A 55,855-nucleotide genomic window follows, 5' to 3' on the forward strand; every position below is an offset into this window, starting at 1 on the left:
CGGCCAGCCAGCAGTCGTCGATGATGACGTAGCGGTAGCCGAGCGGGGCGAGGGGGGCGAGGGCGTCGGCGGCCTGGCGTACCGACTGCTCGGAGACCGAGCAGCCGAGCGAGCGGCTGCTCCAGCCCATCGGCGGGGTGGTGGCCGCCTCGGCGGCACTGGGCAGGGGTAAGAAGGGCAGGCTGAGGAGGGCCGCCGCGGCGGCGGCCTTGATCGTGCGCATGGGGGTCCTGTCAGGCGGGGTTGAGCGTGGGGCGGCCGGGCTCGATGACGAAGGAGCCGGAGGTGTAGGCGGGCGCGTACGGCTCGGTGACGCGCGACAGCGAGCGGAAGTCGACCTTCATCTCCTGGTCGGTGATCCGGGTGCGCACGTAGCCGCGGCGGCCGTTGAAGAACTTCACGTGCGGGTTCTCATCCAGCAGGATCTGCGTGTTGGGGTACTCGTCCAGGCCGTTGCCCGCGCTGGTGACCGACGTGGTGACCAGCTCGACGGCGACCGACTTCGACTCGGGGTCGCGGTAGTCGCGCTTGACCTCGCCCGCCCAGTGGGAGTGCACGTCGCCGGTGAGCACCACCGCGTTGCGCTTGTAGGTGTCGATGGCGGCGGTCAGGCGGTCGCGGGAGGCGACGTAGCCGTCCCAGCCCTCGTTGGAGTAGCCCTTGCCCTCGCCGTTGGTCCAGTCCATCTCCATGAAGAAGACCTGCTGGCCGAGCAGGTCCCAGGTGGCGCGGGAGCGCTTGAGCCGGTCGTCCAGCCACGCCTCCTGCTCCTGGCCGAGCATGGTGCGGTTGGGCTCGAAGCGCTGCACGCAGTCGGGGCCGACCGTGCCGCTCTTGCCGGTGCAGGCGTACAGGTCGCGGTACTGGCGGGTGTCGAGCAGGTGCAGGTTGGCGACCGTGCCCCAGCGGATGCTGCGGTACAGCTTGAGTGCCGCCCCGTCCGGCTTCTGCGCGCGGCGCAGCGGCATGTTCTCGTAGTACGCCTGGAACGCCGCGGCCCGGCGGGCGAGGAACGGCGGGTCGGGCTGCTCGGGCACGTCCCCGGCCCAGGCGTTCTCGATGTCGTGGTCGTCCCAGACCACGACCCAGGGGGCGATGGCGTGCGCGAGCTGCGACTCCGGGTCGGCCTTGTGCTGGGCGTGGCGCAGGCGGTAGCCGGCCAGGTCCAGGCACTCGCCGCCGGCCTGGTCGCGGACCGGGTACTTGTAGTCGCCGTACTCGTAGATGTAGTCGCCGAGGAAGGCGATCAGGTCGGGCTGGTCCTCGGCCATCCTGCGGTACGGGGTGAACCAGCCGGTCTGGTAGTCGGCGCAGGAGGTGAACGACAGGTTCAGCGCCCTGCTCCGGGTGCCGGGGGCGGGCGCGGTGAGGGTGCGGCCGACGGGGCTGATCTCGCCCTCGGCCTTGAAGCGGTAGAAGTACTCCGCGCCGGGCTCCAGGCCCTCCAGCTCCACGTGCACGCTGTGGGCCGCCTCACGGCCGGCCACCTCCGTGCCGCGCCGGACCACGTGCCGGAAGTTCTCGTCCTTGGCGAGCTGCCACTGGACGGGGACGGGCCGCTCCGGCATGCCGCCGAAGCCGTCGAGCGCGATCGGGTCCATGGCGAGGCGGGTCCAGAGCACCACGCCGTCGTGCGTGGGCTCACCCGAGGCGACGCCGAGCTGGAAGGGGTCGGACAGAGGGGCGCGCCGGGCCGCCGCGCGCACGGGGGTGACCCCTAGTGCGGCGGACAGGCCCAGGCTGGCGCCCCCGGCGAACAGTGAACGCCGGGTGATCATGGGGGTCCTTACTTGACGGTGGCGTTGCCTTCGGCGACAGCCTGGTCCGCGGCTGCTTTCGGAGTGAGTTCACCGAGATACATCTCGTTGAAGATCTGGTTAAGCTTCGTCTCGAAGCCGGTGAAACCCGTGGTGATCGGCAGCGGGAAGGTCGTCCCCTCCGCCTCCTCGGCGAACGGCGTCACGTCGACGTTCTTCGCCTTCCAGTAGTCCACGTAGCCCTGCGACAGGCCGTTGAGCGCGGGGAAGACGTAGCCGCCGTCGGCCATCATCTTCTGCGGCTCCTGCGTGCCGAGGTACTGCGCCAGCTTCATGGCCTCCTCGGGGTGGTCGCTCTTGGCGTAGACGGCCTCGGCCAGGCCGTTGAGGTTGACCGCGCGGCCCGCCGGGCCCTCCGGCATCATGGCCACCCCCACCTCGAACGACGACTCGGGGGCCACGAACGGCAGCAGCGCGTTGTTGGCGGGGAACATCGCGATCTTGCCCGCCTTGAACATGTCGGTGACCTTGCCGGTCGGCGGGTTCGTCTGCGTGGCGGGCGGCGACACGTGGTGCTTGTTGACCAGGTCCACGCCGAACTGCAGGGCCTGCACGGAGGCCGGGTCGTTGAAGGTGTACTTGCCGAACGGCTTGTCGACCAGCTTGCCGCCGTTGGAGGCGACCCAGTTCATCCACTGGGTCTGGTAGTGGTTCCAGGAGGCGAAGCCGTACGTCTTGACCTTGGCCGCGTCGAACCCGGGCTCGCCGGGGTGCTTGCCGGCCTCGTCCACGGTGAGCTTGCGCGCCGTGTCGAGCAGCGTGCCGCTGCCGTCGGCGGCCCAGGTCAGCTTGTCCGGCATCTCCACACCGGCCTGCTTGAACAGGTCCTTGTTGTAGAGCAGGCCGACGATGCCCCAGTCCTTCGGGACGCCGTACAGCTTGCCCTCGTAGGTGAACGAGCCCACCACGGTCTGGTGGTACTTCGCGGTGTCCACCTGCACGGGCGCCAGCACGCCCTTGGTCACGTACTCGGGGAACTGGGTGGGCGTCATCCAGAACACGTCCGGCGCCGTGCCCGCCACCGCGTCCGCGGTGAGCTTCGTCCAGTACTGGTCGTACGGGAGCAGCTCGATCTCCACGTCGATGCCCGGGTTGGCCTTCTCGAAGGCCGCCATCACCTTCTCGTAGCCGGCCTTCTGCTGGTCGTCCCAGAGCCGGTACGTCAGCGTGACCTTCTCCGCGCCGCCGCCGCCACCTGAACCGCAGGCGGTCAGGGCGAGCAGGGCGGCGGTGAGCAGCGCGCAGCGAATCGGGGGGTTCTTCATCATCCGCTGACCTCATTTACTTGAGGCCGGTGAGGACCACCGACCTGACGATGTACTTCTGGAAGAAGACGAAGACGGCCACCATGGGCACCAGCGCGATCAGGCTGCCGGCCATCATGAGGTGGTAGTCCACCCCGATGCCGTCCTTGAGCGTGGCGATGGCCACGGTGATGACCTTGGTGTCGTCGCCGCTGGTGATGATCAGCGGCCACAGGAAGCTGTTCCACGACGAGATCACCGTGATGATGGCCAGGGTGCCGAGCGCCGGGCGGCACAGCGGCAGCATGACGCGCAGCAGGATCGTCAGCGGCCCGGCCCCGTCGATCCTGGCGGCCTCCTCCAGCCCGGCGGGCAGGCCCTTGAAGAACTGCCGCATGAGGAAGATGCCGTAGGGGGTGCCGAGCACGTACGGGGCGAGCAGGCCCCACCAGGTGTTGACCAGGTCCAGCTCGCGCATGATCAGGAACAGCGGGATCATCGTGACCGCGCTCGGCACCATCATGGTGGCCACGAACAGCCAGAACAGCACGTCCCTGCCGCGGAAGCGCAGCCGCGCGAAGGCGTAGGCGGCGAACGTGGTGAACACGAGCTGTCCCGCCGTCAGCAGCGCGGTCATCACGGCGGTGTTGAGCACGAAGCGGGGGAAGTCGCCGGCGAGCATGTCGGCGACGTTGCGGCCGGTCGGCGGCCAGCCCGGCAGCCACGGCGCGGTGGAGGTGAGCTGCGCCTGCGTCTTGAACGCGGTCAGCAGCACCAGCAGGTAGGGGAAGACGGAGACGAACGCGCCCACGGCGAGCGCGGCGTACAGCAGGATGCGCTTGGTCATGGACGCCTCAGCTCAGGTCGTAGGTGGTGCGCTTGCCGAAGAACCTGACCTGCGCCACCGTGACCAGGAAGATGATCAGGAAGAGGAGCGTGGAGAGGGTGGCGGCGTAGCCGAAGTCGAACTGCTTGAACGCGGTCTCGAAGATGCGGAAGTTGAGCACTTCGGTGCTGTGGCCGGGGCCGCCGTTCGTCATCGCGTACACGGTGTCGAACACCTGGAACGCGCCGATGAGGTTCGTCACGGTGACGAAGAACATCGTGGGGTTGAGCAGCGGCAGCGTCACCCTCCAGAAGCGCTGCGCCGGGGTGGCGCCGTCGATGGCGGCCGCGTCGTGCAGCTCCTTCGGGATGCCCTGCAGCCCGGCCAGGAAGAACAGCATGTTGTAGCCCGTGTGCTGCCAGACGCTGACCAGCGCGACGGCGGGCAGCGCCCAGCTCGGGTCGGACAGCCAGTCCGGGCCCGTGACGCCGACCAGCTCCAGCGCGCGGTTGATCGCGCCGTCACGCGGGTCGAAGATCCAGTTCCAGACGAGGGCGAGGACGATCGGCGTGGCCATCCACGGCACCACGAACAGCGAGCGGTAGAACCGCACGCCCTTGATCCGCCGGTCGAGCAGCACCGCCAGGCCCAGCGCGAGCACGGTCTGCAGCGGGATGCACAGCAGCACGTACGCGACGGTGACCCACAGCGAGTGCCAGGTCTCCCCGTCGGAGGCCAGGCGCCGGTAGTTCTCCAGGCCGACGAACTCGGGGGCCGACAGCAGCTCCCAGTCGAACAGGCTCAGCACCAGCACGATGACCATGGGCAGCAGCAGGAACGCCACGACGCCGAACAGGCTGGGCGCGACGAACAGGTAGGCGTGCAACCCGCCCCCGCGCCTGGCCGGGCGGGCCGGCTCTCGTACCAGGGCGCGGGCCTTGGCGGTGTGGCTGGTCATGACGGCTCCGTCGCCGTCGGCACCATGAGCCGCCTGGTCGTCGCAAGGCCCCACGCGTCGAGCGCCGCGATCGGGTCGCTCGACCCGCGCAGCCCGCCGGTGCCCTCGATGTGCGCCGCCCACTCCTCGCGGGCCTCCACCTCGGGCCGCGCCATGATGCAGTCGGGGTCGTTGACCCACCAGCGGGCGTGCAGGAACTCGCGGGCCGCACCGGTGAGCCGGGCGCCTAGCTGGGAGGGCTGGCTGATGTCACCGGACTTGGGGTACAGGGTGGGGGCGATGTCGGGGCTGACCCGCATGATGTCGACCAGGCCGATGCTGGGCAGCATCGGCGCGCCGCAGCCGTGCAGCGTGGCGCCGGGACCGGCGCCCCGCCGGATCAGCTCCAGGCCCAGCCGGTACGCGGCGATCGGGTCCATGTCCTCGTGCCGCCGGCCCGCCAGCGCCCCGGCATAGACGAAGTCGAGCTTGAAGTGGCTGATGCCCATCGCGGCGAGGGTCCGGAAGACGTGCACCAGGTGCTCGGCCGCCTCCGGGTGGGTGACGTCGAGCACGGCCAGGTCCTGGTCCCACATGTGGCCCGCGTACGCGCCGCCGACCAGCCAGTCGGGGTGCTCGCGGAAGATCCGGCTGCGGTGCCCGACCAGGAACGGCGCGGTCCAGATGCCCGCCCGGTGCCCGGCGCCGGTCACGGCGTCCACGGCCCGGGCCAGCGAGCCGAACTCGGGCCTGATCTCCAGCCAGTCGCCGATCTCGGCTTCATAGCCGTCGTCGATGAGGAACATGTCGGCGCCCAGGCCGTGCTTGTGCGACAGCTCCAGGTTCTCGATCACGTCGGCGTCGGTGACCTTGCCCCAGTAGCCGTACCAGGTGCACCACATGGGCGGGACGGCGGGGAAGGCGCGCGGCCCGGCCGTGCTGCCGGTCGTGCTGCCGGTCGTGCTGCCGGTCGTGCTGCCGGTCGTGCTGCCCGCCATGCTGTCGGCCCAGTCGCGCAACGCCCGCCCGAGCCCGTGCTCCGAGCGGTGGTGGCGCACGGGGCCGTCGGCGGAGACGACCAGGCGGCCCTTGTCCTCCCTGACCCGGATCGAGGGCACCGTGAGCGGGTCCGGCGCGGACCACAGCTCGACGGAGCCGTCGCCCGGCTCGATCGCCAGCAGCCCCTCGCCCTGGAAGACGCCGTCGGGGACGGGCGTCTCCGGGCGGTAGGCGAGCACCTGGATCGTCTCGGTGGCCGGCCGGGGCGGGGCGTCGGTCCAGCGGTAGCGGCCCGACGGGCTCCAGGACTGCCAGCCATGCTCGAACACCCGCGCCTCGTGGGGGTGGCACCTGACCTCGCCGACGTCCGAGAACGGCATCAGTCCCTCATTTCCTGTCCTGACTTACGAAGGAGCGCTTCATTAGTAGCACCGGGACTCTTGGGGGGTCAACGCCCGATTTTTTACGCTCTGCTGACTCTCGCCGCGGCGACTGGCCGCCCGCCTGCCGCTGGCATAATGTCTTGTTACAGAGGACACCTACATTAAGGACGGCGATGGCGGACCTACGCGGCGGCGACCTGTCCCGGCTGCGCCAGCTCAACTCGCTGACCGCCATCCGCGAGCTGCGCGGATCCGGGCCGCTCACCCTGTCGGCGCTGGCCGAGCGCACGGGCCTGTCCCGGCCGTCCATGAAAGAGGTCACCGACGAGCTCATGGCGCTGGGCTGGGTGGAGGAGGTCCCGCCCAGCCAGGGCACCATGGGCCGGCCCGCCCGCCGCTACCGCTTCCGCGCCGACAGCGGCCACCTGGTGGGCGTCGACATAGGGGGTCACAACATCCGCGCCGCCCTGTCCGACCTCGACGGCCGCATCCTCGCCGAGACCCGGCAGCCGGTCCTGCCCGGCGCCCCGCTCGCCGAGCGGCTGGCCGCCATCGAACGAGCCGTCTCCGGCTGCCTCGCGCTCAGCCGGACGAGCGTCGAGCAGGTGTGGCTGATCTCGGTCGGCACCGTCGGCACCATCGACGTCGAGGGCCGCGTCATCTACTCCGCCGCCGTCCCCGCCTGGCGCGACCTCGACCTCGCCGGCGCGCTGCGCGAGGTCTTCCCCTGCCAGGTGCTCATCGAGAACGACAGCCGCCTGGCCGCCATGGCCGAGACCAGGCGCGGCGTCGCCAAGGGCGCGCGAGACGTGGTGTTCCTGCACGTCGGCAGGCGCATGGGCGCCGGCCTCATCATCGGCGGCAAGGTGCACCGCGGCTTCGGCGCCGCCGCCGGCGAGATCTCCATGCTGCCCGAGGCCCGCTGGTTCGACGCGCCCGAGCACCTCAACACGTGCGCGTGCGTCCCCGAGGGCACGCCGCCCGAGGACGCGGCCGGCTACACGCTCGCCGCCGCCCGCGACGGCGACCCGGTCGCGATCGAGGCGGTCGAGCGCTACGTCGACGACCTCGCCGTGGGCGCCGCCGCGATGGTGCTCATCATGGACCCGCAGATGGTGGTGCTCGGCGGCGGCTTCTCCCGCTCCGCCGACGTGCTGCTCGACCGGCTCCGGGAACGGCTGGAGCGGCGCTGCATGCGGCTGCCGGAGGTGCGCGCCTCCACGCTGGGCGACGAGTGCGTGGTCGTCGGCGCCATCGACTACGCCGTCGAGCACCTGGACGAGCAGCTCTTCACCCCCGACAGGGGCCCGCTCCCCGTCACCCGCTGACCGGCGGCGCCGGCTCGTCCGCGGTCACCCGCAGGCGTGCGCGGTAGTCGCGGGGCGGCAGGCCGTACTCCTTCCTGAAGGCCCGGCTGAAGTGGAACGGGCTGACGAACCCCGAGGCCGCCGCTACCTGCCCGACGTCCAGATCCGTCACCTCCAGCAGGCTCGCCGCGTGCCGCACCCGCGCCCGGCGCACCGCCCGCATCGGCGTCTGCCCGGTCACCGCCGCGAACAGGTGGGCGAAGCGGGAGGGCGAGAGCGCGACCGCCCGGGCCAGCGTGGCGACCGAGTGCGGCGCGCCCGGCTCCGCCGCGATGATCGCCAGAGCCCGGCGGACCCGCTCGTCCCCCTCCTCACGCCGGCCCTCGCCCCGGCCCTCACCCCGTCCGTCACGCCCGGCGGTCGCGGTGGCCAGCACCAGCACCTCCTCCACCGCCCCCATCACCAGCTCCCGCGCCGCCCCGCCGACCACCACCGCCGGCACCCGCGCCGCCTCCATCGGCTCGCCTCCGTGCGGTGCGTGCGGGGTCCAGCGCGCGTCCCGCACCGCCCGCAGGAACGCCTGCCCGATCCGCTCGTGCACCGCCCCCGGCACGCCCGCCACCAGGTGGGACCCGCCGCCCTTCGCGAACGGCGCCAGCCACGCCGCCCACGACGCCCTCGGCTGGAAGTGCACCCACCAGAACCGCCACCGCCCCGCCTCCGGCCGCACCCGGTAACGCTGGGCCACCCCCGACCCCAGCACCGCCAGGTCCCCCGCCCCCACCCGGAACGCGGCCCCGCCCTGCTCGACGAGCCCCTCCCCCGCCTCCGTCCACATCAGCAGCCAGCTCGGCGAGCCCCCGGCACGCCGCGTCCCGTAGCCGGCCTCCTTGTCGTAGTGGCCCACGATCATCAGCTCGGCAGCAGGAACAGACAGGTCCTCAGCGGTCACAGGCATACCGTCGCACGAAAGCGCTCCTTAGCGTTGGAGACATGAGGCTCAACGACTTCCACGATCAGGGGTACGTGCTCGTGCCCGGTCTCCTCGCCCCCGAAGAGGTGGCCGAGCTGCGCGACGAGTTCATGGCGCTGCACGCCCGGGGCCCGATCCCCGGTCACTTCACGCCGCAGCCGCAGGAGCCCGGGCAGCCGTACGACATCCTGCGCGACTACCCCCGCATCATGCACCCCCACCAGGTGAACGACGTCGCCCTGCGCTACCTGCTCGACCAGCGCATCGGGGCGATACTCCGCGACCTCCTGGGCGAGGAGCCGATAGCAGCCCAGAGCATGTTCTACTTCAAGCCGCCGGGCGCCAGGGGCCAGGCGCTGCACCAGGACAACTTCTACCTCCGCGTCGAGCCCGGCACCTGCGTGGCCGCCTGGGTGGCGCTCGACCGGGTGGATCGCGCCAACGGCGGACTGGAGGTCGTCCCCGGCACCCACCTCATGGACCTGTTCTGCCCGGAGGAGGCCGACGAGGGCGTCTCGTTCACCCGCGAGTACGTGCCGCCGCCGCCCGGCCTGGAGAAGGTCCCCGTGGACATGAACCCGGGCGACGTGCTCTTCTTCAACGGCAGCCTCGTGCACGGCTCGGAGCCGAACAGCACCGCCGACCGCTTCCGCCGCAGCTTCATCTGCCACTACGTGGGCCGCTCGGCCGAGCGCATCGCCGAGTACTACCCGACGCTCACCATGTCGGGCGAGCCCGTGCGGCTCGAACCGGCCGTGGGCGGCGGCCCCTGCGGCACCGAGATCACCGGCCCGCACTAGGAGACGCCCGCACTCACCCGCCGGAGATGTCGGACTCGGCGTCTCCGTCGGGTATGGGGCAGTCCCACGGGTCGTCCAGCCACCCGTCGGGAAGCAGCACCTTGGACCGCTCACCCGACTTGCCCCGGGGCGTGTCGGTGTTGGGCGGCCACGGCTGGTCGTGCTCCAGCTTCGCGAGCCCGGCCCGCAGCCCGTCGAGCGACTCGGCCGTGGCCAGCTCCCGCCGCAGCTCGCTGCCGACCGTGAACCCCTTCAGGTACCAGCCGACGTGCTTGCGGAAGTCGGCCACGGCGTAACGCTCGATGTCGAAGCACGCGGTCAGCCCCTCGGCGTGCCTGGCCATCGCCTCGGCCACCTCGCCGAGGGTCGGCTGGGCCCGCTCGGGGCTGCCGTTGAAGGCGTTCTCCAGATCCTTGAACAACCACGGCCGCCCCAGGCACCCGCGCCCGACCACCACCCCGTCGCAGCCGGTGCGCGCCACCATCCGCAGCGCGTCGTCGGCGCTCCAGATGTCGCCGTTGCCCAGCACGGGGATCTCGGGCACGGCCTCCTTCAGCCGGGCGATGGCCTCCCAGTCGGCCACGCCGCCGTAGTGCTGCTTGGCGGTGCGGGCGTGCAGCGCGATCGCCGCGACCCCCTCCTCGACGGCGATCCGGCCGGCGTCGAGGTAGGTCAGGTGGTCGTCGTCGATGCCCTTGCGCATCTTCATCGTCACGGGCAGCGGCCCCGCGTTCGCGACCGCCTCGCGCAGGATGCGGCGCAGCAGGTTCCGCTTGTACGGCAGCGCCGACCCGCCCCCGCGCCTGGTCACCTTGGGCACCGGGCAGCCGAAGTTGAGGTCGATGTGGTCGGCGAGATCCTCCTCGGCGATCATCCTCGCCGCCCGCCCGACCGTGACCGGGTCCACCCCGTAGAGCTGGATGCTCCTCGGACGCTCCGACTCGTCGAACCTGATCATCCGCATCGTCTTCGGATTGCGCTCGACGAGGCCCCTGGTCGTGATCATCTCGCACACGAACAGCCCGGCGCCCTGCTCGCGGCAGAGCACCCGGAACGGGGCGTTCGTGATGCCCGCCATCGGCGCCAGCACCACCGGCGGCCACACCTCAATCGGCCCAATCTTCACTCCGCCAGTTGTAGCGCAGGTCAGGCCGCAACCGGTATTCGCGGATAGTCTGTGATCGGCATCTACGGGTTGAGGGGGAATGGATGCTTCTTCGCGTACGCGTGGCACTGCCCGATCGGCCGGGCTCCCTGGCGCAGGTCACCAAGGTGCTCGGCGCGGCGGGCGCCGACATCACGCAGGTGACGGTCCTCGACCGCGGCGCCGGCCGGGCCGTCGACGACATCACCGTCTTCTGCCCCGACAGCACGCCCAGGCAGGCGCTGCGCAAGAGCCTGGAGAGCGTCGAGGGCGTGACGGTCGAAGGCGTCTGGACCACGCGCGAGGCGCCGGGCACGTACCCGGAGCTGGAGATACTCAAGTACATCACCACGGCCGGCGACCGGGCGCTGACCACGCTCATCGACTCGCTGCCCGTCCTGTTCAGCGCCGACTGGGCGGCCACCGCCGCCGAGGGCCGCGTCGTCTACGCGAGCTGGCGCGCCCCCCACGACCTCGTCCTGCCCGGCGAGGTGCCCGCCCGCCCCGCGGCCCTCACCCAGGACGGCGGCCCGCACCTCATCCACGCCCCGCTCCCGCCGCTGGCCCTGTCCCTCCTGCTCGCCCGCTCCGAGGGCCCCGCCTTCCACCGCATCGAGGTGCACCGCCTCACGAGGATTCTCGAGATCTTCCTCAGCCTCCCCGCCACCGAACGCAGCATCGCCCGCCAGCTCCGCAAGGAGCCCCGGTAGCACCCACGAGTAAGCATCCGGTCCAGAAACGCGCTATTGTTAACCACGCAGCAACGCAAATGCGGCGCGGAAGTGGCTCAGTGGTAGAGCATCACCTTGCCAAGGTGAGGGTCGCGGGTTCGAATCCCGTCTTCCGCTCGGAGCGGGTTTGACTCGGTGGCGTGGCCGAGAGGCGAGGCAGCGGCCTGCAAAGCCGTCCACACGGGTTCAAATCCCGTCGCCACCTCCAAGGACGATTAGCTCAGCGGGAGAGCGCTTCCCTGACACGGAAGAGGTCACTGGTTCAATCCCAGTATCGTCCACCATCCCGCGATCAGCCCCAGCTCTCACGAGCCTGGGGCTTTTTCGCGCCCGCCGACCAGGGCGCCCGCCCTGGCGGGTACTCTCCTGGGCGCCCGTTCGCCCCGGCGGGTGTTCGTCCGGGCACGCGTCCGCCCCGGCCGGGTTCGCCCAGGCGCGCGTCCGCCCCGGCCGGGTTCGCCCAGGCGCGCGTTCACCCTCGCTCGCACCCGCCTCGGGCGCGCGTCCGTTCGGGGTGTGCGTCCGAGGCGCGACCCGCCCCTTAATGGTCGCGCGTTCGCCGCTTCCGCCTGTTAGCGTTACCGCTGAGGGGGTGAGCCGCGGTGCGATCCAAACCGGGCAGACCTGCGGTGCTCATGGACGTCGCCGTGCTCGCCGGCGTGTCCACCATGACCGTCTCGCGCGTGCTCAACACGCCCGACCTCGTACGCGCCGAGACCAGGGCCCGCGTGCTGGCCGCCGTCCGCGAGCTCGACTACCGGCCCAACCAGGCCGCCCGCCAGCTCGTCACCGGCCGCTCCGGCGTGCTCGGCGTCGTCAGCATCGACACCACCCTGTACGGCCCCGCCTCCACCCTCTACTGCATCGAGCAGGCCGCCCGGCACGCCGGCTACAACGTCAGCATCGCCAGCCTCAGCTCGCTCAACCGCCGGTCGATGGAGGAGGGCGTGCAGCGGCTGCGCACCCAGGCGGTCGACGGCGTGATCATCGTCGCGCCGCACGAGTCGGCCGCCGACGGGCTGCGGCACCTGCCGCCCGAGATGCCCGTCGTCGCGGTGGACGCCGGCGACGACATCCCCGTCCCCGTCGCCAAGGTCGACCAGCGGGCCGGCGCCGCCCGCGTCACCCGCCACCTGCTCAGCCTCGGCCACCGCACCGTGTGGCACGTGGCGGGGCCCGCCGACTGGCTCGACGCCAACGGCCGCATCGAGGGGTGGCGAGGCGTGCTGGAGGCGGCCGGGCGGCCCGTGCCCGACGTGCTGCGCGGCGACTGGAGCGCCCGCTCCGGCTACCGGCTCGGCCGCGACCTCGCCGCCGACCCCGAGGTCACCGCCGTGTTCGTGGCCAACGACCAGATGGCGCTCGGCGTCCTGCGCGCCCTGCGCGAGGCGGGGCGGCGGGTGCCCGAGGACGTGAGCGTGGCGGGCTTCGACGACATCCCGGAGTCCGCCTACTTCTGGCCGCCGCTGACCACCGTCCGCCAGGACTTCGGCGAGGTCGGGCGGCACGCCTTCCACATGCTGCTCGACCGCATGGCGGGGGCCGAGCCGGAGCCGCGGCGGCTCGTCGAGCCGGAGCTCGTCGTCCGCGAAAGCACCGGCACCGCCCCGACACCCGCCCCCTGAGCCTCCGCCCCGGAGCCGGGCGCCGCGATCACGCCCTGTCCACGCCCTGTCCACGCCGCCCATCCGCATCCGCCGAGCTCCCCACTTCCGGCCCGCCGTCTCTCCGCCTCTGCGGCGCGCCTCGCCACACCACGCGCTTCGCAGGCGCGACGCTTGCGCTACGGCGCCCCACCTGCGGGACCAGGCACGCCGACGTCACGGACCAAACCTTCGCCGCGCCCCCGTCCGAGGGGCGCGGCACGCCGGGGGCGGGGGTCAGGCGAGGCGGATCACGTTCCACGACACCGGGGGGAGCAGGACGCGGAGCGGGTCGGGTTCCACGTCCGCGTTCGGGCGCGGCGTGATCCGCGCGGGGTCGTCGGCCGTATTACGGGCGTAGACGTCCGGGTCGGTCAGGGTGGTGGCCTCGACGATGCGGACGCCGCCGAGCGCCCGGGTGTCGATCTCCAGCGGCAGCGGCTCGTCGGCCGACCGGTTGACGGCGAACAGGGTCGTGCCTGAGGTGGCCGAGTGGGTGGCGACGGCGTGCAGCAGGGGCACCTCGCCGTACACCTTCGTCTCGTACAGGGGCGAGTCCGGTTCGACGCGCAGCACGTCGCCGGCGGCGTGCCGGGAGGCCTGGGCGAACGGGTGGAAGGTGGTCTGGCGCCAGGCCCGCCCGCCGGGCTCGGTCATGATGGGCGCGATGACGTTGACGAGCTGGGCGAGGGACGCGGCGGTGACGCGGTCGCTGTTGCGCAGCAGCGTGATGAGCAGCCCGCCGAAGGTGACGGCGTCGGCGAGGTGGTAGTGGTCCTCCAGGAGCGGGGGCGCGACCGGCCAGTCCTGGGGGGTGCCGGCGTCCTGGAAGCGGGAGATGTACCAGACGTTCCACTCGTCGAACGAGATGTTGATCTTCTTGCGGGACTTGAGCCGGGCCCCGACGTGATCGGCGGTGGCGATGACGGAGGAGATGAAGTACTCCATGTCGGTGGAGCTGGCCAGGAAGCTGCCGAGGTCGCCGTCCTTCTCCTCGTAGTAGGCGTGGCAGGAGATGTAGTCGACCAGGTCGTAGGTCTCCTCCAGCACCTCGGCCTCCCACGAGCCGAAGGTGGGCATGCTGGAGCTGGAGCTGCCGCACGCGACGAGCTCCAGCTTCGGGTCCACCATGCGCATGGCGCGGGCGGTCTCGGCGGCGAGGCGGCCGTACTCGCGGGCGGTCTTGTGGCCGGTCTGCCAGGGGCCGTCCATCTCGTTGCCCAGGCACCACATCCTGATGTCGTGCGGCTCCTTGGCGCCGTTGGCGATCCGCAGGTCGGACAGCGTGGTGCCGGAGGGGTGGTTGGCGTATTCGAGCAGGTCGAGGGCTTCGGCGATGCCGCGGGTACCGAGGTTGACGGCCATCATGGGCTCGACGCCGGCCTTGCGGCACCAGCGGACGAACTCGTCGACGCCGACCTCGTTCGTCTCGGTGCTGTGCCAGGCCAGGTCGAGGCGGCGGGGGCGGTCGGCGACGGGGCCGATGCCGTCCTCCCAGCGGTAGCCGGAGACGAAGTTGCCGCCGGGGTAGCGGACGGTGGAGACGCCGAGCTCTCTGGTGAGGTCGAGGACGTCGCGGCGGAAGCCGTCCGCGTCGGCGGTGGGGTGGCCGGGCTCGTAGATGCCGGTGTAGACGCAGCGCCCGAGGTGCTCGACGAACGTGCCGAAGGTGCGCCTGCTGACGGGAGCGACCTTGAAGGCGGGGTCGAGGGTGAGCTTGGCCTGGTGCACGGGGGCGACTCCCTGTTTCGCGGGCGTTACGTGGTCCCGATTGTTAGCGTTATCACCGGACGGGGTCAAGAGGGCGGGGGTCACCGCAACCGGTTGCGGGACGGACCCTTGACAGGCTGCTTGTTACCGCTAACACTCGGGTAACCCCACAGAAACATCGGGGTCCACGCGGCGGTCCCCGCGACCCGGACGGCCCGCCCACGCCTGCCTCCGCACCGTTTGCGAGAGGCCCATTCACGGCTGCCCTGAACCTCCGGATGTTAGCGAGAACATGGCCAAGCGAAAGGGCTTGGTGAAGGAAGAGGCCCCAGTGCACGGTCCCCCCGACATCACCCGCCGGCACCTTCTCGGCGGCAGCCTCGCCCTGCTCGGCGCCGCCGCCACGGGGTGCGCGATCCCCGTGGGCTTCGGCTCGTCCCAGACCCGCGTGCGGTACTGGCACTTCCTCGGCGCCAGCGACGGCATCATCATGAACAAGATGGTCCAGGCGTTCGCCAAGGACACCCCCGACGTCTTCGTCGAGGAGAACGTGCTCGCCTGGGGCGAGCCGTACTACACCAAGATCGCCATGGCGGGCTCCGGCGGGCGCTCCCCCGACCTGGCCACCTTCCACCTGGCCCGGCTGGCCGGCATCGGCGCGGGGCGCATCCTCGACCCGATCAACGTCAAGCTGCTGGAGGAGGTCGGCCTCAAGGCCGCCGACTTCAGCCCGCCCATCTGGGAGCGGGCGCACCTCGACGGCGTGCTGTACGCGATCCCGTTCGACGCCCACCCGATGGTGCTCTACTACAACACCGACATCTGCCGGAAGGCGGGGCTGCTCGGCCCCGACGGCAAGCTCGTCCCCACCAAGGGGGTGGACGAGCTCTTCGCCCAGCTCACCAAGGCCAAGGACGCCATGGGCGGCAAGCCGCCGCTCGCCTTCGACGCGCTCGGCCTCGGCACCGTCGGCCCGTGGCGGGTGTGGCAGACCCTGTACGCGCAGAGCGGCGGCACACTGCTGTCGGACGACGGGACCAGGATCACCATCGACGACGCCAGGGCGCTGGAGGCGCTGCGGCTGATGCGGCGGCTCGGCCAGGAAGGGCTGTGCGACTGGCGCACCGACTACGGCGCCTCCGTCGCCAACTTCACCAACGGCCAGGCGGCGTTCCTGTGGAACGGCGACTGGGAGACCACCGGCCTGAAGGAACGCAAGACGCCCTTCAGCATGACGCGCTTCCCCAACGTATTCGGCACCGGTGCGGCGCAGGCCGACTGCCACTCGTTCGTGCTGCCCCACCAGCGCAACCGGGACCCGGAGGTGGAGCGGGCCACGTACCGGTTCATCGCCTACCTCGTCAAGAACAGCGCCGACTGGGCGGTGGCCGGGCACGTGCCCGCGTACCTGCCCGCGCTGGAGGAGCCTGAGTACCTCGCGTTGCAGCCGCAGTCCGAGTACCGCTCGGTGATCACCGAGGTGGCGCTCGATCCGCAGGTGTGGTTCGCCGGCTCGGCCTCGCGGATGTGGATCGAGTTCGGCGAGGCGTTCTCGCCGATCATCGGCGGCACCCGGACCCCCGAAGAGGGCCTGGCCGCCGCCAAGGCCGCGCTGTCCCGCCTGCTCGCCGCCCCGAACCCCTTCCCTGACGAGGAGCGCGCATGACAACGACCGTCGCGGCGCCCGCGACCGCCGCCCCCGTCGCCACGCCCAAGGTCCGGCGCGGCTGGACGCAGCACGGGATGGTGTTCGTGGCGCCGTTCCTGCTGATCTACGTGGCCTTCCTGGTCTGGCCGACCCTGCTCGGCTTCCAGATGAGCCTGTCGAGCGTGAACATCGCCGGCGGCAACAACCACTTCGTCGGCTTCGGCAACTACCTTGAGGCGTTCGGCGACCCGCGCATGTGGCACTCGCTGTGGAACACGCTGGTCTTCACGGTGCTGAGCACGGTGCCGCTGGTGTTCCTCGGGCTGGTGTTCGCGCTGCTGGTGCACAACCTGCGGTTCATGCAGTGGCTGTGGCGGCTGTCGTTCTTCGGCCCGTTCCTGCTGCCGTCGGCGGTCGTGTCGATCCTGTGGCTGCAGATGATCTACCCGGCCGGCTACGGCCTGATCAACGGCACGCTCGGCACCGACGTGCTGTGGCTCGGCGACCCGTCCGTGGCCATGTGGTCGATGGTGCTGACCACCGTCTGGTGGACGGTCGGCTTCAACTTCCTGCTCTACCTGGCCGCCCTGCAGTCGATCCCGCAACATTTGTACGAGGCCGCCGCCATCGACGGCGCCACCGCCTGGGACAAGCTGCGCTCCATCACCCTGCCGCTGCTCGGCCGCACCACGGCGCTGATCGTGGTGCTGCAACTGGTGGCCTCGCTGAAGGTGTTCGACCAGATCTACCTGATGACCGGCGGCGGCCCGCAGGACGCCACCCGCCCGATCATCGAGTACGCCTACGACGTCGGCTTCACCGGCTACCGCACCGGTTACGCCTCGGCCGTGTCGTACATCCTGTTCGCCCTGATTGTCATCGTCTCCCTGGCGCAGCTCCGGCTGTTCCGCAAGCGCGAGGAGGTCGCGTCATGACCAAGCGGTTCAGCTGGGGCCAGGTCGTCCTGCTGGTGATCGCCCTGGCGCTGGCGGCCGTCTGGCTCGCCCCGATCCTGTGGGCGGTGGCCACCTCGGTGAAGCCCGAGACGGAGACCACCAAGATCCCGCTGCAGTGGTTCGGCAGCGAGATCACCTTCGACGCGTACGCGCTGGTGCTCGGGACCGGAGGCATCGTCAAGTGGGCGATCAACTCGACCGTCACCGCCGTCATCGTCACGTTCCTGACCGTGCTGTTCTCGGCGATGGCGGCGTACGGGTTCGCGCGCACCCAGTTCAGGGGCCAGCGGGCGCTGCTGGCGCTGATCCTGGCCGGGATCATGGTGCCGCCGCAGGTGCTGATCGCGCCGCTGTTCGCGGAGATGGTCGCGCTGGGGCTGGTGGACACGTGGTGGGCGATCATCCTGCCGCAGGTGGCGGCGCCGCTGATCGTCTACATCCTGGTGAAGTTCTTCCAGGACGTGCCGCCGGAGCTGGAGCAGGCCGCCTTCGTGGACGGGGCCGGGCGGTGGCGGGTCTTCTTCACCATCGTGCTGCCGCTGTCGCGCCCGGTGCTGGCCGCCGTGTCGATCTTCACGTTCATCACGACCTGGAACAACTTCCTGTGGCCGTTCCTCGTCTCGACCGACCCGAACACGATGACGCTGCCGGTCGGGCTGGCGAACGTGGTGCAGGGGACGTTCGGCCTGCGGTACGCGCAGATCATGGCGTCGGTGGTGCTGGCCGGGCTGCCGCTGCTCGTCGTGTTCGTGATGTTCCAGCGGCAGATCGTGCGGGGCGTGGCCCACACCGGGCTCGCCGGCCAGTGAGCGGTCAGCGGGCGGGGGCGAGGCGTTCGTAGCAGTCGTAGTTGCGCTGGGCCACGATGCGGCCGTCGCGGAACTCCAGGAAGGTCGCGATGTGGGCACGCAGGACGTGGCCCGCGGGCAGGTCGCCCAAGGGGACGGCAAGGGTGCCGGTCCACGTCACCTCCAGGGCGACCTGGTCGCCGAACGCGACCGCGTTCCGCACGTCGAAGCGCTGCTCGCTGATCGTCCTGGCCCCGCGCTCGGCCGCCGCGCGCAGGCCGTGCAGGTCGCGGACCACGCCGTCGGGGAAGAGCAGGTTGGGCAGCTCGTGGTGGACCACGTCGGGGTGGAGGTAGGGCTCGGCGCTCGCACCGACGGAGACGGCTTCGTGGTAACGGACGGCGATATCGATGTTCGGATGCCGCTGCATATGCACAACCGTAGTTGCACAACCTTGGTTGTCAAGGGCAGGATGGCAGGCATGTCCGTCGATCTGTACGAGCTCGACCTCGGCACCCTCGCCCTCTTCGTCGGCTCGGCCGCCGCCGAGGCGGTGCAGAAGGAGCTGGCCGCTCACGGGTTCGACGGGCTGCGGGTCTCCCACGGCTACGTCTTCCAGCACCTCGTCGAAGACCTTCCCCGCACCATCGGGGAGCTGGCCCGCAAGATGGAGGTCACGCAGCAGGCGGCGTCCAAGGTGGTGGCCGAGCTGGAAGGGCTCGGATACGTCGAGCGCGTGCCGGATCCGCGTGACGCGCGGATCCGGCGGGTGCGGCTGACCGGGCGCGGGCACGCGGCGGTGGGCGCGGCGCGGCGAGCCCGGGCGGCGCAGGAGGAGCGGCTGGTGGCGCGGGGCGGGCGGGAGCGGCTGGAGGAGTGCCGGGCCGTGCTCGCCGAGCTGCTCGAAGAGCTGAGCGGGGCAGGCGCCGTCCGGCGCCGCGAGGTCCGCCCACCCCGCTGAACCTTCCCGACCGCCCGTCGTCCCGGCTACGCCCGCCCGCCGCACCCACCCGGCGGCACCGGCTTCGGCCGTCGCCACGCCCCTGGCTCCGTAGCGCTCGGCCAAGCCTTGTGCGGGACGCGCCCTTCCGGGGCGTGCCGGCCGCGTGCCGACGGCCGCGGTGCGGCGGCCCTGAGGTCAGTCCTGGTGGACGAGCAGGACGAACGTGCGGGCGTACGACAGGCCGGTGGCCGGGCGGGGCCAGCCGAGTGCCGCCAGCGCGCGCGAGCCCGCCTCGTGCCGGGCGCCGTTGACGCGGATCTCGGCCGTCTCGGTGCCGTCGCCGCCGCCGAAGAACGCCTTGACCCCCACCAGGTGCTCGCGTTCGAGGCTGCCCTTGAGCGCGGGCGCCAGGTGCGGCAGCAGGACGTGCTGCACCGCCCACCCCTGCACGGCGTCGTGCTCGTCGCCGGTGCCCCAGCCGACGATGCCGCCGTGGACGGCGTGCCAGCCGGGGAAGCCGTCGGGGTCGTCCGGGGCGAAGTGGGCGGCGCGCGAGCCGTCCTGGACGAGGAGCTCCAGCAGGGCGACGCCGGTCGTGCCGAGCCACATCGTGATCGCCCGGTCGAGGGACTCCTCGATGGTGGCGCCGTAGCCGGTCACGCAGTCGGAGATCGTGGTCTCGTGCGGGCGGTCGACGTTCAGCACGAAGTCGAGGTCGAGGTGGGCGGGGCTGCCGGTGTGGTCGGGGCCCAGCCGGACGGCGAGCGTGCCCGGGCCTTTGGCCAGGCCGTCGCGGACCTGCCAGGGTTGTCCCATGGCGGCGCTCAGGTGCTCGGCCACCATGTCGAGCACCACCTCGTCCGCCGGCCGTACATCGTCCATGCCGCCACCCCTCGCCTCGTCCCCCTGTAAGGCTACCGTTGTTGATCATGTGGTGGGGGTGGTGCGCCCGTCCGGTCGTTGCCAGGGAACTGCCAGGAACGCGAGGTAGTCTGCCTCGGCATGAACTGGCCCTGTGATCCTGTTCCCGCCGGTCACGACCCTCGTCCGGGCCGCACGCCGTGAAGATCCGCTACCTCATGCTGCACGCCTACGGCATGGGCGGCACCATCCGCACGGTGGTCAACCAGGCGAACGCGATGGCCGCCGCCGGCCACGACGTCGAGCTGGTCAGCCTCGTACGGCGGCGCGAGCACCCCCAGTTCGTCCTGGACCCCCGCATCACCCTGACCACGCTGGTCGACCAGCGCGGCGGCCGGCAGCCGGACTCGATCGCGCGCAAGGCGTGGCGCCGGGTGCGCGGGAAGATCGTGCCGCGCGGCGAGTTCGCCGCCGACTACTTCACCGAGCGGGTCGAGTGGGCGGCCATGGAGTACGTGTCGGGGCTGCGTGACGGCATCCTGGTCACCACCCGGCCCGCGCTGAACCTGATCTCCGCCCGCCGTACCCCCAGGACGGTCATCCGCGTCGCCCAGGAGCACATGAACCTGTCGGCCTACCCCGACACCATCCGCAGGGAGATCGCCCGCCACTACGGCCGCTTCGACGCGATCACCGTGCTGACCCGCACGAACCGCCTGGAGTACCAGCGGCTGCTGCCCGGCACCCCGATCGTGCAGATCCCGAACGCCGTGCACAAGGCCGACCAGGAACCGTCCCGTCAGGTGAACCCCGTCGTGGTCGCCGCCGGACGGCTGGTGCCGCAGAAGGGGTTCGACCTGCTGATCCAGGCGTTCGCGCAGGTCGTGCCCGAGCATCCGGAGTGGCGGCTGCGCATCTTCGGCACGGGGCCGCGCAGGGGGCAGCTCGCCGGGCTGGTCGAGCAGTACGGGCTGGGCGGGCACGTGTCGCTGCCCGGGCGGACCGACCGGCTGGACAAGGAGCTGACCGCCGCCTCCGTGTACGCGCTCAGCTCCCGCTTCGAGGGCCTGCCCATGGTGATGATCGAGGCGATGACGCACGCGCTGCCCGTCGTCGCCTTCGACTGCCCGACGGGGCCCAAGGACGTCCTGACCGACGGGGTGGACGGGGTGCTGGTGCCGCCCCGGGACGTGGACGCGCTGGCCGCCGCCCTCAACCGGGTCATCGCCGACCGCGACCTGCGGGTGCGCATGGGGCGGGCGGCGCGGCGGGCGTCCCGGGCGTACGCGCCTGAGCACGTGATGCCGCTGTGGGAGGACCTGTTCGCGGAGCTGGCGGCGGGCGAACGCATCGCCGACGACTTCTGGCCCGGCCGCTGACGGTCACCTTCTGGTCCGGTCGTTGATGGTCACCTTCGGGTCCGGCCGTTGACGGTCACCTTCGGGCCCGGCCGCTGACGGTCACCTTCGGGTCCGGCCGCTGAAGGTCACCGGAAGCTCTCGCGGATCTTGGGGCTCCTGGTTAGGCTCGGTGATCCACGCATCCCCCTTCGCGCCGTAACGGAGTCGCCGTGACGACCGAGTTCGACACCTCCAAGCCCTCCCCCGCCCGGATCTACGACTACATCCTGGGCGGCAAGGACAACTTCGCCGCCGACCGGGCCTACGCCGACCAGGTCATGCAGGTGTTCCCCGAGGGAGGCGAGCTGGCCTGGGCCAACCGGCGGTTCATGTGGCGGTCCGTACGCCACTGCGCCGGGCAGGTGGACCAGATCGTGGACATCGGCACCGGCATCCCCACCGCCCCGAACGTCGCCGAGGTGGCGGCCGAGGTGAACCCGGACGCGGTCGTGGTCGGCGTCGACAACGACCCCGTCGTGCTCTCCCACAGCCGGGCCCTGGTGAAGGGCGACGGCGTGCACATCGTGCCCGGGGACGTACGCGAGCCCGAGCGCGTCATGGCCGACCTCGCCGGGATCGTGGACTGGTCGCGTCCCGTGGCGCTGGTGCTCATCGCGGTGCTGCACTTCGTCTCGGAGGAGGAGGACCCGCACCGCGTGGTCGCCGCCTTCCGCGAGCGGATGGTGCCGGGGAGCCTGCTGGTGCTGTCGCACGCGACGTTCGAGGGGGTGAGCGAGGCGACGCTGGAGCGGATCAGGACGGTGAACGCGAACGCGCCCGTGCCGCTGCGGCTGCGGCCCGTCGCGGAGATCGAGTCGCTGTTCAAGGGCACGGAGCTGATCGAGCCGGGGCTCGTGGACGTGCACGAGTGGCGCCCCGACGACGACTCGGGCCGCCGGATCGACCTGCGGGTGGTGGGCGGCGTGGGCCGGATCGTCTGACGCTTCCGGAAAAAGATTTACCCTTCCCGATTCCCTCGCCCCCATAAGGGCTTTTGGCACGATATTTCATGCTTTTCGTCAAGAGCACGCCAAGTGGGGCGGCATTCTGTCCCGTATGCGTATTCGGAAGGCTTTTCTGGCCGCCATGGCAGGCGCGCTTGCCCTGGTCACCGGGCTGACCGCGCCTGCGCATGCCGGCGTCACCACCGCCCCGGCCACCACCCCCGACGCGCCCGCCGTTTACGGCCGGGCCGCCTATTTGCTGGACGCCTCGTCGGGCGAGACCCTGCTCGACAAGGACGGCACCGAACGCATGCCGATCGCCAGCCTCACCAAGACCATGACCGCGTACGTCGTCCTCCAGACCGCGAAGCCCACGGACGTGGTGCGGATCTCGGCCGAAGACGCCGCGTACGCGGAGGACGGCGGCGGCACGACCGCCGATCTGCGCCCCGGCGACCGCCTCACGGTCGGCGAGCTGCTGTACGGCCTGATGCTGCCCTCCGGCGCCGACGCCGCCCACGCGCTCGCCCGCACGTACGGACCGGGCGTGCGCGGCTTCGTCGCCAGGATGAACGCCACCGCGCGCGCCCTCGGCATGAACGACACCCACTACGTCAACGCCGACGGCCTGCCCACGCCCGGCGGCGACGGCTACTCCACCGCCCGGGACCAGGCCGTCCTCGCCGCCAAGGCGCTGCGCGTACCGCTCATCAAGGAAGTGGCCGGCACCCAGCGGCACTACCTGGACGCCACCCGCGAGCACCGCTCCTACTCCTGGCGCAACACCAACCGGCTGCTCGGCACGCCCGGCGCGATCGGCCTGAAGACCGGCTTCACGCGCGCCGCCGGCTACTGCCTGGCGTTCGCCGGCGAGTCGGACGGGCGGATGCTGGTCGGCATCCTCCTGGACGAATCCGTCTCCAGCCGCCGCTTCAGCACGGCCGAGGCCCTGCTCTCATGGGGCTCCACCCGCCAGTCCGCCTGAGTCGCCACCTTGGAACTCCCCTCGGCCACCCCGCCTCGCCAGGGCATGGACCCCGTTGATCCCTTGGGCTAGTTTGCCCGACATGAAGCTTCGAACCGCGTTAGGTGCGCTGTCAGCGGCCCTCGTGCTCACCGCCGCCCCGCTCCCCGCCCACGCCGGAACGCCGCAGCTCGGCTGGGACCTCAAGGAGACGGGAGTGACCGCCCGCCTGCGCGGCCTGTCCCCCGTCAGCCGGAACGTGGTCTGGGCCTCCGGCTCCGGCGGCACCGTGCTGAGGACCACGGACGCCGGACGTACCTGGCAGAACGTCTCCCCGCCGGACACGGCCGCGCTCCAGTTCCGCGACATCGAGGCGTTCGACGCGAACCGGGCCGTGGCCCTGTCCATCGGCGAGGGCACCGACTCGCGCGTCTACCGCACCGAGGACGGGGGCCGCACCTGGGCGGAGACGTTCAGGAACGACGAGCCGCGCGCCTTCTACGACTGCCTGGCCTTCTTCGACCGCCGCCACGGGCTGGCCATGAGCGACCCGGTGGACGGCCGCTTCCGCATCCTGTCCACGTCCGACGGCGGACGGACCTGGCAGGTGCTGCCACCGGACGGCATGCCGCCGGCCCTGCCCGGCGAGGCCGGGTTCGCGGCGAGCGGCCAGTGCCTGGTGACGTCCGGCGGCCGTGACGCGTGGCTGGCCACCGGCGGAGCCGAACGATCCCGCGTCTTCCACTCCCGGGACCGCGGCCGCACCTGGACCGTCACCGACACGCCCATCCCCGCCGGCGACCCGGCCCGCGGCGTCTTCGGCCTCGCCTTCCGCGACCCCCGCCACGGGATCGCCGTCGGCGGCGACTACCGCCCCGACCAGCAGTCCCCCAACGCCGGCGGCACCACCCGCGACGGCGGCACCACCTGGCGCCCCTCCTCCGCTCCCCCACCCGCCTACCGCTCAGGCGTCGCCTGGCTCCCCCACCTCCCCCACGCCGCCATCGCCGTCGGCCCGTCCGGCAGCGACGTGACGTACTCGGGCGGCCGCACTTGGACCACCTTCGACACCGGCTCCTTCGACACGATCGCCTGCACCCCCGACCTCTCCTGCTGGGCTTCCGGCGACCAGGGCCGCCTCGCCCGACTCACCCTCAAGTAACCCCCCCACGGCACCGAGCCCGCACGCCCCGCCCTGAACCGCCCAGGACGGGTTCGGCCCGGTCAGCCCCACGCTCGGGTGACGAGCGACTGGGACGGCGACAGCGAAGCACGAGCGGGCGCGGTGCAGCGACACGGGCGGAGGCGCGGCCACCGCCACGACGCGACGCGGCGGCGCACACGCGGCGGCACACGCGCGGGAGGGCACGGGGCGCGAGCAGCGCACAAGCCGTGCGGCAGTGCGGGCGGCGCAATGGCACACGGGCCGAGGCGAAGCAACCCGAGCGAACAGGCGGCGCAGACCGGAGCAGGCACCTCATGGGCGCGGGCCATGCGGCGGCGCGACCAGCGAGCAGCGCCATGCGCAGCCGACACGACCACCACGACGAGCGCGCAGCGCGGCACGGCGGTGCGGGTGAACGGCGCGGTGCGGTGCGGACGGGGTGAAACGCGGGCGGTGGTGGGGTTAGCGGACGTCGTGGGGGCGGAACTGGATGCTGATGCGGGGGCCCGACGGGCGGCTGGTCTTGGGGATGGCGTGTTCCCACGTGCGCTGGCAGCTGCCGCCCATCACGATCAGGTCCCCGTGCCCCAGGTCGTGGCGGAGTGAGGGGCCGCCTCCGCGGGGGCGGAGCAGGAGGGAGCGGGGGCTGCCGACCGAGATGATGGCGACCATGGTGTCTTCGGCGCTGCCGCGTCCGATCGTGTCGCCGTGCCAGGTCACGCTGTCGCGGCCGTCGCGGTAGAAGCAGAGGCCGGCCGTGCGGAACGGCTCGCCCAGCTCCTCGCCGTAGTGGGCGTCGAGGGCGCGCCGGGCGTCGTCGAGGAGCGGGTCGGGCAGCGGCTCGCCTTCGTCGTAGAACTTGAGGAGCCGGGGCACGTCGACGACCTTGTCGTACATGCGGCGCCGCTCGGCCCGCCACGGCACGCGCTCGGCGAGGCGCTCGAACAGGGTGTCGGCGCCGGTGAGCCAGCCGGGCCGCAGGTCGATCCAGGCGCCGTGGGCGAGGTGGGTGCGGCGGACGGTGCCGCCGAGCGGGCCGAGGCCGAGCTCCTCGTCGAGGGCGAGCAAAGATGCTTGGAACGCGGCTGTCATGGTGTCGAGTGTATGCGATACTTCAAACACGCATTCGATTTGGGGGAAGCGACTTTTTCGATCGACAGGTCGTGCCAGTCTGGTGGGCACCGGATATGAGTGGCGTCGCCCCTCGGCCCGCACCGGAGGTGAAGAGGCCACCCACCGCTTCGTCACGCGAAGGAGCAGGCCATGCTCACCACGCACTACCTTCCGGGATCCCCCTGCTGGGTCGACGTCGGCACGCCCGACGTGGAGGCGTCGACGTCGTTCTACACCCGGCTGTTCGGGTGGGGCTCCGTCTCGCTGGGGCCCGAGCACCGGCACTACCGCTTCTGCCAGGTCGACGGCCGGACGGTCGCCGGCATCAGGCCGCAGACGCCGGCCGGGGGCGCCGCGTCCTGGCTCACGTACTTCCAGGTGCTCGACGCCGACTCCGTCGCGAAGACGATCGAGCAGGCGGGCGGCACCGTTCTGGCCGCCCCGGCCGACATCGAGGGGCAGGGGCGGATGGCGGTGTTCGCGGATCCGGCCGGGGCGGCGTTCGCGGTCTGGCAGCCCGGCGCGACGAAAGGGCTCGGGCTGGTCACCGACGCGGGCTCGCTGGGCTGGGTCGAGCTGTACGCGCCGGATCCCGTCGGCATCCGCGCCTTCTACCAGTCGGTGTTCGGGTGGCGCATCGAGGATCTGCCAATGGGCGACCTGTCGTACCCGGTGATCTCACCCGCGGAGGGCGACGAGTCGTCGGCGGCGGCCGGCATCGCCCAGCTCCAGGCGGGTGACCAGCCGCACTGGCTGCCGTACTTCGAGGTGCCCGACTGCGACGGCACGGTGGCGCAGGCGCAGCGGCTCGGCGCGGTGACGCAGTCTCCGGCGATGACGACGGAGGGGGTGGGGCGGATGGCGTTCCTGGCCGATCCGTTCGGCGCCAGGTTCGCGGTGATCACCAGCAGCGTCTGACGGGTCGGCGTCAATCGGCAGGGATCCTGGGGGATGGCGCTGATCCGCAGGATCGCGGGGAGGGTCGGCGCTGATCGGCAGGAGCGCGCGCAAGGTCCGCGGTGATCGCCGGCGGCGTGTGCGAGGTCCGCGGTGATCGCCGGCGGCGTGTGCGAGGTATGCGGTGATCGCCCGCGGCGTGTGCAAGGCCGGCGGTGATCGCTGGCGGCGTGTGCAAGGCCGGCGGGGATCGCCGGCGGCGGGTGCAAGGCCGGCGGTGATCGTCAGAAACGCGCACAAGGTCGGCGGTGGCGTGTGGCAGGTCGCGGGTGATCGCGGACGGCGCCTGCTGGAGGGATGGCCGGCGATCGCCGGTGGCGTTTGAAGGGTGTCGGTCGGCCTGCGCGCACGCAGTTCGCGCAGGCCGACCCTTCCCCGTGCGGGTGATTGCCCAGCTCAGGGGCCTGGCGCGGGTACTCATTCCCTCCAGGACGCCCTGCTAACGCGCGCGCCACACCGCACTCCTGTAACGTCATGCATGTGTTAGCCCGTTACATGGCCGGAGCGGTGGTGGCCCGCACCGGGGATGAGATGTCCGGGCCTGCCCTGCTCGTCACGGGGCTGGCCATCACCGGGTCGCCCCTGCTGGCGTCGTCGGTGCTGGCGGGGCTGACCGTGTCGGCCGCCGTCGGGGGGCCGCTGCTCGGGGTGCTGCTCGACCGGGCGCGGCGGCCTGGCCGGGTGCTGGGGTGGTGCCTGGCCGGGTACGCGGGCGGGCTGCTGCTGGTCGTCGGCGGGATGGCGGCGGAGGTGCACGGCGCCGTTCTGGTGGGGGTCGCGGTGGTCACCGGGTTGCTGGGGCCTGCGCTCACGGGCGGGTGGACGGCGCAGCTTCCCTCGGTGGCGGGGCCGGAGCGGCTGGCGCGGGCGACGGCGTTCGACTCGATGAGTTACAACGTGGCGGGGCTGGCCGGGCCCGCGCTCGCCGGGGTGGTCGCGGCCGTGGGGGGTGGTGTCGCGGCGGCGGTGGTGAGCGTCGTCCTGCTGGTCGCCGCGTTGCCCGCCGCCTACGGCCTGCCCGCGGCCGGCGCCGGGTCCACGACCGGACGCCCGGCGCGCGGTGGCGGGGGGTGGCGGGTGGTCCGGGAGGAGGTGCGGGCCGGGTTCCGGGTGATCGTGGCGAACGTGGCTCTGCGGCGGGCCACCCTCGCGTCCATGGTGTCGATCTGCGGGGTGGCCATGATGGTCGTGTCCGCCCCGGTGCTCGGTGCCCGGCTCAGCGGTGAGAGTGGTTACGGAGCGTTGCTGCTGGCCGTCGTCGCCGCGGCCGGGCTGGTGGCCAACGCGGCGCTGGCCGCGTCCCCGCGCGGGCCGGAGCTGGTGCAGGCGGTGGGGACGGCGGTGCTGGGGGCGGGGATGGTGGTGATGGCCGGCTCCGGGACGTTCTGGGTGGCCGCGCTGGGGGCCGCCGTGGCGGGTGCGGGTGAGGGGCCGCAGCTCACCGCCCTCTTCGCGGTACGTCACCGGGAGGCGCCCGCCCGGCTGCGTGGCCAGGTGTTCACCACGGGCGCCAGCATGAAGGTCACCTCGTTCGCGATCGGGTCGGCGCTGGCCGGGCCGCTGGCCGCGTACTCGGTGGGTCTCACGCTGCTGGCCGGGGCGGCGCTGCAGGTGCTCGCCGTCGCGGTGCTCGCCGCCCCGCTGCTCCGGCGGGCCGGGCATCAGTAGGCTCCGCTGTTCGGGCCGGGCCGGACATCAGTAGGCTCCGCTGTTCAGGGCGGGCCGGGCGGGAGGTGCGTCCCGCCGTTCAGGCAAGGATCGGTGGGAGGGGAGCCTCAGCGGGTGGTGCGGGAGCGGTGGGCGGCGACGCGTTCCCTGGTGGCGCAGCGGGTGCTGCAGTAGCGGCGCGGGCTGCCGCCCCCCACGTCCAGGAACGGTCGCCCGCAGCCGCTCGACGCGCACAGCCCGCCGGGCACCCGCTGGTGGTCGGCGAGCAGCACCGCCAGGGCCATCGCCGACGACGTCAGGAACCACTCCCCCCAGGGGGCGTCGTCGCCGCTGTCGACGTGGAGGTGCCAGGTCGTCGAGCCCGCGTGGCTGGTGAGCCGGGGCGGCCGGGCGGACTCGGCAAGGATGCGGTTGAGCAGGGCGGCCGCCTCGCCGGCGTCGGCCGCGCCCAGCACGTCGCGCAGGCGGGCCGCCGCGGCCCGCATCGCCGCCACGTCGTCCTCTCCCAGGCCGAGCTCCCCGGTCCCGCCGTCCTCGCCCAGGCCGTGCTCGCCCCGCCCGGGCTCGCCCAGGCCGAGCTCCCCGGTCCCGCCGTGCTCGCCCAGGTCGTGCTCGCCCCGCCCGGGCTTGCCCGAGCCGAGCTCCCCGGTCTCCCCGTGCTCACGCAGGATCCGGGTCACGGACGCGACCGACGGCCGTTCGTACAGCAGCTCCACGCACAGCTCCACGGCCCGCACGGCCATCGCCTTGGCCGAGTACACCTTCACCCGTGCAGCGTATGCATCCGCGCGGCCGATGCCGAGTCAGCCGCCGCAGGCCGCGAAGACGAACGAGTCGGGCAGCACCGTGTACCGGTCCCTGACCCGCACGGCGCCCGTCTCCGTGTCGATCTGCACGATCGTCATCCGGGTGGTGCCGGAGGCGTCGCTGGTCAGGTGGGCGGTGACCTGGTCGTCGGCGGTCCAGTCGAGCATCTGGAGGTCGCCGGCGGGCAGCTTGACGCGCTTGCGGCCGGCGATCTGGTCGCCGTCCGCGTCGTACGTCACCAACTCGGCCTTGGAGCCGGTCACCAGGCTCGCGACGGTGCGGCCGTCGCCGGCCAGGGCCTGCGGCACGTTGGAGACGATGACCTGGGGCGGGGTGGCCCGCCGCAGCTCCTCGCCGGTGTCGCTGTAGACGACCAGCTCGGTGACGTTCTCGGCGCCGGTGGTGGTGGTGAGGACCTCGCCGCCGTCGCCGCTGAAGCCGAGCACGGTCAGCTCGGCGGGCAGGGTGCCGAGCAGGTCGCCGGTCCGCGTGTCGAAGACGCGTGTGCCGGCCGGTTTCTCGCCGCCGACGACCGCGGCAAGGCGGGCGCCGTCGTCGGACAGCAGCAGCGTCACGTCGTACTGCGCCACCTTGGGCAGCGCGCCGGCGGCGAGCCGCTGGACGCCGCCGCCGAGTGTCCGCACGGCGAGGCGGCCCTGCTTGGTGAAGTACGCGACGTGCCGCCCGTTCCCGCTGACCGCGATGGGGGCGGGGGTGTAGCGGTTGGAGGTGCCGTCGGCCTCCTTGGCGACGCCCTGGGCGTCGGGCAGGGTGGCGCGGCGGCCGTCGTGCATGACGAGCCGCCAGTCGCCGCAGGCGCGCTGGCCGCCGCCCTTGACGGGGCAGGCCTTGATGGAGGCGTACCGGATGGAGTCGTCGTGGGCCGCGTGCGCGGGCGCCGGCCAGGCGAGGGCCGAGGCGACGGTCAGAGCTGTGAGGATCCTGATGCGCATGCCGGTCACTCCCCCGCCGCGGCGAACGCGTAGTTCTCGCCGATCTTGTACTGGTCGTCGTGCTCGATCCGGCCGGTGCCGGGGTCGACGGTGAGCACCCGTACCACCGCCGAGTTGCCCGTGCTCGCGGTCCTGGTGTAGGTGGCCCTGAGCAGGTCGCCGTCCCACCATGCGCTCGACGGCTCGAAGTGCGGGCCGGCCGGCACGTCCACGCCCTCGGACAGCTCCCCCGTCGCCAGGTCGTACGTGCGGATCCGCGCCGGTTCCTTCCGCTCCGCGTCGCCCTGGACGAGCGCGGCCACCGTGGTGCCGTCCGCGGCCAGGGCCCAGGCGCCGGCGTTCGCGATGACCTGGGGCGGTGTGCGCCGGGTGGCGCCGCCGCCAGGGCGCAGGGCGTACAGGGTGGTGGTGTTGTCGCCGGCCAGCCGCGTGGCCAGCACCTCGTCGCCGTCGGCGCTGAGGCCGAGCACCCCGTACGCGGCCGGCACCGTGGCGGTCTCGCCCGTGGCGACGGTGATGACCTTGGACGGCAGGCGGTCGTCGGCGTCGTAGTAGTCGATCAGCACGCGCTCGCCCGACGGCGACAGCCTGACGGCCATCTCGTCGCTGCCGATGCCCTTGGGCCGGGCGTCCTCGGGCAGGACCTTGGCGGGGCCGCCGCTGACGGGCCGGACGACCAGCCGGTGGTCGCGGGCGCGTTCGTAGAGCAGGACGCGGCCGTCGCCGCTGACCGCGAACGTGCTCGCGAGGTGCGCCTCGCGCCCCTTGCCGTTCACGCCGCGGGTGGCGGCGCCGGGCACGGTGGCCTGGCCGCCGTCGCGCAGGCGCAGCCGCCAGGCGCCGCAGGGGTCGGTGTCCTGGCGTTTCTTGTCGTAGCAGCTCTTGATCCAGGCGACCCGGGCGGCCGGTGGCGCGGCGCGCGCGTACGCCGGGGTGGTGAGCCCGAGAGTGCCGATGACCGCGGGCGCGAGCAGCGCGGCGATCATTGAGGAGTGCCTCATGGCTGTGGTCCTTTCCGCTCACCTCCTTTGACCCGGACGAGGCGTGGCGGGTTGGTCACAACTCGGACTCGGGGCTTCAGAGCGGACGGCGGCCGGCGAAGCCGAGCTCGGTGCGGTGGTACCAGCCCAACTCCCGCTCCCCCTCGATCCAGCACAGCCGCACGGAGACGCCGTCGAGCAGCGAGGGGAAGTCGACGAGCACCGGCGCGATGCCCTTGACCTCGATGCCCTGCTCGCTCCACCCGCTGAGGATCTCCTCGATCCTGGCCTGCAGCCCTTTCAGCTCGGGCAGGCCGCCCAGCTCGGACCGGCCGCCGGTGCGCCGCTCGAAGTCGATCTCGGCCAGGTCGGCGCGGGCCGCGATGAGCTCCGCGGCCTCCCGCATGACGGCGGGGAGCAGCGCGCGGGCCTCGTCGAGGGTGAAGATCCGCTCCATGGGCTTACGTTAGCGGTTCGGCTCGTAGGCGTGGATGAGCAGCCGCTCGGCGTGGTCGAGGTAGTCGTCGAGGTAGGCGGCGGCCTCCTCGGGCCGCCCCGACTCGATGAGCCCGACCAGGATGCGGTTGCGTTCGAGGAACGGCTCGTGGAAGGCCCGCGGGTTCTCCATGACGTGGAAGACGAGGCGCAGCTCGGCGAGGAGCTGGCGCATGGTCTCGTCGATCCTGGGGCTCTCGTTGAGGGAGACGAGCGCCTGGTGGAAGCGGATGTTGGCGGTGCCGACGGCCTGCCAGTCGTCGCCGGCGGCGGCGCGCCGGGCGTCGGCCACCGCCTCCTTGATCACGGCCAGCGCCTCCTTGGACGGCTTGCGCCGCACGGCCGCGCCTTCCAGCACCCGCCGTACGCGGTAGAGGTCGAGGACGTCCTCGACGGACGGCAGCCGCACGAACACCCCGCGGTTGAGCCGGTGGTCGAGCAGCCGCTCGTGCCCGAGCAGCCGGAACGCCTCGCGCAGCGTGTTGCGGGACACGCCGAGTGCCTCGGAGATGGACTCCTCCGACAGCCGCTGGCCGGGCTGGAAGAAGCCTTCGCTGATGCGGTCGCGCAGGATGTCGGCCACCCTCTCGGCGGTGCTGCTGCGTCCCAGTCGGGGGCGGTCCTGGGAGAGATCAGCGACCACGTTATCCACATTTGACAGCGAATCATGGAGCAAACCTCTTGTCGAATTGTTCAACGATCCTTACGTTGATAAGAACCCCCCTCGAAACTCAAGGAGCGATCGGATGTCAGGCCCCACGCAACAGACGCGGCGGGTGATCCTCGCCAGCCTGATCGGCACCTCGCTGGAGTGGTACGACTTCTTCCTCTACACCACCGCGGCGACCCTGGTCTTCCCCAAGCTGTTCTTCCCGTCACTCGACCCGTTCAGCGCGACCCTGGCCTCGCTGACCACCAACGCCGTGGCGTTCGTGGCCAGGCCGCTCGGCGGCGTGGTGTTCGGGCACTTCGGCGACCGGGTGGGCCGCAAGACCGTGCTGGTCGTGACGCTGCTGGTGATGGGCGTCTCGACGTTCCTCATCGGCGTGCTGCCCGGCTACGCCGCCGTGGGCGTGCTGGCCCCGATCCTGCTCGCGGTGCTGCGGTTCGTGCAGGGGCTCGGGCTCGGCGGCGAGTGGGGCGGCGCGGTGATCATGTCGCTGGAGCACGGCGACGGGCGCCGGCGCGGCTTCAACGCGAGCTGGCCGCAGGTCGGCGTGCCCGCCGGCTACGTGCTCGCCACCGGCCTGCTGACGATCATGAACGTCACCATGTCCGACGCGGCGTTCCTGTCGTGGGGCTGGCGGATACCGTTCCTGCTGTCCGGGGCGCTGGTGTTCGTCGGCCTCTGGGTGCGGCTGCGGATCACCGAGTCGCCGCTGTTCGCCGAGGTCGAGCAGCAGGGCGCCAAGGCGAAGATGCCGCTGGTGGAGGTGCTGCGCACGCATCCGCGGGCCCTGCTGTCGGCCTTCACCGCCCGCATCGGGGTGGACGTCGCCTTCTACACCTTCACCGCGTACATCATCGTCTACATCACCGGCGAGCTGGGGCTGCCGCGCTCGTACGCGCTGAACGCCGTGCTCATCGGCTCGGCGCTGCAGCTCGCGCTGATCCCCCTGGCGGGCGCGCTGTCCGACCGGTACGGGCGGCGCCCCGTCTACCTCGTCGGCGTGGTCGGCGCGGCGGTGTGGGTGTTCGCGTTCTTCCCGCTGCTCGACACCAAGTCGTTCCCGCTGATCGCGCTGGCCGCCGTGGTGGCGCTGGTCACCCACGCCGCCATGTACGGGCCGCAGGCCGCGTTCATCGCCGAGCTGTTCAGCACGCGGCTGCGCTACAGCGGCGCCTCGATGGGCTACCAGGTCGCCGGCATCGTCGGCGGCGCGCTGGCGCCGGTCATCGCGCTGCAGCTCTTCGAGTCGTTCCAGTCCACGCTCGCCGTGTCGATCTACGTCGTGGTCGCGCTGGCGGTCACCGCCCTGGGCCTGGCCATCGCGCCGGAGACCAGGGACCTCAACCTGGCCGAGCCGCCCAGGTCCAAGGCGCCGCAGGTGGGGCCGTTCGCCTGAGCCCTGCCCGGCGCGCGGGAACGCCGCGAAAGGCGCGGGCGGCGGCTGCCACCGCCGCCCGCGCGGAAAGGGTCCGCATGAGAACAGCACTGGCCGTCATCGCCGCGCTCCTCGCGATCCCGCTGGTCATCGGGGTCGTCGGGGGCATGGAGAGCACGGGCGGCGGCGAGGTGGCCGTCGTACGCGACGGCGGGCCGCTCGACGACAACAAGGTCCGCCAAGTGATCGACCCCGGCTCGGGCCTGACCTGGACCGGTATGTGGTCCTCCGTCCACCTCTATCCGGCGCAGCAACGCTTCTACACGATCACCGCCGACGCCAAGCGCGCCACCACCCTCGGCGTGGACGTGGTGACGGTGCCCAGCAGCGACGGCGTGAACCTGGGCATCGAAGGCACCCTCTACTTCACGCTCAACCTGGACCACGAGACGCTGAAGACGTTCGACGACCGCTACGGCACCCGCACCTTCCGCACCCAGGGCGACACCGCGCTCTACCCGTGGGACGGCGACGAGGGCTGGGCCGCGTTCTTCGGCCAGGCCGTCCGTCCCGTGATCGACAACGCGCTGCGCGGCCAGATCGGCGCCATGCGCTGCGCGGAGCTGGTGCCCTCCTGCTCGCTGCTGGAGAGCTCCGCCCTCAAGCCGCAGGACAGCAACGCCAACATCGCCAAGGTGCAGGACGCGGTGAACGCCTCGCTGGCCCGCGACCTGCCCGCCACGCTCGGCGGCAGCTTCCTGACCGGCCTGCGGTTCACGCTGGCGAAGGTGACGTTGCCCGCCGACGTGCAGAAGGCCGTGGACCGGTCGCTGTCGGCCGCCGCCGCGGTCTCGGAGGCCGAGGCGAAGGTGGCGCAGGCCAAGGCCGAGGCGGAGGCGAACCGGGCCCGGCAGGACGGCTACGACAAATGCCCCGCCTGCGCCGAGATCGAGAAGCTCAGGTCGCTGCCGCAGGGCATCACCGTGTACGCCCCCGGCAACCCCCAGTCGGTCGTCATACCGTCCAGGTAGGGGCCAGGTAGGGGTTCGTGACGGAATCGCCATCGATTCCCAGAACAAGCAGCCGCGAAACGGCATAAACTGCGCGCCTGTGAGCCTGCCTGTACGTGAACGTTCCCCTCGGCCGGGCGGCGGTCGCCACCGCCGTCCCGTGCCCACGTCCTTGCCGCCCGACGCCCCCGTGCTCGTGCTCGCCACCCCCGGCGGCACCGCCGGCGTGGCCGAGGAGATCGCCGCCGTGGTACGCGTCGACAACCCGCAGATCGAGGTGCGTCTGACGAGCGTCACCGACCTGGCAGACTCCCTGCCCGCCGGCCGCGACGCCGTCATCGTCCCCCTGCTCACGTGGGAAGATCCCGCCGTCATGGCGGAGATCGGCAAGGCCGTCGCGGCCGCCGGCTCCGGCGCCGTCGTGACAGAGGCGCTCGGGCCGCACCCGCTGCTGGCCGAGGCCCTGCACATCCGGCTGGCCGAGCGCGGCCTGGCCAGGGCCGACCGCGTCCGCCTGCTGAACGTCTCCAGCCCCGTGGACGCCGTCATCCTCGCCACCGTCGGCGGCGAGCGGGCGGTGCACGCGCTTCAGGCCACCGCGGTGCTCCTCGCCTCCCGGCTCACGCTGCCGGTCGTCGCCGCGTCGCTGGACAGCGAGCCCGGCGTGCCCGTCGCCGCCCAGCGGCTGCGCGCCGCGGGCGCCGAACGGCTGGCCATCGCGCCCTGCCTGATCGGCCACGAGGCGCCCGCCGGCATCGTCGAGCAGGCCGCCGCCGCGATCAACGCCGGCCACGCCCAGCCGCTCGGCGCGCACAGCGCCGTCGCCGAACTTGTCGCCCGAGCTTACGGGAGTCAACTCGCCACTTGACAAGGGCTTGTAAAGATCACAGGAGTCGCGTTACCGTCTCCGCATGCGCCGTGTGGTCTGCAATGGCGAGCGACTCGGCCTCCGTGACGTCACGGAGGCCGACGTGACCGCCCTGCACACCATCTACAGCCACCCCGCCGCCGTCCAGCACGCCCCCTTCGCCCCGCGCAGCCTCCAGGAGGTCACCGGCCTCGTCGAGGAGGCCATGGAGGCCGCCGCCGCCGAGCCACGCCGCCTCTACGTCCTGGCCGTCGTCGACGCCGGCCGCCGCGACGTCATCGGGGTGGCCAGGCTCCGCATCGAGGCCGACCTGCCGCACAGCGCCGAGATCGGCTTCGGGTTACATCCCGACCAGTGGGGGCGCGGCATCGGCACCGACCTCGTACGCCTGCTGCTGTCGTTCGGGTTCAAGCAGCTCGGGCTGCACCGCATCTGGGGCGCCCGCTCCCCCGCCAACCTGCCCGCCCAGCTCGCCATGCTGACGGCCGGGATGGTCGAGGAGGGCCGCATCCGGCACCACCTGCACACACCGAACGGGTGGCGCGACTCCATCGTGCACTCCGCGATCGAAGGCGAGTGGACCGAGCGCTAGCTCGTCCAGTTCTTCAGCACGCGGGTCGCGACCTGCGGCGGAAGGCCGTCGGAGCCGTCCACGACGAAATCCTCCACCCGCGCCGCCTCCAGGATCGGCGCCAGCTCCCCCGACCTCTTCAGATGCCAGTCCAGCCCCTCGGGGTCGAACGCGTGGCGGGCCTCCAACCGGCGCCGCACCTCCGGCAGCTCCACGTGCAACCGGCACACCTTCAGGGGGACGCCCAGCGCCTCCTCGTACGCGTCGCGCTCGGCCCGGCTCTCGACGACACCCGCCAGCACCAGCCGCTCGGCGCCCGCCTCCAGGTAGTTCGCGGCCACCGGGCGGAGGTTGCGCAGGGTCAGCTCGCCGTGGAACGGGTCGGACGGGGGCGACGGCCAGGCTCGGCGCAGCCAGTCGATGTCGATGACCGCGTTCGGCACCCGGCGGTCGGCCAGCAGGTCGCCCACGGCGTCCGCCACGGACGTCTTGCCCGACCCCACCGTGCCTGTGATCAGGAGAGCTTTCGGCATTTTCGCGATCATACTTCTCGCGACCACCCCTTTCGTGATCGCCCTCTTCAGGGCCGCACTCCTCGCGGCCACCCCTTTTCGCGGCCGGACTCCTCGCGACCGCCCTCTTCGTGGCCGCGCATTCCTCGCACCCCTTTTCGTGATCGCCCTTTTGCGATCGCCCTTTTCTGCGATCACACCGGCGCGTGTGAGTCGCCGGGCGGGGATTGTCGGTGCGGCATCCTACGATGAGGCTCCTCACGGAGGGATAGTCACATGCTCGACTCGCTGATCGTGCCCTTGTTCGTCACCACGGACCTGCCGCCGGAGGCGGAGCTGGCCGAGTTCGGGGAGTTGCTCACCGAGACGACCCGCGTGCTCGGCCGCGACGAGCCCGGCTACGAGGCGTTCCTGGCGGGCAAGGTGTTCTGGCTCGACCGTCCCGTGCTGCCCGAGCAGCTCCCTCCGGCCGAGGGCGAGCTGCGCTTCGCCGGCATGCTCGGCTACCTCGCCGCCTCCGGCGCCGGGCACACCACGCGCGAGGTGGTCGGCGACGTGCGGCGGGCGATCGGGGCCGCCGTCACGTCACGGTACGGCGACGTGGGGGTGGCGCCCGCCGTGTTCGCCATCCGCGACCAGGACGTACGCGAGCGCACCCCTGAGAACGCCCTCTACGTGGACACGCGGGACGCGGCGGCCGAGCTGGTGAGCGCGACCAAGTCCTACCTCTAGCCCGGGCCCGACCCTTCCAGGAGGCCGATCGGGACGTACGAGGCCCACAGGTCCGGCTCGGCGGAGCCGTAGAGGTCGCGCAGGGCGAGCACGGCGGCCCGCAAGGCGGTCGCCGGGGTGGCTCCTGCGCTGAGACGGGTGTGGAGGTCGTGGGCGAGGGCCCGGGTGATCTCGGGCGAGACCGGCCAGAGGGTGAGCAGGGCCGAGCGGACACCCGCGTGCAGCAGCGCGTACGAGAGCGCGGCCATGCCGTCGGAGGACGCTTCGGGAGGCGTCGGGGCGGGGTCGTGGGCGGTGATGAGGGCCAGGTTCGCGGTCACGTTCATGGTCATGAGGCGGCGGGCCGTGAGCAGGCCGTCGGCCAGGAGGAGGCCGGAGGAGCACGGGTCCGCGTGGTCGTACACGACCGGGCAGGCCAGGTGAAGCACGTTCCAGGAGCCCTGAAGCCGCGCTGAGGTGGCCTCGTGCGCCAGGTGAAGTGCGGCGCCGCCTGTGGTGCCGCCTGTGCTGCCTATGGTGCCTGCGGTGCCTGTGGTGCCGCCGCCGAGCAGGGTGGCCGCCTCGCGGGCCTCGGCCTCCACTGCGGGGCGCGCGGCTGGATCGGTCGTGTGGCCGAGCACCAGCGAGCCCACACCCGGCCTGTCCGGGCGGTCGATGGCGTGGGCCAGGGCGGTGGCGGAGGGGGCGTACGCCACCGGGAACCGCTCGATCAGCAGGTGCCCTGACGGGGACAGGGCATGGAGGGGCAGCCCGCGGAGCGCCGGGTGCGGGATCAGGTGCAGCAGGTCGATGCCGTTGCCCAAGGCGTCCAGCACTTCGGAGAGGAGCAGGTCGGCCAGGCGGCGCCACACGTCCGCACGATGGCGGCGGGCCTCGATGTCGAGCAGGCCGGGCCTGCGGCCGTGCAACGTGCGGCGGAACTCCTCCAGGAGGGCGCGGCCGACAGGGGTGGGGAAGGCACGCGGCTCAGGCCAGCCGGTGCGATGCGCCAGCACCGTCACCGTCCCTTCGCCCGGTGCGGTGCCCTCTCCCAGGTGGAACCCGATCAGCGCCCGCGCCCCTCGCGCGGGACGGTCGTCGGCGCGGTCGTCGGGGACGCTGACCAGGGCGTCGAGCTGCGCCCTGGTGGGGGGCTTGCGTCTGCGCAGGGCCACGAGGGCGGGGGCGTGCGACTCCAGGCGGTGCCACAAGGCCTCCAGGTCCGCCTGGGCAGCGCGAGCCCGGCGGATGATGGACGCGGCTCGGTCGGGGTCGGGAGTGTTACGAGCGATCGTGAGAAGGGTCTGGACCGTCTCCAGGGCGCGCCGCTCGGCCTCCACTAGGTCATCGAGGTCCGTGAAGTGGGCGGCCCGAGTGAGGTTCTCGGGCTTGTCACCGTGGGCGGGCTTGCTGCGATGCTCGGGCTTGTCACGATCGGCGGGCCCGCTGCGTTGCTCAGGCTTGTCATGATCGGCGGGCCCGCTGGGGTGCTCAGGCATGTCACGGTTCGTGAGCTCGCTGCGATGCCTGGGCTCGGGCGAGGGTGAAGGCGCCTGAGCGGGGGGCTCGGGGGTCAGGGCGGCGAGCTTCGCCTGTTCGGCGTGGGTCCAGGCCGTCATGCCCAGGTTCAGGCGCACCGCGAGCCGGATGGCTCGGTCGCGAGCGGCCTCGCGGCCCAGGGCGCAGGCGCGCTCGGCGTCGGCGAGGGCGGCGGGCACGTCGCCCAGCCCTTCCTCGGCGATCGAGCGGTGGTGGTAAGCGGTGGCGAGCTCCTGGTCGTGGCCCAGGTCGGACAGCAGGTCGATGGCTCCGGTGAGGCGCTGGCGGGCTCGTTCGTAGGAGATGGTCGTGAGGGCGAGATCGGACGCGCCCGGGTGAGGCGTGGCAGGGGCGGACGTGGTGCGGTCAGAGGCTGACGTGGCGGGGTCAGGAGCTGACGTGGCGGGGTCGGGCTCGGTGAGACCGGTCGCGTCCGGATCGGGCGTGGCGGGTGCGGGGAGGTCGAGGGAGGCGAGGTGGCGCAGGGCGATGGCCTCTGCCGCTGGAAAGCCGATGTGCTGGGCCAGGGCGAGGGCTTCCTCCAACCGGTCCGGGGCTCCGAGGCGGGCGAGGGACAGCAGGGCCAGGACGGTGCCGCGGCCGTGGCCGTTGGCACGTTCGAGCTCCAGGGCGCGTTCGGCCAGGGGGACGGCTGCGGCGGGCTCGCCGCGTTGCTCGTGGAGCAGGCTGAGGCCGGCGTAGGCGAGGGCGAGGCCGGTGCGCAGGCCCAGCTCCTCGCCGAGCGCGATGGCCTCGCGGTAGCGGGCGGCGGCCTCGTTCAGCTCGCCCAGCTTGAGGTGGAGGTCGGCGCGTCCGGACAGGAGCGGGACCCGTAGCGCCCGCCAGACCGGGGCCTCGACGAGGGCCAGCCCCTCCTCGTACGCCCGCGCGGCCTCCTCGCAGCGACCGAGGTCCGTCAGGGCGGCTCCCAGCAGGGCGAGGGACTGGACGAGTTGGGCGGGGAGCGCGGAGTCCGCGTCACGGGCCCGCTCCACCGCCTCGGTCAGGTGCCCGACCGCCTCCTCGGGCCGTCCCATGGCAGTGGCCGCTGCGCCGAGATTGCCCAGGTGCTCGATGACGCGCTCGTCGCGGAGCTCACACCCGCGTGTGGCGTAGTGGTGGGCGGCGGGCAGGTCACCGAGTTCGCGGCAGTAGCGGGAGAGCTTGGCCAGGAGGTAGGACCGCTCTTGGGCATCGGGGCCGGAAGGCTCAAGGGACTGGGGGCCGACGGCGTGCCGGCTCCCGGACTCCAGGCCGAGGGACTGCGGGCCGAGGGACTGCGGGCTTCCGGACACCGAGCCGAAGGGCTGCGAGCCCCCGGACTCCAGGCCGAGGGGCTGTGGCCTGAGCGGCTGCGGGTCGACGGGCTGTGGGGCCTCGGGCTCCGGGCCGAGGGATTGCGGGTCAAGGGGCGGCAGATCGACTGGTTGCGAGCCCTCGAATCTCATGCCGAGGGACTGTGGCCCGAGCGGCTGCGAGCCTTCGGATGCCTGGCCGAGGGGACCGGCCGGGGGCGGGGCGAGGGATTCCTCGGCCAGCGCCCGGGCCGTGGGGAGGTCGCCGGAAGCTTCGGCTTGCTCCAGGCGTAGGCGGAGTTCCAGGCGCTCCAGAGCCGCGTCCGCCTGGCGTCCCTCCGCGCGGAGGGTGGTGATCGCCTGGGCGAGGGTGGCGCGGCCGTGGGTGAGGTTGCCGAGCGTGAGCTGGATGGCGGCCAGACGGGACAGGGTCTCGGCGTCCAGGCCGTCCGCCATGGCGGCGACGATCTCGAACGGCACCTCAGGAGGGCGGAAGTCCGGGGCGATGGCGGGCGCCGGAGCGGTGGCCGGACCGCTCGTCCGGGCCGCGGCCGGACCCGTCACCGGAGCCGGACCGGTGGCCGTAGCGCTTGCCGGAGCCGGACCCGAACCGCTTGCCGAGGCTGGAGCCGAAACCGGACTCGTGCCCGGACCGCTTGCCGGGGCCAGAGGCATGGCCCGAGCTGGAGCGGTGGCCGGGGCCGGAGTCGGGGCGGGGGTCGGAGCGACTGCCGGGGCGGGAGGGGTGGCCGGAGTCGAGGGCGGGGCGGCGGTCGAGGGCGGGCGGCGTTCGGGGTGGGGGCGCGGGTGGGGTGGCGGCGCGGGTGGGGTGGCGGCGCGGCGTGGGGTGAGGGTGGGGGTGGGGTGAGGGTGGAGAGGCCGGACTCCAGGTGGGCGCGGGCTTGGCGGAGTTCTCCGCTGGACTCCAAAGCGAGGGCTAGTTTGATCGAGGCGAGGGCTGTCAGGTGGGCGTGGCCGGTCGTGCGGAAGCACTTCAGTGCCGATTCCAGGGCGGTCACCTGCGTGCGGAGGTCTCCTTCGCGGGCGGCGAGGGCGGCGAGGCGGTCGTGGGTGACGGCTTGCTTCAGGGGGTCGGCGGCGGCGAGGCGGAGGGCGGAGGAGAGCCGGTCACGGGCCTGCTGGGGCTCGCCCAGCCGGACGTGGGCCGCGGCGCGGCCGAGGGTGGCGGTGAAGAGGGCGTCCAGGTCGCCTTCCGCGGCGGCCAGGTCCGAGGCGCGGTCCAGGTCGGCCAGGGCGTCGTCGGCGCGGTCCAGCGCGGTCAGGCAGGAGGCGCCCATGACCAGCGCCATCGCCTCCTTGGACGGTGCCCGCAGGCCCGCGAACGCCTCCGCCGCCGCTGCGAACGCCTCCAGCGCCCGCTCCGGCTCGCCCTCCGTGTACGCCAGCACGCCCAGGTTGTAGCGCACCGACGCGGCCCCGTCGTGGTGGCCCAGCGACTCGTATTCGCGGCCGGCCAGCTCGAACGCCATCCTCGCGCCGTCGGTGTCGCCCCTGGCGCGGCGGCGCTGGCCTATGCGGTACCACTCGTCGGCGGGCTCACGGCGCCGGCCCCTTCGCCGGACGATCTCGACCAGCCTCGTCTCGCACGCGGCCGCGTGGCCGTGATGGCCTCGGGCGGCCAGCGTGACGGCGTGCGCGTCGAGTGCCCGGCACGCCTCCTCCCACTCCCCCGCCGCCTCCAGCTCGATGGCGCACGCGGCCATGCGTTCGTTCGCCGCGGTGAGGTCGTCCTCGTCGAGGGCGGCCTTCGCTGCTGGTACGAGGGCCAGCGCGGCGGCCTGCCTGTCGCCTGCTGCCTGGTACAGCTCCCGGGCCCGGGAGGCGCAGGTGACGGCGGCGGGCGGGTCGTTCAGTGCCAGGTACGCCTCCGCTGCGTGCACCTGCTGGGTGGCCTCCTCGGCCGGCAGCCCGGCGGCCTCGCACTGGGCGGCGGCACGCAGGTACAGCTCGACGGCTCGGGCCGGGTTGCCGGTGCGGAGGTGGATGCGAGCCATGTTGCCGAGTTGGAGCGCCTCCGAGCGGGTGTCGGCGAGGGAGTGGTAGAGGGTGGCCGCGCGTTCGTAGGCGGAGAGGGCGCGCTGGTACTCGTCCAGGGCGGCGGGGGTGGTGGAGGCAACCTCGGTTCCGGTGGGAAGGGTCTCCTGGGCGGGGTGGAGGCGGCCGGTCTCGGAGGGGCGATGTCCCGGCTCGGGCTGGAGGTGGCCGGGTTCGGAGCGAAGGGGGGCGGGCTCTGAGGAGCGGTCACCGGGGTCGCGGTGCAGGCCGCCGGGGTTGGAGGCGTGGTGGCTGGGGTCAAGGTGATGAGCGCCGGGGGCGGTGGCGAGGTCTTCGTGGATGGCTGCCTGGGTGGACAGGGCGAAGGCGGCTCTGGGCAAGGAGCCTGATGACTCGAAGGCTCGTACCGCGCGGTCCAGGACCCGGACGGCGGTGCGGGGGCGGCCCGAGGTGGTCAGGCGTTGCGCTGCCTCCAGGAGGGACTCGGCGGGGTTCTCCGTGCCGCGTTCGGCGAGTTCCAGCAGCTTGAGGGTCGCCTCCTCGTCCGGCAGGCGTAGTGCCAGGGCGGTCGCGGCCCGGGACAGGTGCTCGTCCACGGCGGGCGGGGGGTCGAGGGTGGACAGCAGGGCCGCGTCGCCGTCCCCGGCCAGGGTCAGGGCTTCGGTCAGGTCGCGGGGGTCGTGTTGTGCGGTGTAGCGGGTCAGTAGTGCCTCGCACAGCTTTCGTTGTGCGGGGGCTGTCTGGGGTTGGGCGGATTTGAGGGCCAGCTCGACTCCCTGGCGGGCGGCCAGAACGGCCTCGCGCAGGTCCTCCGTGCGCCGGTCCCCCGTGCGCTGGTCCTCCGGGCGCTGGTCGGTGTGCGGCGTTTCGGTTGCGCGGTGGCGCAGGATTTCCGACATCAGGCCGTATGCCTCGATGTGGAAGCTGGGGGGCTGGTCGGACGTCAGGGCCTCGCGTAACGCGGTGATGGCCTCGTCGGTGGTGTCCGGGGTGAGGGCGAGGCGTAGTGCCCTGGCGAGCAGCAGGAGTGTGCCGGGTCGGCCGGGGTGCTGGGGGTCGTGGGCGGCCAGGGCGGTGCGGGCGGCGGCGATGGGTTCGGCGGGGTCGCCGCCGGTGATGACGGCCCTCCTGAGCAGGGCGTTGGCCAGGGTCGTCAGGAGTGTGGCGCGATCGGGGGACCAGCGGAAGCGTCCCGGCCAGGTCGGGCGCGGGCTCCGTGCGGTCCGGGTGGGTCGTGGAGGGTGGGTGGTCTCGGGTGAGGGTGAGGGTGGGGCGGGTGGCCTGGTGGAGGGTGCGTATGGCGTCGTCGAGGTCGGCGAGGGCGCCGGTGGTGAGGTAGCGGTGCCAGCGGCGGTCGGCGAGCAGGCCGAGGCGGAGGGCGGGGTCGGCGGCGAGGGCGCGGGTGGTCTCGTCGGGGGCCACGTGCAGGGCTTCGAGCATTTCGGTGGCGGCTTCGAGCGAGCGGTCGTCGCCCGTCACGACGTACCAGTCGATGAGGCCGGACGCGTACGGTGCCACGACGCCCGGGTGGGCCCACTGCTCGTGCCAGAAGTCCAGTGCGCACTGCCCGGCCCTGATGAACGCCAAAAGGTCGTCGTCCGCGTACGTGGTGGCGGCGCGGGCCTGGGTGAGGTCGACGAGGGTCAGGAGTGCCTGTGATCTTTCGTGACTGGCGGGCGGAGTTTCCGCGGCCGAGAGGTAGGCCCGTATCAGGTCCTCGTCGCCGGGGGACGCGGCGGCGAGGGCTGCTGCCAGGTCGCCCGTGTGGGCCGGGTCGCCGAGGGCGGCGCGCAGCAGCACGTGTACGGCGTCGAGGGCCGTGCCGCGTTCGCCGGTCGTGGTGTGCAGGCGCGCTAGTGCGTTGCCGACGGCGGCGAGGGCGCCGGGTGCCCAAGAAGGGTCGGTGGAGCGCATGGATTCCTGGAGGAGCAGCCGGGTCAGGCGTTCGCAGACGTCCGGGTCTGGGGGCGTGACGGCGCGGCGGACGAGGGCGTGGACGAGCAGCCCCACGTGCCGGTACGCGGCCGGGTCCACGTGGCCCAGCACCTCTTCGAGCAGCCCGGCCCACGTGCCGGCCGAGTCGCCCGGCGGGACGCGGGAGCCGCGCAGCTTCTCGGGCAGCCGGCCTGGGTCGAGCACGGCGACGGCGGCGAAGAAGGTGCCCGCCACGGCGGCGTCCCGGGTGGTGCGCGGGTCGAGACGGTAGCGGGCCAGGTGCAGGATGCCGATCTGCCGCCAGGTGGCCGCGTCGGACCGGTCGCCCGCGCACGCCCGCATCGCCTGCTCGGCTTCGGACAGCGCCGCCGGATCCCAGATCAGCTCGGGATCGGCGGCCTGCTCGAACCGCGCGATGCGGGCGGCCAGCGCCGCGGCCGGTTCGGTCATGGGCACAGGCTCAGGCTCTCACCGGCGTGCGCCCGCGTACAGGACCGTCACTCAGGGTGTCGGCCCCAAGGATCCGTCAGAGGGTCGGTCAGGGTTCCGGCTTCAGAAGGTCGGTCAGAGGGTCGGTCAGGGTTCAGGCTTCAGAGGGTCGGTCAGGGGTCAGCTCCAGGAAGGACACGGCCGGCATGGGGAGGTCGAACGTCAGGGTGAGCGTCGGCCCCGTGACGGTGGTGGGTGGGGTGAGGCGGTCGAGGCCGTCGGCTCGCCGCAGTGTCTCCCACTGGTCGCCGGTCGGCCAGTCGCCGCCGCCCATCGCCTGCCAGACCGCCTCCACGTTGGTGTGGGTGGCGTCGATGCGGTGGTGGGTGAGCGTGTACGTGCCGCGGTCCAGCCCTTCGACGGTGAGGTCGATCACGCGGGCCAGCTCGGGAGCCCCGGCGGCCTGGGCGCTGTTGAGGGTGCCGTTCCAGATGAGGATGCCGACCCGGCCGTCGCCGTGCCTGGCCGCCCATGCCTCGACCCCGGCGGCGTCCCCGCCGACCTCGGAAAAGAGCTCCGCCTCCCCCAGCCGCTGGGCCAGTGCGAGGGCGTGGAAGCGAGGTTTGCGCAGGTTGCCGACGGTGAGCAGGCCGAAGCCGCCGTGGAAGAGCCGGGGCGGCCGGCCCAGCTCCTCGAAGTGGTCGGACACCACCCAGTGCGACAAGGCGTCGATCCTGCCCGCCGCGGACTTCATGCCGTGCAGCACGAACGCCGCCCCGAACGGCCCGTCGCCGATGCCGTGGAAGTGGGTGGGGGTGGGGCCCCATTCGGTCCACCAGATGGGCACGTCCCGCCCGTACGCGGAAAGGACGGGCCGCCAGTCGAGCGGCGCGTTGCCGTAGGTGTGGGTGGAGACGAAGTCGAGCGCGGCGCCGGACCGGGCGACGTGGGCGAGCAGGTCCTCGACCCAGCCATTGGCGGCGGAGGCGGGCCCGCCGACGCGCAGGTCGGGGTGCACGTCGCGGACGGCGGCGGCGGTGACGTCGTAGAGCAGGAAGTACTCCTCGCGGGTGCCGGACCAGAAGACGTCGAGGTTGGGCTCGTTCCAGACCTCGAAGGCCCAGCGGTCGATCAGGTCGCGCAGGCCGTAGCGGGCGGCGAGGTGCTCGACGAGGGCGCGGACGAGGTCGCCCCACGCCTCGAAGTCCTTGGGCGGCGAGATGATCGCCTCGTACTGGAAGACGGTCCTGGACGGGTCGGCGGCCAGGTCGCGGGGCATGAAGCCGAGCTCGACGACGGGCCGCAGGCCGAGCGCGACGACGCGGTCGTAGACGGCGTCGATGCGGGTGAAGTCGTAGGGCTCGCCGTGCCGGTAGACGCCGAGGTCGTCGCCGAGGACGGCGTGCGCGCGCACGGCCTTGACGCCCAGCTCCTCGCGGGCGAGGCGCAGCGCCGCGGCCAGCTCCTCGCCGATGGGCCGGCCGCCGGTCCGGTCGGTGCTGAGCAGGTGGGACAGGTGCTCGGAGCCGATCATGGGCGTCCAGGGCCGCGGCAGCTCGCGGGTGACCCGGCCCGCGTCCACCCGTACGGGGACGGTGGTCCCGGCGCGGGCGGGCAGCGGCGCGGCTTCGACGGGCGCGCTGAAGGGGCCCTGGCGGGGGCAGAGGGCGGCGACCGTGTAGGTGGCGAACCCGTGGCCGGTGTCCACGAACCGGCAGGCGGGCACGGCGGGCACGTCCACCTCGGCGGGGACGGCGGGCGCGCCGTCGCGGTGGACGAGGTAGCCGATGGCGCCGGGCACGGGGTCCCAGGTGAGGGTGACGTGCCCGGCTCCGGGGACGGCGCGCAGGCCGGTGGGTGTCGCGATCATCCGACCTGCCAATCCTCGAGCCGCAGCACCGGCCGCAGCTTGCTTTCGACGCCGGAGCCGGCGAAGTAGCGGTGCAGGGCGCCGCCGGCGAGCACGTTGCCGAGCGCGGCCATGGCCATGCCCTGGTCGAGCGCCAGGTACCACTTGGACACGACGCCGGTGCGGACGGCGATGGCGTCGTAGAAGCCGCCGGGCCCGTAGGCGTCGAAGTCGCGGCGCAGCTTGGCGAGGTTGTCGAGGGCGGCCTGCCTGGCGTACGGCAGGGCGAGGAAGCTGGCGTGCGGGGTGACGACGCCGTCCCCGTACGCCTGGGGCAGCGGCTTGGCGGGCCGGCAGCCCTCGTAGCCGGGGTCGACGCTGGTGCGTTCGCGGTCGGAGGGGTAGCCGGGCTCGTCCATGCCGAGCTGGTCCACGCCGTAGACGTTGTAGCCGCCGTGGGGGTCGTTGGACGGGGAGAAGCCCCAGTAGCCGTACTTCGCCTCGTTCAGGCCGTGCTCGATCTGGGCGCGGACGAACACCGGGTGGTTGCGGCCCCAGCTTCTGGGCGCCCACCTGGCCTCGGGGACGACGAGGTCGGGCATGAGGGCCTCGAACATGGAGCCGCCCCAGTTGGGGACGTAACGCAGGCCGCGGTATTCGTAGGTGCCCTCCCAGACGTTGACCCCCATGTACCGCTTCCAGGACCCGGTGGGCCGTTGCTCCTGCCAGCCGTAGTCGCAGCCGTTGTCGGGGAAGGTGCGGTAGGGGCCGAAGTAGCTCTCGGGCGGGAGCTGGCCGAGGGCGATGCCGACGTACTGGCCGATGCGGGTCTCGGCGGGGGCGCCGTAGTGGTGGCAGGTGGAGTAGACGGTGACGCCGGTGCCGGCGTAGTCGGTGGGCAGGTTGCAGTCCTGGGGCGGCGGTTCGGGCCAGAAGCCGCCGCGCAGCAGGCCGGTGCCGGCGTCGGGGCGGGCGGCCGGGTCGTAGTAGGCGGTGAAGTCCATGGAGGCCAGCAGGGCGTTGGCGGCCTTGGCGTGGGCGGGGATGGCGTTGCGGACCATCATGAGGGCGGTGGCCAGCCAGCCGTTGTCGACGCTGGAGGCGAACGGGTGGATGGGGTCGCCGGAGTCGGGGAAGCTGCGGGCGAGCTGGAGGGTGGCGGGGTCGTACCAGTTGTAGAACTGGCCGGTGGGGGTGTTGCGTTCGAGGCGGGCCAGCGCGTCGAGCACCTTGCCGATCCTGGCGGTGGCGTCGCGTGGGGTGATCAGGCGCAGGTCGCGGGCGGTGAGGGTGCTCCACACGTACGTGGCGATGTTGGTGGGCGAGGTGATGCGGGCCCTGGTCTTCAGGTCGCCGGTGACCTTGTCGGCGGGCAGGCCGGTGGCGGGCTCGACCATGGCGGTCATGGAGCGCCAGGTGTCCTTGGCGTAGCGCCATAAGGTGTCGTCCGCGTTCATGGGAGTGGTCAGGGAGAGCACGAGCAGGCAGGACAGGACGCGCATGGGTGCTCCTCTACTTGAGGCCGGTGGTGGCGATGCCCTGGATGAAGAAGCGCTGCAGGAAGACGAACAGGAACAGGATCGGCGCGATGACCACGACCGACCCGGCGACCAGCAGGTTGTAGTGGGTGCCCTCGTTGCCGTTGAGGATGTTGAGCGCGACGGGCAGGGTGTACATGTCCTCGCTCTGGGCGACGACGGCGGGCCAGAGGAAGTTGTTCCACGAGCCGAGGAACGTGATGAGGCCGAGCGTGGCCAGCGCGGGCCCGCACAGCGGCAGGATGATGGTGAAGAAGACGCGGAACTCCCTGGCGCCGTCCACGCGGGCCGCGTCGATCAGCTCGTCCGGCAGGTCGGCGATGAACTGCCGCATCATGAACACGCCGAGCGGCGTCACCAGGGTCGGCAGGATGATCCCGATGAAGGTGTTGACCATCCCGAGCCGGGCGATCAGCACGAACTGCGGCATCATCACGACGATCGCGGGGATGGCGAGCTGCACGAGCACGAGGCCGAAGGCGAGGTTCTTGCCGCGGAAGGAGAGCTTGGCGAAGGCGTAGCCGGTCATGGAGCAGAACAGCAGGTTGGTGGCGACCAGCACGAGCGCGATGATCATGCTGTTGGCGAACGCGGTGCCGAGGTCCACCCGGCCGAACAGCTCGGCGAAGTTGCCGAGCGTCCACGTCTCGGGCCAGAACGTCGGCGGGTCGCGCCGGATCTCCCGCTCCGGCTTGAGCGAGCTGAGCGCCGTCCACAGGAACGGCCCGGCGACCAGCACCAGGCCCAGCGACAGGCCGAGGTGGACGACGAGGCGCTGGCGGCGGGTGGTTCTGGTCATCGTCTCCTCCCCAGCCTGAGCTGCAGGACGGCCAGCGCCACGATCACCGTGAACAGCACGGTCGAGGCGGCCCCGGCGTAGCCGTAGTTGCCGACGCCGAACTGGCCGAAGATGGCCAGCGAGGCCGACAGGGTGGCGTTCAGCGGCCCGCCCCTCGTCATGACCAGCGGCTCCTCCAGGAACTGCATGAACCCGACGGAGCTGTAGACGGTGCAGAACAGCAGGACGGGCCGCAGCGAGGGCAGGGTGACGGCGTGGAAGCGGGCCCAGCGGCCGGCGCCGTCCACCGCCGCGGCCTCGTACAGCTCCTTCGGAATGGTCTGGAGCGCGGCCAGCAGCACGACCATGTCGAAGCCGAAGCTGCGCCAGGCCGTCATCACGATGATCGAGGGCAGCGCGGTGGCCTCGTCGTCCAGCCAGTTGGGGCCGTCGACGCCGACCAGGGCGAGCAGCCGGTTGACCAGCCCGGCCTCGGGCTCCAGCAGGAACTTCCAGGCCACGGCGACGCCGATGATGCTGGTGACGTTCGGCAGGTAGTAGCCGAGCCGGAAGAACGCGGCGGGCAGGCGAGCGATGCCGGAGTTGAGCAGCACGGCGGCGGCCAGACCGAGCCCGATGGTCAGCGGCAGCGCCGTGAGCACGAACACGACGGTGTTGAGCGCGGCCCTGTGCATGGCGCCGTCGTTCATGAGGCGCAGGTAGTTCTCGACGCCGACCACGTCCACGGCGAGCGGGTCGGCCACGTCGGTGCTGCGCAGGTCGGTGAAGCTCATGCCGATGCCGACCAGCAGCGGCCCCAGGTAGAACACCGCGAACAGCACCACGAACGGCGCGATGAAGACCCAGCCGAGGCCCGACCTGCGCAGGACGCCCCTGACCTTGACGGGCGCGGGCGCGGGCGGCGCCTGTCTCGTCAGCACGGCCATGGCGCGCTACAGGCCGGTGCCGATGGTGTCGGCCTGCGCCTGGATCGCCTTGGCGGTCCGCTCGGGAGTGGAGCGGCCGCGCGCCAGCTTCTCCAGCTCCGCCTCCAGCACCCTGGCCACCTGCTCCCAGGTGGGGAACGGCGGCGGCGTCCTGGCGTCCTTGAGCTGCTCGCCGAAGACCGCGAGCTGCTCGTCGGCCTTCAGCTCCGGCTCCTGCCAGGCGGCCTGCACGGCCGGCAGCGCCTTGACCGTGGTGTACCACTGGGCCTGCACCTTCGGCTCGCTCAGCCACTTGATGAGCGCCCAGGCGGCGTCGCGGTTCTTGGCCTTCTTGAAGACCGCCAGGTCCGCGCCGCCGACGAAGCTCGTCGCCGAGACCGGGCCCTTGGGGTAGGGGGCGACGCCGAACTTGCCGGCGAAGCCGGGGCCGCCGTCGTCGTTGAGCACGCCGATCATCCACGGGCCGGAGTAGAAGGCGCCGACCTCGCCCTTGATGAACGTCTGCGGGAAGGCGTTCGCGGGGGTGTCGGTGGGGGCCAGCTTCTGCTGGAACAGCGACGCGTACTGCTTGAGCGCGGTGACCGCCTCGGGGGTGTCGAAGGTGTACTTCCCGTCCTTGACGATCTCGCCGCCGGCCTGCCAGATCAGCGGCAGCACCTCCTGCCAGGAGGCGCCGAGCTGGTAGCTCTGGTTGAAGCCGCGGCGGGCGCCGCCCTTGTCCTTGAGCGCGCGGACGAACGCGGTGAACTCCTCCCACGTGCGCGGCGGCTGCACGCCGGCCCGCCGTGCCTGGTCGGTGCGGTAGTACAGGACGCGGGTCTCGACGTACCAGGGCACGCCGTACGCGGTGCCGTTGATGTCCACGGTCTGCCAGGCGCCGGGGAAGAACGCCGCCTTGTCGACCAGGTTGCCGGGCGTGGGCTCCAGGGCGCCGGTCTTGGCCAGCTCGCCCGACCAGGTGGAGCCGATCATGCTCACGTCGGGGGTGGCGCCGCCCGCGATGGCTGAGGTGATCTTGTCGTGGGCGACGTCCCAGCCGATGGCCGTCACGTTGACCTTGACGCCCGGGTGGGCGCTCTCGAAGCCCTTGACGAACGCGCCGAGCGCCTTGCCCTCCTCGCCCATCGCCCAGACCGTGACCTCCCCGGTGGCGTTGGCGGTCGTGACGTCCCGTGCCCGTTCCTGCGCCGTGCCGGTGCCGCGCCCGCAGCCGGCGGCCAGCATCGCGATCGCCAGCGCGCCCGCGGCGGCGCGCCGGGTGGTGGTGGTCATGTCCTTACCTCCTGGGGGTGGTGGCCGCAGCTCGCGCGGATGACCGGCGCGGTGGCCAGGGTGTGGTGGCTCGGGGTGTCGCGGACACCGGTGATCAGCTCGTCGAGCGCGCGGGCGGCGCGGGCGCCGAGCTCGCGCATGGGCTGCCGGACGGTGGTCAGCGCCGGGCGGGCGTGGCGGGCGGCCATGATGTCGTCCCAGCCGGTCACGGCCACGTCGCCGGGCACGTCGAGGCCGAGCTCCTCGGCGGCGAGCAGCGCCCCCAGCGCCACCTCGTCGTCGGAGCAGACGATCGCCCGCGGCCGGTCGCGGCCCTTGAGCAGCTTCGTGGCGGCCTCGTGGCCGCACTCCACGGTGTAGTGGCCGGTGTCGACGGCCTCGATGGCGCCGCCGAGCACGGACCGCACGCCGCGCCAGCGCTCGTCCACGTCGTCGTGGCTGGTCAGCGGGGCGCCGAGGAAGGCGAAGCGCTCGTAGCCGTGATCGGCGAGGTGGGCGGCCAGGGCCCGGGCCGAGGCGGTGTTCTCGCTGCGCAGCGTGTCGGCGCCGGGCAGCGGGTCGCGGGAGACGAACACCAGCCGCACGCCGAGCCGGACGAGCTCGGCGACCAGCGGCTCCGGCACGGTGTGGCCGAAGATCAGCATGCCGTCGACCCGGCCGGCCAGGTCCTTGATGAGGTCGCCGACCCGGGTGCGGCCCTTCGTGGACAGGATGATCACCGAGCGGCCCAGCTCGGAGGCGACCTCCTCGTAGCCGAGCAGCACCTCGGCGTAGTACGGGCCGGCCAGGTCGGGGAAGACGACGCCGTTGGCGGCGTGGCGGCCCTCGGCGAGGCTGACGCCGAGGCGGCTGGGCGTGAAGTTGAGCTCCTCGACGGCCTTGAGCACCTTCTCCCGCGTCTTGGCGGCGACGGGGCCGGTGCCGCGCAGCGTCCGGGACACGGTGGCGATCGACACGCCCGCCCGCCTGGCCACTTCGTAGATGGTCACGTCCATGGTGCTCATCTCCTCCTGTAAGCGCTTACACCCGCCGCCGGGTGAAAGCGCTTACAGACATGCGCGTGTCAACCACGTTAACTTCTCGTCCAGAGCGCGTCGAGTAACGGTGAGGTCACGGCCGGGATGGGTAGTGCGCCTGCATGCTCTACGGCGAAGAACATGTCCGGCGCTACCGGGAGACCGACGGCGCGGAGGGACACGACTGGAACGACACCACCGTCCTCCTGCTGACCACCAAGGGGCGGAAGTCCGGCCGGCCCTTCACCACCCCGCTCATCTACCAGCGGTTCGGCGACGACTACCTCGTGGTGGCGTCGAAGGGCGGCGACCCCGACCATCCGGGCTGGTTCAAGAACCTCCAGGCCAGCCCGGAAGTGGAGGTGCAGGTGAAGGGCGACAGGTTCAAGGCCCGCGCCCGCACGGCCACGCCGGAGGAGAAGCCCGAGATGTGGCGGGTCATGGCCCGCACGTGGCCGGACTACGACGAGTACCAGAAGAAGACCGACCGGGAGATCCCGGTCGTCGTGCTCGAACGCGCCACCTGACCGGACGCGGAAGGCCCCGCCGTCCCGCGGGGCCTTCCGGCGGGATCACTTGATCAGGTACGCCCGCGTGACGGTCTCGGTGAAGGCGTTGCCCCCGGCGTCGGCGGCCTTGACCCGCAGCGAGGCGAACCTGCCGCGCGCCCCGGACGGGTGCCAGGTCTCGGCGGCCCAGGTGCCCTTGCCCGACGGGTGCACCAGCGTGGGCAGCCAGGTGCGGCCGTCGTCGTAGGAGATGTCGACGGTGAGCGCGCGCAGCGGCAGGTCGGGCGAGCCGGCCTGGCGCTGCACGCGCAACGGCAGGCGCATCGGGCCCACCGCCGCCTGGTTGCGCGCGTCCAGCTCAGGGTCGATCTTGACGGCCAGCAGCGGCAGCACCTGCCGCTCCCCTGCCGCCGGCGTCTTCGACCGGAACCGCCACTCCGCGCTGACCCGGGTGGACAGCGCCGTCATGGCCGGGTCGCGCCCGGCCGTCATGGTGAGGCGGTACTCGCTCTCCTTCCGGTCGGCGGGCACGTCGATCCAGCCCGGCAGGTAGTCGGAGGTGCTGTAGACCTCCTTGCCGTCGCGGTACAGCGTGGCCCGCGGGGCGGTGTAGGAGCCGACGGAGTAGCGGTCGGGCCTGCCGTCGTCGAACAGCGAGACCGCGAACTGCAGCGAGTTCCCCTCCCGCCAGGTGTAGTCGCCGCCCGGGTTGAGCGCGGCCCCGAGGACGGCGCCGTTCCAGCGCTCGGTGCTCTTCTGGCCGGCCCGGTAGACGGTGGTGCGGCCGAAGAAGAACTGGTCGAGGTCGTCGAAGCCGTCCGGCGGCAGCTTGTACTGGGCGAAGGACGGGTACCAGCCGGTGTCGCCCGGCGTGTAGTACTCGGTCCTCGTGAACGGCAGCGGCACGTGCGCCACGTGGACGTACGGCATCCAGGCCAGCTCCGTCCCGTACAGGACGGGCAGCGCCATGTGCTCGCCGGTCTTGCCGTCCCGCTGGGCGGCGTAGGTGGAGGTGACCTCGGCCAGGTCGCGGCGGCGCGGGCGGTAGCCGGGGTCGGCGGGGATGCGCGGCTCGGCCTTCATCAGGTGGTAGAAGTACGGGCTGGCGTGGTAGGTGCCGTCGGCCTGCGGCCTGGCCCACTGGGTCCACCGGTAGTAGGCGAACTTCTTGCTCACCGTGCGGGTCGTCGGGATGGCCTTGACGCCTTCGACGCGATCGGTGCCCCACTGGCCGGCCAGGTCCACGTCCACGCCGAGCGGCTGCGCGCCCTCGACGAGCTGGAGCAGGCCCACCATGCCGATGGCCAGGCGCGCGGTCGGCTCCTCCGTCCGCACGTCCACCGGCTTGGCGCGGCGGGCGTCGGCGGTGACGGTGCGGTCGCCGTCGAGGGTGAACTCCGGCTCGGCCGCCATCACGATGGTGCCGTCGTGGTCGGCCAGCAGGGTGACGACGGTGTAGCGGCGGCCCTTGAGCAGCCGCAGGTCGAGGCTGCCGCCGGAGATGTCGTAGTTGGTCTGCTCGCCCGCCTCGATGTCGATCACGCCGGCGAACGCGGTCTGCGCGGGCCGCCCGTCGCTGCCGGTGAAGCGCAGGCCGAGCGCCTTCTTCTCCGGCTCGACCCGCATGCCGATGCCGGTCCGTACGGTGACGTCGCCGCCCTTGGCGATGACCGTGCCGCTGAACAGGCCGGTCGCGCCGGGCTTCGCGGTCACCTTGACGTCGGCGGTGCCGTGCGCGGGCACCTCCACCGCGCCGGCGCCGAGGGTGAACGGGGCGGCGCTCTCGCCGTGCCCGTCCTTGGCGACCACGCTCAGCTCCAGCCGGATGGCGGCGTCGCCGTCGTTGCGGTAGGTGAGGGTGCGCTCCTTGGGCGCGGTGTCGGGCAGCTCGACGTCCCCCATGGTGAGGGAGGCGGGCTCGGTGGTGATGCGCTGGCCGACGGCGCGGGCGACGTCCACCCGGCCGGAGCCCTGGATGTAGGCGCCCAGCTCCTCGCCGGGGGCGGTGGCGGCCATGAGCGCCGCCTTGATGCGGGCGGCCGTCCAGTCGGGGTGCAGGCCGGCCACGACGGCCGCCGCGCCCGCCACGTGCGGCGTGGCCATGGACGTGCCGCTCATCTCCGCGTACAGCTCGTCGCCCGAGGCTCCCTCCGGGGCGCCCGCCCTGGCGGCGACGATGCCGACGCCGGGGGCGATGAGGTCGGGCTTGACCGCCGCGTCGCCGGGGCGCGGGCCGGTGCTGCTGAACTGGGCGACCGCGTCGGCGTCGCGGTAGGAGGCGCCGACGGACAGCGCGGCGTCGGCGCTGCTCGGCGAGCCGAGCGCCTGGGGACCGTCGTTGCCCGACGCGATCACGAACAGCGTGCCGTACTCGGCCGTAAGGGTGTTGACGGCCTGCTCCAGCGGGTCGACGCCGGGGGCGTCGGGGCCGCCGAGGCTGAGGTTGGCGACGCGGGCGCCGTTCTGCGCCGCCCAGGTCATGCCCTCGACGATGGCGGAGTCGGCGCAGTAGCCGTCCTGGCCGCAGACCTTGCCGATCATGAGCTTGGCGCCGGGGGCGACGCCCTTGCGCGTCCCGCCGGAGGCGGCGCCGGTGCCGGCGATCGTGGAGGCGACGTGGGTGCCGTGGCCGTTCAGGTCGGTCGTGTCGGGCTCGGCGGTGAAGTTCTCCGTCTTGACGACCTGGCCCTTCAGATCCGGGTGGGCGGGGTCGTAGCCGGTGTCGAGCACGGCGACGGGCACGTCCTGGCCGGTGTGGCCGGCCGCCCAGGCGGCGGGTGCGCCGATGTGCGGAACGCTGACGTCGAGGGAGACCCTGGCCTTGCCGTCGAGCCAGATCTTCGCGGGGGCGGCGGCCGTGCGGGCCTGGGCCGTGAGCGTCTGCCAGAGCGCGCCGGTGCGCGGCTCCTTCCTGGCGACGCCGTTGATGGCGGGCAGGGGGCGCCCGCCGGCGGCGCGGAGCGCGGCCTGGTTCGAGTCCGGATAGGTCAGGATGAGCGGGAGCCGCGGGCTGGCGGCGTCGTCGTAGCCGAGGGCGGCCAGCCGGGTGACGTTGAAGAGCCTGGGGTCGAGGGTGCCCGCGGCCAGCAGCGGCAGGGCGTCGACGGGCACGATGCTGAGCCCGTCCGCGGACCTGCGGCGCACGAAGTCGATCTTCTCGCGGCCGGGGCCGGCGGCCACGTCGAGCTGGGTCTGCTTGTCCGGGAGCGCGCGGAGGGTGACCTTGTCCCCGGTGATGAGCGTGATCGTCTTCGCCGGGCCGAGCTTGGGCGCGGGCGGGGCGGGCGGGGCGGGTGCTGCCTGGGCCGGTGCGGCGATCGCCGTGGCGGCCAGTAACACGACGCCCAGAAGGGCCGTTCTCTGTTGCACATCCCGCTTTCTAATTGTCAGTGAAATTTGGTGACAAGGTGGCGTCGGTGGCCTATTGCGGCAACTGCCGGAAACGGCCAAGATCGAGCGCGTGCAGGAAGACGGCAGGGCGCTGGAGATCGTCGGCATCTCCGCCTTCGACGAGCGGATCTACCGCAGCGTGCTGGCCTGCCCGGGCATCACCGTCCAGGAGCTGGTCAGGAGGAGCGGCGAGAGCTCGGGGCGCATCCAGTCGTCACTGAGCAGGCTGCGCGTCAAGGGCCTGGTCAGCCGCCTGTGGGGGCGCTCACCCCGCTGGACGGCCACCAACCCGGGCACCGCCATCCGCGCGCTCGTCCGCGACATGCAGAGCGAGCTGGACCTGCTCACCGACACCGCCGACGAGCTCGAAGCAGCCTTCCGCGACGTCGGCACCGACCCCGCCGGAGGCGACCAGATCGAGGTGCTGGCCGGGCCCGAGGAGCAGGCCCGCTGGTACGTCCGGCTGCAG

At 72.4% G+C, this 55,855-nt stretch carries 49 protein-coding genes and 3 tRNA genes (2 of these 52 cut by a window edge); 25 read left to right on the forward strand and 27 right to left on the reverse strand.

Features of this window, described 5'->3' with window-relative positions; translation table 11 throughout:
• The 6 genes in view from KIS93_RS15995 to KIS93_RS16020 are tightly spaced (at most 13 nt apart) and all read right to left on the reverse strand, a layout consistent with a single transcriptional unit that may run on beyond the window.
• A protein-coding gene (locus tag KIS93_RS15995) for an NPCBM/NEW2 domain-containing protein (protein WP_080036828.1) crosses the window boundary here: on the reverse strand, window positions 1-223 show its start. It extends 1,703 nt beyond the left edge of the window; 223 of the gene's 1,926 nt are visible here — the first part of the coding sequence; its start codon is at window positions 221-223; its stop codon lies beyond the left edge, outside the window.
• A gap of 10 nt (window positions 224-233) precedes the next feature.
• Window positions 234-1,778: an alkaline phosphatase D family protein gene (locus tag KIS93_RS16000; protein WP_080036827.1), complete on the reverse strand. Its 1,545-nt coding sequence runs from the start codon at window positions 1,776-1,778 to the stop codon at window positions 234-236.
• A gap of 8 nt (window positions 1,779-1,786) precedes the next feature.
• A complete protein-coding gene (locus KIS93_RS16005) occupies window positions 1,787-3,085 on the reverse strand; it encodes an ABC transporter substrate-binding protein (RefSeq protein ID WP_155126495.1) in 1,299 nt (432 codons plus the stop codon).
• Between the two features lie 13 nt (window positions 3,086-3,098).
• Window positions 3,099-3,908: a carbohydrate ABC transporter permease gene (locus tag KIS93_RS16010; RefSeq protein WP_080036826.1), complete on the reverse strand. Its 810-nt coding sequence runs from the start codon at window positions 3,906-3,908 to the stop codon at window positions 3,099-3,101.
• 7 nt (window positions 3,909-3,915) lie between these two features.
• A complete protein-coding gene (locus tag KIS93_RS16015; protein WP_080036825.1) occupies window positions 3,916-4,845 on the reverse strand; it encodes a carbohydrate ABC transporter permease in 930 nt (309 codons plus the stop codon).
• Window positions 4,842-6,203 carry a glycoside hydrolase family 36 protein gene (locus KIS93_RS16020; protein WP_080036824.1) on the reverse strand — a complete coding sequence of 454 codons (1,362 nt, stop codon included), beginning with the start codon at window positions 6,201-6,203 and terminating at the stop codon, window positions 4,842-4,844. The genes KIS93_RS16015 and KIS93_RS16020 overlap by 4 nt, the downstream gene beginning before the upstream one ends.
• Window positions 6,204-6,379: 176 nt before the next feature.
• On the opposite strand from KIS93_RS16020, the gene KIS93_RS16025 reads away from it, so the two are divergent.
• Entirely contained in the window at window positions 6,380-7,534 is a 1,155-nt protein-coding gene (locus tag KIS93_RS16025) for an ROK family transcriptional regulator (protein WP_080036823.1), read from the forward strand.
• Here KIS93_RS16025 and KIS93_RS67480 read toward each other — a convergent pair.
• Window positions 7,524-8,465: a helix-turn-helix domain-containing protein gene (locus KIS93_RS67480; RefSeq protein WP_222107488.1), complete on the reverse strand. Its 942-nt coding sequence runs from the start codon at window positions 8,463-8,465 to the stop codon at window positions 7,524-7,526. The genes KIS93_RS16025 and KIS93_RS67480 overlap by 11 nt on opposite strands.
• Before the next feature lie 41 nt (window positions 8,466-8,506).
• On the opposite strand from KIS93_RS67480, the gene KIS93_RS16035 reads away from it, so the two are divergent.
• A complete protein-coding gene (locus KIS93_RS16035; protein WP_080036821.1) occupies window positions 8,507-9,286 on the forward strand; it encodes a phytanoyl-CoA dioxygenase family protein in 780 nt (259 codons plus the stop codon).
• Window positions 9,287-9,299: 13 nt separating this feature from the next.
• Here KIS93_RS16035 and dusB read toward each other — a convergent pair whose 3' ends face one another.
• A complete protein-coding gene (gene dusB, locus KIS93_RS16040; RefSeq protein WP_230465984.1) occupies window positions 9,300-10,412 on the reverse strand; it encodes a tRNA dihydrouridine synthase DusB in 1,113 nt (370 codons plus the stop codon).
• Between the two features lie 83 nt (window positions 10,413-10,495).
• Between dusB and KIS93_RS16045 the strand changes: the two genes are divergently transcribed.
• The 5 genes from KIS93_RS16045 (at window position 10,496) to KIS93_RS16065 (ending at window position 12,786) form a co-directional block, all read left to right on the forward strand.
• Window positions 10,496-11,140 carry an ACT domain-containing protein gene (locus KIS93_RS16045; RefSeq protein ID WP_080046479.1) on the forward strand — a complete coding sequence of 215 codons (645 nt, stop codon included), beginning with the start codon at window positions 10,496-10,498 and terminating at the stop codon, window positions 11,138-11,140.
• Window positions 11,141-11,206: 66 nt separating this feature from the next.
• Window positions 11,207-11,278, forward strand: a tRNA-Gly gene (locus KIS93_RS16050).
• Between the two features lie 17 nt (window positions 11,279-11,295).
• A tRNA-Cys gene (locus KIS93_RS16055) sits at window positions 11,296-11,369 on the forward strand.
• A 1-nt stretch (window position 11,370) separates the two neighbouring features.
• Window positions 11,371-11,445 (forward strand) — tRNA-Val (locus tag KIS93_RS16060).
• A gap of 318 nt (window positions 11,446-11,763) precedes the next feature.
• On the forward strand, window positions 11,764-12,786 hold the full coding sequence (locus KIS93_RS16065) for a LacI family DNA-binding transcriptional regulator (protein ID WP_230465983.1): 1,023 nt from the start codon (window positions 11,764-11,766) through the stop codon (window positions 12,784-12,786).
• Window positions 12,787-13,041: 255 nt separating this feature from the next.
• On the opposite strand, the gene arfA is transcribed toward KIS93_RS16065, so the two are convergent.
• Window positions 13,042-14,535, reverse strand: a complete 1,494-nt coding sequence (arfA, locus tag KIS93_RS16070; RefSeq protein WP_186404257.1) for an arabinosylfuranosidase ArfA — start codon at window positions 14,533-14,535, stop codon at window positions 13,042-13,044.
• Between the two features lie 310 nt (window positions 14,536-14,845).
• Here arfA and KIS93_RS16075 point away from each other — a divergent pair, with 310 nt between their 5' ends.
• Genes KIS93_RS16075 through KIS93_RS16085 form a run of 3 tightly spaced genes read left to right on the forward strand, consistent with a single transcriptional unit; the run spans window position 14,846 to window position 17,927 of the window.
• Window positions 14,846-16,180: an extracellular solute-binding protein gene (locus KIS93_RS16075; protein ID WP_230465982.1), complete on the forward strand. Its 1,335-nt coding sequence runs from the start codon at window positions 14,846-14,848 to the stop codon at window positions 16,178-16,180.
• Entirely contained in the window at window positions 16,177-17,097 is a 921-nt protein-coding gene (locus KIS93_RS16080; RefSeq protein WP_080036820.1) for a carbohydrate ABC transporter permease, read from the forward strand. Before KIS93_RS16075 ends, KIS93_RS16080 begins: the two co-directional genes overlap by 4 nt.
• Entirely contained in the window at window positions 17,094-17,927 is an 834-nt protein-coding gene (locus tag KIS93_RS16085; RefSeq protein ID WP_080036819.1) for a carbohydrate ABC transporter permease, read from the forward strand. The genes KIS93_RS16080 and KIS93_RS16085 overlap by 4 nt, the downstream gene beginning before the upstream one ends.
• Before the next feature lie 4 nt (window positions 17,928-17,931).
• Here KIS93_RS16085 and KIS93_RS16090 read toward each other — a convergent pair whose 3' ends face one another.
• On the reverse strand, window positions 17,932-18,336 hold the full coding sequence (locus tag KIS93_RS16090) for a nuclear transport factor 2 family protein (RefSeq protein ID WP_080036818.1): 405 nt from the start codon (window positions 18,334-18,336) through the stop codon (window positions 17,932-17,934).
• Window positions 18,337-18,387: 51 nt separating this feature from the next.
• On the opposite strand from KIS93_RS16090, the gene KIS93_RS67485 reads away from it, so the two are divergent.
• Window positions 18,388-18,867 (forward strand): MarR family winged helix-turn-helix transcriptional regulator, encoded by a 480-nt coding sequence (locus tag KIS93_RS67485; RefSeq protein WP_080036817.1) that lies wholly within the window; start codon window positions 18,388-18,390, stop codon window positions 18,865-18,867.
• A 177-nt stretch (window positions 18,868-19,044) separates the two neighbouring features.
• On the opposite strand, the gene KIS93_RS16100 is transcribed toward KIS93_RS67485, so the two are convergent.
• Window positions 19,045-19,731: a DUF6348 family protein gene (locus KIS93_RS16100; RefSeq protein ID WP_080036816.1), complete on the reverse strand. Its 687-nt coding sequence runs from the start codon at window positions 19,729-19,731 to the stop codon at window positions 19,045-19,047.
• 179 nt (window positions 19,732-19,910) lie between these two features.
• On the opposite strand from KIS93_RS16100, the gene KIS93_RS16105 reads away from it, so the two are divergent.
• The 4 genes from KIS93_RS16105 to KIS93_RS16120 all read left to right on the forward strand — a co-directional run bounded on the left by KIS93_RS16105 (window position 19,911) and on the right by KIS93_RS16120 (window position 24,180).
• Window positions 19,911-21,089 (forward strand): glycosyltransferase family 4 protein, encoded by a 1,179-nt coding sequence (locus KIS93_RS16105; protein WP_080036815.1) that lies wholly within the window; start codon window positions 19,911-19,913, stop codon window positions 21,087-21,089.
• 191 nt (window positions 21,090-21,280) lie between these two features.
• On the forward strand, window positions 21,281-22,051 hold the full coding sequence (locus tag KIS93_RS16110; RefSeq protein ID WP_080036814.1) for an SAM-dependent methyltransferase: 771 nt from the start codon (window positions 21,281-21,283) through the stop codon (window positions 22,049-22,051).
• Between the two features lie 145 nt (window positions 22,052-22,196).
• Window positions 22,197-23,039 carry a D-alanyl-D-alanine carboxypeptidase family protein gene (locus KIS93_RS16115; RefSeq protein WP_230465981.1) on the forward strand — a complete coding sequence of 281 codons (843 nt, stop codon included), beginning with the start codon at window positions 22,197-22,199 and terminating at the stop codon, window positions 23,037-23,039.
• Between the two features lie 82 nt (window positions 23,040-23,121).
• Window positions 23,122-24,180: a WD40/YVTN/BNR-like repeat-containing protein gene (locus KIS93_RS16120; RefSeq protein ID WP_080036812.1), complete on the forward strand. Its 1,059-nt coding sequence runs from the start codon at window positions 23,122-23,124 to the stop codon at window positions 24,178-24,180.
• Between the two features lie 465 nt (window positions 24,181-24,645).
• Here the strand turns inward: KIS93_RS16120 and KIS93_RS16125 are convergent, their stop codons facing one another.
• Complete coding sequence (locus tag KIS93_RS16125) at window positions 24,646-25,275, reverse strand: alpha-ketoglutarate-dependent dioxygenase AlkB (RefSeq protein ID WP_080036811.1); 630 nt, start codon at window positions 25,273-25,275, stop codon at window positions 24,646-24,648.
• Window positions 25,276-25,446: 171 nt separating this feature from the next.
• Here KIS93_RS16125 and KIS93_RS16130 point away from each other — a divergent pair, with 171 nt between their 5' ends.
• Window positions 25,447-26,214 carry a VOC family protein gene (locus tag KIS93_RS16130; RefSeq protein WP_080036810.1) on the forward strand — a complete coding sequence of 256 codons (768 nt, stop codon included), beginning with the start codon at window positions 25,447-25,449 and terminating at the stop codon, window positions 26,212-26,214.
• Window positions 26,215-26,727: 513 nt separating this feature from the next.
• Window positions 26,728-27,921 carry an MFS transporter gene (locus KIS93_RS16135; RefSeq protein ID WP_155126492.1) on the forward strand — a complete coding sequence of 398 codons (1,194 nt, stop codon included), beginning with the start codon at window positions 26,728-26,730 and terminating at the stop codon, window positions 27,919-27,921.
• Between the two features lie 107 nt (window positions 27,922-28,028).
• Here KIS93_RS16135 and KIS93_RS16140 read toward each other — a convergent pair whose 3' ends face one another.
• From KIS93_RS16140 to KIS93_RS16160, 5 genes are all read right to left on the reverse strand, one after another.
• Window positions 28,029-28,688, reverse strand: coding sequence for a CGNR zinc finger domain-containing protein (locus tag KIS93_RS16140; protein WP_230465979.1), 660 nt, complete (start codon window positions 28,686-28,688; stop codon window positions 28,029-28,031).
• A 36-nt stretch (window positions 28,689-28,724) separates the two neighbouring features.
• The gene (locus KIS93_RS16145) at window positions 28,725-29,681 is read right to left on the reverse strand and encodes a hypothetical protein (protein WP_155126489.1); all 957 of its coding nucleotides are present in this window, start codon (window positions 29,679-29,681) and stop codon (window positions 28,725-28,727) included.
• Window positions 29,682-29,686: 5 nt separating this feature from the next.
• Window positions 29,687-30,682, reverse strand: a complete 996-nt coding sequence (locus tag KIS93_RS16150) for a hypothetical protein (RefSeq protein ID WP_155126486.1) — start codon at window positions 30,680-30,682, stop codon at window positions 29,687-29,689.
• A gap of 76 nt (window positions 30,683-30,758) precedes the next feature.
• Window positions 30,759-31,118 carry a DUF2203 domain-containing protein gene (locus KIS93_RS16155; RefSeq protein ID WP_080036806.1) on the reverse strand — a complete coding sequence of 120 codons (360 nt, stop codon included), beginning with the start codon at window positions 31,116-31,118 and terminating at the stop codon, window positions 30,759-30,761.
• Between the two features lie 9 nt (window positions 31,119-31,127).
• Window positions 31,128-31,799, reverse strand: a complete 672-nt coding sequence (locus KIS93_RS16160) for a GntR family transcriptional regulator (RefSeq protein ID WP_230465978.1) — start codon at window positions 31,797-31,799, stop codon at window positions 31,128-31,130.
• A gap of 103 nt (window positions 31,800-31,902) precedes the next feature.
• On the opposite strand from KIS93_RS16160, the gene KIS93_RS16165 reads away from it, so the two are divergent.
• The 4 genes from KIS93_RS16165 (at window position 31,903) to KIS93_RS16180 (ending at window position 35,671) form a co-directional block, all read left to right on the forward strand.
• Window positions 31,903-33,222, forward strand: coding sequence for an MFS transporter (locus tag KIS93_RS16165; RefSeq protein ID WP_186404258.1), 1,320 nt, complete (start codon window positions 31,903-31,905; stop codon window positions 33,220-33,222).
• Window positions 33,223-33,299: 77 nt separating this feature from the next.
• The gene (locus KIS93_RS16170) at window positions 33,300-34,232 is read left to right on the forward strand and encodes an SPFH domain-containing protein (RefSeq protein WP_080036805.1); all 933 of its coding nucleotides are present in this window, start codon (window positions 33,300-33,302) and stop codon (window positions 34,230-34,232) included.
• A 139-nt stretch (window positions 34,233-34,371) separates the two neighbouring features.
• Window positions 34,372-35,079, forward strand: coding sequence for a sirohydrochlorin chelatase (locus KIS93_RS16175; protein WP_230465977.1), 708 nt, complete (start codon window positions 34,372-34,374; stop codon window positions 35,077-35,079).
• Window positions 35,080-35,122: 43 nt separating this feature from the next.
• Window positions 35,123-35,671, forward strand: coding sequence for a GNAT family N-acetyltransferase (locus KIS93_RS16180; RefSeq protein WP_080036803.1), 549 nt, complete (start codon window positions 35,123-35,125; stop codon window positions 35,669-35,671).
• On the opposite strand, the gene KIS93_RS16185 is transcribed toward KIS93_RS16180, so the two are convergent.
• The gene (locus KIS93_RS16185; RefSeq protein WP_080036802.1) at window positions 35,668-36,183 is read right to left on the reverse strand and encodes an adenylyl-sulfate kinase; all 516 of its coding nucleotides are present in this window, start codon (window positions 36,181-36,183) and stop codon (window positions 35,668-35,670) included. The two genes, KIS93_RS16180 and KIS93_RS16185, sit on opposite strands and share 4 nt — an antisense overlap.
• A gap of 255 nt (window positions 36,184-36,438) precedes the next feature.
• On the opposite strand from KIS93_RS16185, the gene KIS93_RS16190 reads away from it, so the two are divergent.
• Window positions 36,439-36,894 (forward strand): hypothetical protein, encoded by a 456-nt coding sequence (locus KIS93_RS16190; protein WP_080036801.1) that lies wholly within the window; start codon window positions 36,439-36,441, stop codon window positions 36,892-36,894.
• Here KIS93_RS16190 and KIS93_RS16195 read toward each other — a convergent pair.
• Together KIS93_RS16195 and KIS93_RS67490 are read right to left on the reverse strand one after the other, a co-directional pair.
• Window positions 36,891-40,187, reverse strand: a complete 3,297-nt coding sequence (locus KIS93_RS16195) for a CHAT domain-containing protein (protein ID WP_186404259.1) — start codon at window positions 40,185-40,187, stop codon at window positions 36,891-36,893. The two genes, KIS93_RS16190 and KIS93_RS16195, sit on opposite strands and share 4 nt — an antisense overlap.
• Before the next feature lie 80 nt (window positions 40,188-40,267).
• Complete coding sequence (locus KIS93_RS67490; protein WP_186404260.1) at window positions 40,268-42,622, reverse strand: tetratricopeptide repeat protein; 2,355 nt, start codon at window positions 42,620-42,622, stop codon at window positions 40,268-40,270.
• Between the two features lie 385 nt (window positions 42,623-43,007).
• On the opposite strand from KIS93_RS67490, the gene KIS93_RS16205 reads away from it, so the two are divergent.
• On the forward strand, window positions 43,008-43,382 hold the full coding sequence (locus KIS93_RS16205; RefSeq protein WP_186404261.1) for a hypothetical protein: 375 nt from the start codon (window positions 43,008-43,010) through the stop codon (window positions 43,380-43,382).
• 859 nt (window positions 43,383-44,241) lie between these two features.
• Here KIS93_RS16205 and KIS93_RS16210 read toward each other — a convergent pair.
• The 6 genes from KIS93_RS16210 to KIS93_RS16235 are packed head-to-tail and all read right to left on the reverse strand — an operon-like array spanning window position 44,242 to window position 51,466.
• Window positions 44,242-45,957 (reverse strand): GH39 family glycosyl hydrolase, encoded by a 1,716-nt coding sequence (locus KIS93_RS16210; protein ID WP_155126480.1) that lies wholly within the window; start codon window positions 45,955-45,957, stop codon window positions 44,242-44,244.
• Complete coding sequence (locus KIS93_RS16215) at window positions 45,954-47,438, reverse strand: glucoamylase family protein (protein WP_080036799.1); 1,485 nt, start codon at window positions 47,436-47,438, stop codon at window positions 45,954-45,956. The genes KIS93_RS16210 and KIS93_RS16215 overlap by 4 nt, the downstream gene beginning before the upstream one ends.
• Window positions 47,439-47,448: 10 nt before the next feature.
• Window positions 47,449-48,273 carry a carbohydrate ABC transporter permease gene (locus tag KIS93_RS16220; RefSeq protein WP_080036798.1) on the reverse strand — a complete coding sequence of 275 codons (825 nt, stop codon included), beginning with the start codon at window positions 48,271-48,273 and terminating at the stop codon, window positions 47,449-47,451.
• Window positions 48,270-49,199 (reverse strand): carbohydrate ABC transporter permease, encoded by a 930-nt coding sequence (locus tag KIS93_RS16225; protein WP_080036797.1) that lies wholly within the window; start codon window positions 49,197-49,199, stop codon window positions 48,270-48,272. Before KIS93_RS16225 ends, KIS93_RS16220 begins: the two co-directional genes overlap by 4 nt.
• 6 nt (window positions 49,200-49,205) lie before the next feature.
• Window positions 49,206-50,471: a sugar ABC transporter substrate-binding protein gene (locus tag KIS93_RS16230; protein ID WP_080036796.1), complete on the reverse strand. Its 1,266-nt coding sequence runs from the start codon at window positions 50,469-50,471 to the stop codon at window positions 49,206-49,208.
• A complete protein-coding gene (locus tag KIS93_RS16235; RefSeq protein ID WP_206068390.1) occupies window positions 50,468-51,466 on the reverse strand; it encodes a LacI family DNA-binding transcriptional regulator in 999 nt (332 codons plus the stop codon). Before KIS93_RS16235 ends, KIS93_RS16230 begins: the two co-directional genes overlap by 4 nt.
• A gap of 143 nt (window positions 51,467-51,609) precedes the next feature.
• Between KIS93_RS16235 and KIS93_RS16240 the strand changes: the two genes are divergently transcribed.
• Window positions 51,610-52,014 carry a nitroreductase family deazaflavin-dependent oxidoreductase gene (locus tag KIS93_RS16240; RefSeq protein ID WP_080036795.1) on the forward strand — a complete coding sequence of 135 codons (405 nt, stop codon included), beginning with the start codon at window positions 51,610-51,612 and terminating at the stop codon, window positions 52,012-52,014.
• A 45-nt stretch (window positions 52,015-52,059) separates the two neighbouring features.
• On the opposite strand, the gene KIS93_RS67495 is transcribed toward KIS93_RS16240, so the two are convergent.
• Complete coding sequence (locus tag KIS93_RS67495; RefSeq protein ID WP_186404262.1) at window positions 52,060-55,365, reverse strand: S8 family serine peptidase; 3,306 nt, start codon at window positions 55,363-55,365, stop codon at window positions 52,060-52,062.
• Window positions 55,366-55,456: 91 nt separating this feature from the next.
• On the opposite strand from KIS93_RS67495, the gene KIS93_RS16250 reads away from it, so the two are divergent.
• Window positions 55,457-55,855 carry the start of a TrmB family transcriptional regulator gene (locus KIS93_RS16250; protein WP_080036793.1) on the forward strand. Its footprint extends 606 nt past the window's final position, so only the first 399 of its 1,005 coding nucleotides appear in the window; the start codon lies at window positions 55,457-55,459; its stop codon lies beyond the right edge, outside the window.

This window comes from [Actinomadura] parvosata subsp. kistnae (assembly GCF_900323885.1).
In the GTDB taxonomy this organism is placed as follows: domain Bacteria; phylum Actinomycetota; class Actinomycetes; order Streptosporangiales; family Streptosporangiaceae; genus Nonomuraea; species Nonomuraea composti.

Excerpts from the sequence above, each read along its gene's own strand:
- KIS93_RS16000 (WP_080036827.1), bottom strand. The coding sequence starts at position 1,778 with ATGATCACCCGGCGTTCACTGTTCGCCGGGGGCGCCAGCCTGGGCCTG.
- KIS93_RS16005 (WP_155126495.1), bottom strand. The coding sequence starts at position 3,085 with ATGATGAAGAACCCCCCGATTCGCTGCGCGCTGCTCACCGCCGCCCTG.
- KIS93_RS16010 (WP_080036826.1), bottom strand. The coding sequence starts at position 3,908 with ATGACCAAGCGCATCCTGCTGTACGCCGCGCTCGCCGTGGGCGCGTTC.
- KIS93_RS16015 (WP_080036825.1), bottom strand. The coding sequence starts at position 4,845 with ATGACCAGCCACACCGCCAAGGCCCGCGCCCTGGTACGAGAGCCGGCC.
- KIS93_RS16020 (WP_080036824.1), bottom strand. The coding sequence starts at position 6,203 with ATGCCGTTCTCGGACGTCGGCGAGGTCAGGTGCCACCCCCACGAGGCG.
- KIS93_RS16025 (WP_080036823.1), top strand. The coding sequence starts at position 6,380 with ATGGCGGACCTACGCGGCGGCGACCTGTCCCGGCTGCGCCAGCTCAAC.
- KIS93_RS16035 (WP_080036821.1), top strand. The coding sequence starts at position 8,507 with ATGAGGCTCAACGACTTCCACGATCAGGGGTACGTGCTCGTGCCCGGT.
- KIS93_RS16045 (WP_080046479.1), top strand. The coding sequence starts at position 10,496 with ATGCTTCTTCGCGTACGCGTGGCACTGCCCGATCGGCCGGGCTCCCTG.
- KIS93_RS16080 (WP_080036820.1), top strand. The coding sequence starts at position 16,177 with ATGACAACGACCGTCGCGGCGCCCGCGACCGCCGCCCCCGTCGCCACG.
- KIS93_RS16085 (WP_080036819.1), top strand. The coding sequence starts at position 17,094 with ATGACCAAGCGGTTCAGCTGGGGCCAGGTCGTCCTGCTGGTGATCGCC.
- KIS93_RS16090 (WP_080036818.1), bottom strand. The coding sequence starts at position 18,336 with ATGCAGCGGCATCCGAACATCGATATCGCCGTCCGTTACCACGAAGCC.
- KIS93_RS67485 (WP_080036817.1), top strand. The coding sequence starts at position 18,388 with ATGTCCGTCGATCTGTACGAGCTCGACCTCGGCACCCTCGCCCTCTTC.
- KIS93_RS16100 (WP_080036816.1), bottom strand. The coding sequence starts at position 19,731 with ATGGACGATGTACGGCCGGCGGACGAGGTGGTGCTCGACATGGTGGCC.
- KIS93_RS16115 (WP_230465981.1), top strand. The coding sequence starts at position 22,197 with ATGGCAGGCGCGCTTGCCCTGGTCACCGGGCTGACCGCGCCTGCGCAT.
- KIS93_RS16120 (WP_080036812.1), top strand. The coding sequence starts at position 23,122 with ATGAAGCTTCGAACCGCGTTAGGTGCGCTGTCAGCGGCCCTCGTGCTC.
- KIS93_RS16125 (WP_080036811.1), bottom strand. The coding sequence starts at position 25,275 with ATGACAGCCGCGTTCCAAGCATCTTTGCTCGCCCTCGACGAGGAGCTC.
- KIS93_RS16130 (WP_080036810.1), top strand. The coding sequence starts at position 25,447 with ATGCTCACCACGCACTACCTTCCGGGATCCCCCTGCTGGGTCGACGTC.
- KIS93_RS16135 (WP_155126492.1), top strand. The coding sequence starts at position 26,728 with ATGCATGTGTTAGCCCGTTACATGGCCGGAGCGGTGGTGGCCCGCACC.
- KIS93_RS16145 (WP_155126489.1), bottom strand. The coding sequence starts at position 29,681 with ATGCGCATCAGGATCCTCACAGCTCTGACCGTCGCCTCGGCCCTCGCC.
- KIS93_RS16150 (WP_155126486.1), bottom strand. The coding sequence starts at position 30,682 with ATGAGGCACTCCTCAATGATCGCCGCGCTGCTCGCGCCCGCGGTCATC.
- KIS93_RS16155 (WP_080036806.1), bottom strand. The coding sequence starts at position 31,118 with ATGGAGCGGATCTTCACCCTCGACGAGGCCCGCGCGCTGCTCCCCGCC.
- KIS93_RS16165 (WP_186404258.1), top strand. The coding sequence starts at position 31,903 with ATGTCAGGCCCCACGCAACAGACGCGGCGGGTGATCCTCGCCAGCCTG.
- KIS93_RS16170 (WP_080036805.1), top strand. The coding sequence starts at position 33,300 with ATGAGAACAGCACTGGCCGTCATCGCCGCGCTCCTCGCGATCCCGCTG.
- KIS93_RS16180 (WP_080036803.1), top strand. The coding sequence starts at position 35,123 with ATGCGCCGTGTGGTCTGCAATGGCGAGCGACTCGGCCTCCGTGACGTC.
- KIS93_RS16185 (WP_080036802.1), bottom strand. The coding sequence starts at position 36,183 with ATGCCGAAAGCTCTCCTGATCACAGGCACGGTGGGGTCGGGCAAGACG.
- KIS93_RS16190 (WP_080036801.1), top strand. The coding sequence starts at position 36,439 with ATGCTCGACTCGCTGATCGTGCCCTTGTTCGTCACCACGGACCTGCCG.
- KIS93_RS67490 (WP_186404260.1), bottom strand. The coding sequence starts at position 42,622 with ATGTCGGAAATCCTGCGCCACCGCGCAACCGAAACGCCGCACACCGAC.
- KIS93_RS16210 (WP_155126480.1), bottom strand. The coding sequence starts at position 45,957 with ATGATCGCGACACCCACCGGCCTGCGCGCCGTCCCCGGAGCCGGGCAC.
- KIS93_RS16215 (WP_080036799.1), bottom strand. The coding sequence starts at position 47,438 with ATGCGCGTCCTGTCCTGCCTGCTCGTGCTCTCCCTGACCACTCCCATG.
- KIS93_RS16220 (WP_080036798.1), bottom strand. The coding sequence starts at position 48,273 with ATGACCAGAACCACCCGCCGCCAGCGCCTCGTCGTCCACCTCGGCCTG.
- KIS93_RS16225 (WP_080036797.1), bottom strand. The coding sequence starts at position 49,199 with ATGGCCGTGCTGACGAGACAGGCGCCGCCCGCGCCCGCGCCCGTCAAG.
- KIS93_RS16230 (WP_080036796.1), bottom strand. The coding sequence starts at position 50,471 with ATGACCACCACCACCCGGCGCGCCGCCGCGGGCGCGCTGGCGATCGCG.
- KIS93_RS16235 (WP_206068390.1), bottom strand. The coding sequence starts at position 51,466 with ATGGACGTGACCATCTACGAAGTGGCCAGGCGGGCGGGCGTGTCGATC.
- KIS93_RS16240 (WP_080036795.1), top strand. The coding sequence starts at position 51,610 with ATGCTCTACGGCGAAGAACATGTCCGGCGCTACCGGGAGACCGACGGC.